We start from the raw sequence: 57553 nt of genomic DNA, 5'->3' as shown, positions 1-57553 counted from the left end.
TTGGCCTGATTGCATCACGTGACTGCGGCGCAAAATCTCACGCCCCAGCCCCTCGGTTTGAGCGTCCTGACCCGGCAGGTCGGACCAGACCCCGCAAAGATGCGCACGCCCATTGATCGGCCGCAGTTCGGCGGCAAGGCGCAGGCCCCCACCGCTGCTGTAGCGCCCCTCGATAACCTGCGATGCACTCGAAAGCGGCAGGGTGCGGCTGTTGCGGACCAAAAGCGGGATAACCTCCAGCGCCGCACTCATCGCGCCGGTGCCGGTCTGGGCAAAGTCGACCTGCGGACCACTGCCGCCGCCATTGCTGCGGCTGATCTGCTTGCGCGGCATGAATACTTCGGGCACGCGGCCCGGCTGCCATTTCAGAGTGGTCAGGATGCACCCCGCTGGCGCACCCGCGTAATCAAGCCGTGGGGCGATCTGGGGCAGGTCCCCCAGATTCTGCGCAATGCGCTGGCCATCCACATACACCGTCGCCAAGCGCACGATCTCGCGGGCGGCACCTTTGGTATAGCTCGATTGGCTCTCGCTCTCGGACCATACTCCGCACAGGGCGGTGCGCCCATCGGTCGTGGGGCGCAACTCGGTCGCAATGGTCAAGCCGCCACCGTTGCTGAAGGTGCCATGCGCGAGGCTTACTCGCTCACTGAGCGCGGTTTGCGCCTCTGCGCCCCCAACCAGTCCGAGGATCAGGGCAAAAGTGATGGCGATCTGCGGCATGAGGTTCTCCGGTGCGGTTTGTGCCAACCTAACAGCGCGCGCGCACCGGCTCAATTGCCGTCATCCTTGGACAGGATGATGTCGGCGTCAGACCGCCACTTGCAGCAATTGTTCCTCAACCATCCGATCCGCGAGGGTTGCAGGGCTCAGGTCTTCGCCCGTTGCGCGCGTCAGGATATGTGCCATGCGCGCCTGCATCGCGCCCAGCCGCTCTTCGACCCAAGGCGCGCGTGGGCTGATCCGCAGGATTTCGGCGGCGACATTGATGATCCCGCCACCATTGGCGACGTAATCGGGCAGATAGAGAATGCCGCGCGCGCGCAGGCGCTCTGCATCCTCGGGCGTAGCCAGTTGGTTATTGGCGGCACCACAGATCATCTTTGCCCCAATTTCGGGGATGCTCCGGCTATTGAGCACGCCACCAATGGCACAGGGCGCAAAGATATCCGCGTCAACAGCATGGATGGTGCGCGGATCGACCATGGTTGCGCCGAATTCGCGTACCGTGCTGTCTGCATGGGCCGGGTTCATATCCGCCACGCTCAGCTTTGCGCCCGCCTCGTGGAGCAAGTGGCAGAGGTGCCAGCCGACATGGCCCAGCCCCTGCACCGCCACATGGCGACCGCTGAGGGTGTCTGTGCCCCAAAGCTGCGCCGCGCCAGCGCGCATCGCGCCCAAGACACCGCGCGCCGTCACTGGCGAGGGATCGCCACTGGCATGCGCCCCGCAATCCAACCCCGCGACGAACCGCGTTTCGCGGGCAAGCTCGGCCATATCCTCGGGAGACATGCCCATATCCTCGGCGGTCCAGTAGCGCCCTTGCAGCATGTTGATCGCACGGCCCATGGCGCGCAGCAACGCCGGCGTCTTGTCGCGCGCGGGGTCCCCAAGGATGACCGCCTTGCCACCGCCCAACGGCAGACCGGCGGCGGCGTTCTTGTAACTCATGCCGCGCGACAGGTTGAGCACATCCTCAAGGGCGGCGTCGTCACCCTCGTATACGCGCATGCGCAATCCACCCGCAGCCGGGCCAAGCCGTGTGGAATGCAGCGCGATAAATCCGCGCAATCCGCTGGCGTGATCCTCGACGCGGTAAACTTCCTCATGGGTTGGGCTGGCAAGACGTGTGAGCATGTTGGACTCCTCCTTGCCCGCAAGGTAAGAGCGGTCAGGCGCGATAAAACAGCAAACTCATGTCAATCGCGTGTGACTTTTGGGTGATATCTCTAACAACAGGGGGCAAAACAGGAAAAATGGATCGCATTGACCGCCAGATCATCGCCGCCCTGCAACGCGATGGACGTCAGCGATTGGCCGATTTGTCGACGGCAGTGGGCCTGTCGCCCACGCCTCTGGCGCGGCGCATCGCCCGGCTTGAATCCGATGGGGTCATCACGGGTTATGCCGCGCGCGTGGATCAGGAAAAACTTGGCCTGCCACTGAATGCCTTCATCTTTGTCGAGTTAGAGCACCACACCCGTGATGCGATCACAGCGTTTGAGAACCGACTTCGGCGGTTTGATGAGGTGATGGAATGCTACCTGATGACCGGCACACGCGATGTCCTCTTGCGGGTGGTGGCCGCAGACTTGAAAGATTTTGACCGGTTTCTTGAGGATGGGTTGATGCAGACACCCGGTATCCGCTCCATGCGGTCAAGTTTCGCGTTGCGTACCATGATCCGGCGCGACGCGCTGCCAGAGGTTTGAGAGGTGGACCGCTTCAATGTGATCGTCATAGGGGCCGGGCCTGCCGGTGCCTCGGCTGCTTATGTGGCGGCGCGTGCCGGGCTGCGCGTGGCCCTGATCGACCGCAAGACCTTTCCACGCGAAAAACTTTGTGGTGGCCTCATCACCGGACGCGCGCGGCGGCATTACGCCGAGATTTTCGGGCATGAAATGCCGTTTGATCCACAGGACCGCAAGACTACGGTGGATTTCCGCTATCGTGGTCAGCCGGTGGGGCTGATTGAGGACGCGCCAGCCCTTTGCGCCACAATGCGCTGGGATATGGATGCGATGCTCTGCGGGCATGCGATGGCGGCTGGGGCGCAGGATTTTACCGGGCAGGCAGTGGCCGAGATCGACTGTGACGCGCGGAGAGTGACGCTCAAAGACGGCGCTACGCTGCAGTATGAGGTTCTGATTGGCGCGGATGGTGTCAATTCCCAAGTGGCGCGTGCGCTCTTTGGTCAGCCATTTGATCGGCAGCGCATTGGGTTTGGGCTTGAGATTGAGGCGCGCGGCGCGCATCTCAATCCTGCGGGGCCAATCCGGATTGATCTGGCGGCGGCGCAATGGGGCTATGGCTGGGTCGTTCCCAAGCGGTGCTCGACCACGGTTGGGGTGGGCGGTCTCTTGTCGGAGAACGCGGATATGAAACAGGCCATGTCAGCCTATTGCGAGATGTTGGGCATTGACGCCGCAGACCTGCACGTCAAAGGCCAATTCCTGCCTTTTGGTGATTTCCGCAAAATGCCGGGGCAGGGCGCCGTGCTGCTTGCAGGCGATGCGGCGGGACTGGTTGATCCGATCACTGGCGAAGGCATCGGCTATGCCATGCAGAGCGGGCAATTGGCGGCAAAGGCGGCCCTTGCGGCGCTGAACGCGGGGCGGCCCCAGACTGCACTCAGCCATTATCGCCGCGCACTGCGCCCTGTGCATCGCGCCCTGCGAATGGCGCGGCTGATCCGTCCAGTGATCTTTCTGCCTGCGCTCGAGCCTGGGTTTGCCCGTGCCTTTCGACGTTCCTCCACCTTGCGCCATGAGTATTTGCGCCTGATGGCGGGCGAGGTCGAGTATGGTCAAATACTGACCCGTCTCGTGCTCCGCCTGCCCCGCCTTGGGCTACTGGCCCTGCGCGCCCGTTTCTGACAGGGATGGAAGGATGGGGGACGCTGTCCCCCAAACCTTCAGAGTGCCGCTTTGAACAGCGCCGTCAGATTGGCCTCGGTCAGCGTCACCGGGTTGCCGCCACAGCTTGGGTCGGTCAGCGCATCGCGCACGAGGTCGGGAATCGCCGCCTCGGTCACACCGAGATCACGCAGGCTGCGCGGAATCCCGAGACTGTCGTTGAAGTCCTGCACAAAGGCGCGGAAGCCATCGTAGCCGCCGGTGATGCCGAGATATCCCGCCGCCCGGTCGAACCGGTCGCGGATCACGTCGGCGTTCAGGTCCAGCACTGCTGGCATACAGACCGCATTGGTGGTGCCGTGATGGGTGTTGAAATGCGCGCCAATCGGATGGCTCATGGCGTGGATCGCGCCCAGACCCTTTTGAAACGCGGTGGCCCCCATCGCGGCCGCACTCATCATCTGCGCGCGCGCTTCGATATCCGTGCCATCGGCATAGGCGCGCGGCAGGTAGTCGATCACAAGGCGCATGCCCTCAAGGGCTATGCCCTGCGACATCGGGTGGTAATGGGGCGAGGAAAACGCCTCGACGCAATGGGCAAAGGCGTCAAGCCCGGTGCCAGCGGTGATGAATTTCGGCATGCCGACGGTCAGTTCGGGATCGCAGATCACGACCGTGGGCAGGAATTTGGGGTGAAAGATGATCTTTTTCGCATGGGTTACGGAATTGGTGATCACGCTGGCGCGCCCCACTTCCGAGCCGGTTCCGGCGGTGGTGGGCACGGCGATGATCGGCGCGATGGCATCCGCATCGGCGCGTGTCCACCAATCGCCCACATCCTCGAAATCCCACACGGGCCGTGTCTGCCCTGCCATGAAGGCCACGCATTTACCCAGATCAAGACCCGAGCCACCGCCAAAGGCGATCACCCCGTCATGCCCGCCTGCCTGATAGGCGGCAACACCGGCGGCAAGGTTGATCTCATTGGGGTTGGGATCAACTTCGGAAAACATCGCCCGGCCAAGGCCTGCGGCCTCGAGGATATCGAGCGCCCCCGCCGTGACGGGCAGGCCCGCCAGCCCCTTGTCCGTGACAAGAAGCGGGCGCTTGATCCCGGCCTGTGCGCAGGCGGCGGGCAGTTCAGCAATCCGGCCAGCGCCGAATTTGATCGCGGTCGGATAGGACCAGTTGGCAGTCAGGGTCATTTCGTCACCTTCTTGAGATGGTAGGATTTGGGGCGCGTGAGGTTGTGATAGCCGATCACCGACAGACCACCGCCGCGCCCGGTGTTCTTGCAGCCGGTCCAGCAGAGGCCGGGATCGAGGTAATCGGCGCGGTTGAGGAAAACCGTGCCGGTCTCGATGCGGTCGCCCACCGCCTGCGCGCGGTCGACATCGGCGGTCCAGAGGCTGGCGGTTAGGCCGAATTCGCTGTCATTCATCAGCGCAATCGCCTCTTCGTCCGAGGACACCGGCATGATGCCCACCACGGGGCCAAAACTTTCGTCGCGCATGACGCGCATCTTGTGGCTGACATTGGTCAGGATTTGGGGCGTCAGATACGCGGCACCGTCGTCCTCGGGCATCGTGGCGATATGCGCCTTTGCCCCCATCTCCAGCGCTTCGGCCACCTGTGCGCGCACCTCTGCAGCAAAGCGCACATTGGCCATTGGCCCGATAGTGGTTTCAGCGTTCATCGGGTTGCCCAGTTTGTAGGAATTCACCAGCGCCACGGATTTCTCGACAAAGGCATCGAACAGGCTCTGATGCACATAAATCCGCTCGATCCCGCAACAGCATTGACCCGAATTGAACATCGCCCCGTCGATCAGCGTCTCGACGGCGGCGTCAAGATCGGCGTCTTCCATCACATAACCGGGGTCTTTGCCGCCCAGTTCCAGCCCAAGCCCCGTAAAGGTGCCCGCCGCCGCGCGCTCCATCGTGCGCCCGCCGCCCACCGAGCCGGTGAAGTTGATGAAATTGAACGCTCCGCCCGCAATCAGCGCCGATGTGGTGTCATGATCCAGAAACACGTTTTGGAACACATCCTCCGGCACGCCCGCAGCATGAAACGCACGTGCCATGCGTTCGCCCACCAAAAGCGTTTGCGTGGCGTGTTTCAGCACCACGGTATTGCCCGCGATGAGCGCGGGCGCCACGGTGTTGATCGCGGTCATATAGGGGTAATTCCATGGGGCCACGACGAAAACCACCCCATGCGGCACGCGCTTGATATAGCGCAGAAACGTGGCATCCTCGCCCACCGCGATATCTGCCAGCGCGCTCTCGGCAATCGTTGCCATATGGCTTGCACGCTCGTTGAAGCCGCGGAATTCGCCGCCATAGCGCACCGGGCGGCCCATCATATGCGCCAGTTCCGGCACGATTTCGTCGTTCATCGCGCCCACGGCGGCGACACCGGCCATCACCAGATCAATACGCTCTTGCAGGGGGCGCGCGGCCCATGCCGCCTGTGCTGCCCGCGCGCGGGCCGCCACCGCTTGCGCCGCCTCCAGCGTCAGGACGGGGCGCTCGGCATAGACCGTTCCGTCAATGGGAGAGATACATTTCAACATTTGCATGATCGCATCCTTGATCGCGGGCATGGTGCCCGTCCTTTTGTCGTTCCAAAAATACTCAAATCCGCGCGTGCGGCGCTCAGGCCCGCTCGAATCCGCGCGCCACCTCGTAATCCGTGACCACGCGGTCGAAATCCTCGATCTCAACCTCAGCGGCACGGGCATAGTGATCTACGACCTCGTCGCCAAAGGTTTCGCGCAGAAATTGAGACTGCTTGAGGGTGTGATAGGCATCGCGCAGCGTTTCCGGGATGCGCCCCGTCTGGCCGCTATAGGCATCGCCCGTCGCGGGCGGGGCCAATTCCAGCTTGTCCTCGATGCCCTTGATCCCTGCTGCAAGCATCGCCGCCATGGCGAGATAGGGGTTGAGATCCGATCCGCCCACGCGGCATTCGACGCGCACCGCCTTGGACCCCTCGCCACAGAGGCGAAAGCCCGCAGTGCGATTGTCCACCGACCACAAGATGCGGGTGGGGGCAAAGGTGCCCTTTTGGAACCGCTTGTAGCTGTTGATATAGGGGGCGAGAAAATAGGTGTAGTCGGGCGCGTATTTCAGCAGGCCCGCCATGTAATGCTTCATCAGTTGCGACATCCCAAGGCTGTCTTGGGGATCAAAGAACGCGGGTTTTCCATCCTGCCACAGCGATTGATGCACATGGCTAGAAGATCCCACGCGCCGGTGATCCCATTTCGGCAAGAAGCTGGCGGCATGCCCCTGCTGCCATGCAATTTCCTTGATCGCATGTTTGGCGATGGTGTGGTAATCGGCCGTATCAAGAGCGGGGGCATATTTGATGTTGAGTTCCTCCTGCCCTGCCTCCGCCTCGCCTTTGGTGTTTTCGATGGGCAGACCGGCGGCATAGAGATGATTGCGGATGGGCCGCATCACATGCTCTTCCTTGGTGGTCTGGAAGATATTGTAATCCTCGTTATAGCCCGAGAGCGGCGTCAACTCGCGATAGCCGGATTTGCGGATGTCGTCATAGCTTTTCTCAAACAGGAAGAATTCCAGTTCCGTCGCCATCATCGCGTCAAAGCCCATGGCATCGAGCCGCGCCATTTGCCCCTTGAGCATGGCGCGGGGGCTGTGCGGGACCGGTGCATGGGTGTGGTGATCCAAGACATCGCAGAGCACCATCACCGTGCCTTCGAGCCACGGCATCGGGCGCAGCGTGCTCAGGTCGGGTTTCATCACATAGTCGCCATAGCCACGTTCCCAGCTTGTGGCGGCAAAGCCTTCGGGTGTGGTCATTTCCAGATCGGTGGCCAGCAGGTAGTTGCAGCAATGGGTCTCTTCCCACGCGCTGTTGACGAAATGGCCAGCGTGAAAGCGTTTGCCCATAAGGCGGCCCTGCATGTCCACAAGGCACACAAGCACGGTATCCACCTTGCCCGCCGCGACCTCTGCCTTGAGGGTTTCGAATGTCAGCCCCATGATGTGCTCCGTCTTTCCGTATCTGAACGTCTTTAATGGTTTCGGGTTGCGGGTAAAAGCGCCCCCCGGTCTGATGCCGGGGGGCGGTGTTATCAGGTATAGCGATAGGGCCGACCGGCCTTTTGCATGTCGGCGTTATACTTCTTGAAGATTTCGACAACCTTGGCCTTGGTCGGGCTTTCGGCGGCGATTTCATCCCAGAACACAAGGGCTGCATCCTCGACTTGCTGCCATTCGGCATCGGGAATCGTGGTCAGCTTCATCTTGTCCCCATTGACGCGCAGGCTGGCTTCGCCGCCCCAATACCACCACTGACGATAGTAATGCGACTGGTCACAGCAGACCCGGAACAGGGTTTGCAGATCCTCGGGCAGTTCGTTCCAGCGGTCCATATTGGCAAAGAACGACCCGGCCCAAGCGCCCGAGATGTTGTTGGTCAGGAAATAGTCGGTCACATCGGCCCAGCCCACCGTGTAATCTTCGGTGATCCCCGACCATGCGATTCCGTCCAACTCGCCGGTCTGCACCGCAACCTCGATGTCTTCCCACGGTAGGGTTACGGGGACGACGCCGAACTGCGTCAGGAACCGCCCTGCCGTCGGGAAGGTAAAGACGCGCTTGCCTTCCAGATCCTTGAGGCTGTTGATCGGCTCTTTGGTGGCGAAATGGCAGGGGTCCCATGCGCCCGCGCTGATATGCTTGACGCCGACCTTGGAATACTCCTCATCCCAGATTTCATTCAGCCCGTATTGGTTGAAAAGTACGGGCACATCCAGGCTGTAGCGGCTCGCAAAGGGGAAGTAGCCGCCAAAGACCGTCACTTCCGTTGGGCTTGCCATGCTGTCATCGTCGGACTGTACCGCATCAATCGTACCGCGTTGCATGGCGCGGAACAACTCGCCTGTCGGCACCAGCTGATCGGCAAAGAAAAGCTCGATCTGCATCCGGTCGCCTGCGATCTTGTTGAACATGTCGATGGCGGGTTTCACCACATGCTCGGCCAGCGCGGCCCCGGCATAGGTCTGCATCCGCCAAGTGATCTTGGATTGCGCCAACGCGGGTGTGGCGAGCGGAGCGGCCAGCGCGCCCGCTCCAGCAGCGGTCAGAAACTTGCGTCTTGTGGTCATCGTCTTCTCTCCTTGTTGTGAAATCCGGCCCCTGTCCAGGGCTCTTCTCGGGGTTATTTTCCGTAAACATACTCTGGCAGCCAGAGGGCGATTTGCGGGAACACCATCACCAGAACCAGCGCCAGCACCATCACGCCGACAAATGGCACAATCGAGCGATAGATGTCGCGCAGGCTGATTTCCGGTGGTGCCATGGCCCGCATGAGAAAGAGGTTATAGCCAAAGGGCGGCGTCATGTAGGCAATTTGCGTGGTGATTGTATAAAGCACGCCATACCAGATCAAATCAAAGCCAAGCGCGCCCACCAGCGGCACGTAAAGCGGTGCGACAATCACCAGCATCGCGGTGTCATCCAAAAACGTGCCCATCAAGATGAACGAGAGTTGCATCAGGATCAGGATCATCCACGGGCTGAGATTCAATTGCTCGGTAAAGAGATATTCAATCGCCTTGACCGCGCCCAATCCGTCGAACACCGCGCCAAAGCCCAAGGCGGCCAGAATGATCCACATGAACATGCACGAAATCGCCAGCGTGTTGCGCACCGAGGTCTCGAACACCTCTCGCGTCATCCGTCGCTTGAGCACCGCCGCCACAAAGGCTGCCATCGCGCCAATTGCCGAGCTTTCCACAAGGCTTGTCCAACCTTTCACAAAGGGGATCATCATCGTGGCAAAGATCACCAGTGGCAGCAGGCCCGCGCGCAACAACCGCAGCTTTTCCGCCAAGGGCACGTTGCGCTCTTCCTCTGGCAGCACCGGACCAAGCTCGGGCTGAATCCGGCAGCGCACATAGATGTAGATGATGAACATCGTGGCCATCATCAGCCCCGGCAGAACCCCCGCCAGCCACAATTGCCCCACCGGTTGCCGTGCGATCATTGCATAAAGCACCAGCACCACCGACGGCGGCACAAGGATGCCAAGGGACGATCCCGCCTGAATGACCCCCGTCACCATGATCTTGTCATAGCCGCGCCGCAACAGCTCTGGCAGGGCTATGGTGGCCCCAATCGCCATGCCCGCCACGGATAGGCCGTTCATCGCGGAAATCAGCACCATCAAGCCAATCGTACCAATCGCCAGACCGCCCCGTACCGGCCCCATCCAGACATGGAACATCTTGTAGAGATCATCTGCGATCTTGGATTCCGACAGAACGTAGCCCATGAAAATGAACATCGGCAGCGTCAGCAGCGGATACCACTTCATCAGCTTCATCGCGCTGGCAAAGGGCACATCCACCCCGCCCACACCCCAGAGCAGCATCGCCGCCGCCGCGCCCACAAATCCGATGGCGCCAAATACCCGCTGCCCGGTCATGAGCATCAGCATCATCGAAGAAAACATCAGGAGGGCGATCATTTCATAGGGCATCAGACCGCCTCGCCTTTTAGCCTAAGGATGTCGCGGCAAAGCTCTGCAAGTGCCTGCAACAGCATCAGGAATACGCCAAGGCACAGAACGGCCTTGATCGGCCAGATCAGAGGCCGCCACGCGGTCGAAGACCGTTCCATAAAGCCGAACATCTCGCCCGCCGCCGTTGGCCCTTGGGTCACGAGCGTCTTGAACACCTGCCAGAACCACGAAAACGGCTCTGTCCCGAAATACCCCAGCGAATAGGCGGTAGAGCCTACAGCGCCGTAGAGCAGCACCCCCAGATAAAACAGCAGGAAGAAGACCGTAAAGGCATCCACGCACGCCTTTGTGCGGACGGACCAAGCCCCGTAAAACAGGTCCATGCGCACATTGCTGCCCAGTTGGATCGAATAGGGCCCGCCCAGAACGTAATAGGCAACCATCACGAATTGCGCGGTTTCCAGCGTCCAGAGTGAGGGGTTGAAGAATGTCTTGGACACCGACGACCACAGCAGCACGCCGATCAGCACGAAAATCAGATACATCGCGACCCGCCCGATAAAGCGGTTCATGGCGTCAATGGCGCGAATATAGGCCCAAACGATCCTAGGCATGGGCGCCCCCTTTGACGGTCTCGCCAAGGACGTTCAACGCCGGACGCAGCAGGGTCAAAACCTCATTCGCGAGGTGGGCTTGGCTTTCCGCACCTTGCAACAGGTCATTTCGGATTTCGATCATCACATTGGGCAGATCATGCGCCAGCCCGTGCAGTTGTAGCGAATGGGTGACGCCATCCTCTGGCCCATAGGGATCATTGCGGCGGATCACGCGGTGGGGCAGGCGGTGCGCTTCAGCCAGCATGGCATCGGCCAGGCGCGTGTCACTGTCATGCAAAATGCCGATCTCGCAGTCACGCTGCGCTCCGAACCATACTGGCGAAAAGCTGTGGATGGTAACCAGCGCTGTCGCCAGCCCAGCCGTTTTGCGTGCGCAGATTACTTGGCGAACCGCGCTGCAAAACGGCGTATAGACCTGCGCCACCCGTTGGGCGCGTTCCGCAGCGCTCAGCCCACGATTGCCCGGCACCTCGATTACCTCAGAGCGGTCTGGCATCGCACTTGTCGCCTCGGGCGGGCGGTTGCAATCATAGACGAGGCGCGACACGGTGGCGGCCACCATTGGTGAGCAAAGCGCCTCCGCCAGCTGTATCGCGACCGCGCGTGCGCCGGGATCCCAGGCCGCATGGCTGCTGCGCGCCTCTGCACTCAGCCCAAGCCCGCCATACTGCGCGGGGATGACATTCGAGGCATGCTCGCACAGGATCAGAAGCGGGCCATTGGCCTGCGCACCGATCACCTCGACCACGTCAGAATCATCCCAGTTCAGATTGCGTGTCATGCGCCCCCCTGCGGCATTTGTAAAAATGTTTCCACATGGGGAAATTTGTGTCAATATATTTCCAGAAGGCTTTGTCGGATTGCCATCCGGCCTGCCTGTTTCGACAGCACCCGTTCAGGAGCCGCGATGTGACCAAGCCCCCGCCAACCGTGCGCGACCTGATCCGCGCGCATTACAGCGCTCTCACTCAATCCGAACGCAAGTTCGCGCAGGCGCTGTTGGACAGCTATCCGGCGGCGGGTCTGGCCTCGATCACGATCGTCGCGGCGAATGCGGGCGTGTCAACACCCACCATTGCCCGCATGGTGCAGAAGCTGGGGTTCAAAGGCTATCCGCAATTCCATCAGGCGCTGCTTCGAGAGTTGGAGGCCAAGGTATCCGGTCCAACCCAACGCCGCGCCAATTGGGCGTCAGAGGCGCCCGCCACCCATTCGCTGAACCGATTTGCGCAGGCGGTCACGCAGAACATCGAACAAACCTTTGCCAATATCGACAGCGCCCGGTTCGATGCGGCGGCGCGCCTTTTGGCCGATACCGACGGGCGGCTCTATCTGGTTGGCGGACGTATCACGCGGGCGCTGGCCGATTACGCCTTTACCCATTTTCAGGCCGTGCGCGGACGGGTCACGCACATGACCTCGTCCTCCGCCACATGGCCGCATTACGTGCTGGATATGGCCAAGGGCGATACCCTTTTGATGTTCGACATCCGCCGCTATGAAACCAGCCTGGTGCGGCTGGCCGAGATTGCCACGGCGCGCGGTGTCCGCGTGGTGCTGATCACCGATCAATGGATGAGCCCGATTTCAGATCTGGCCACCCATACCTTTAACTGCTGGGTCGAAATCCCCTCGGCTTGGGATTCCAATATCTCGACCATGATGCTCCTTGAGGCGTTGATTGCCGCCGTGCAAGAAGAACGCTGGCCCGCCACCCGCGAGCGATATGAAGAGCTGGATGCCCTGTTTAACGCGACCCGGTTGTTTCAGAAATAAGCACGCCCTTGCCAGCGATAAGATGGGTGATCTGCACCGCCGCCTGCGCCACTGCCGCACCAAACTCTGAAATCTGGGCATCACGAAAACGGCTGCTGGGGCCAGAGATCGACACGCCGGCACATGGCTCTCCACGATCGTTGAAAATCGCGGCACCGATGCAGGACATGCCGTCATATCTCTCGTTGCGATCAAACGACCAGCCGCGCGTGCGGGTCTCGGCCAGATCATCAAAAAGGGCACGCGGCGTGATCAATGTCTCTTCGGTGAATCCCTTGAGGCCCGCGCCCTTGAGAAGCGCCATCAGTCGATCCTCGGGCAGGGCTGCCAAAATCGCCTTGCCGGTTCCCGAGGCATGCATTGGCGTGCGCGATCCGGGGGGAAAGAAGGCGCGGATCGGATTTTGCGTCTCGACCTGACCGATGAAAACCACCTCTGCCCCATCCGGTACTGCCAGATTGGCGGTCTCGCCGGTCTGTTCCATCAAGCGCCGCATCACCGGGCGGCCCGCATCCGCCAGATTGGTCCGCTTGAGATAGGCAACCCCTGTGCGATAGGCTTCGATCCCGATGGTCCAATCCTGCCGCTCTTCGTCGAACCGCACAAAATCGCGCTTTTGCAGGGTCGTCAGAATGCGATGCGTCGTGGCGGTGGGAATGCCGAGGCTGAGCGAAAGATCCGTCAAGTTCACCCCTTCTTGCCGTGCCACGGCGGTCAGCACGGACAGCGCCCGGTCTAACGCCTGCATGGTGCCGGCGCTGCTATCGGCGAATTGCGATTTCGGGCGGCCGCGCGCGCGTTTGGTCTGGGTCATGGTGGCGATTCCCTTGCTAGAGGTCTTGGTGGGCAATTGTATGCAGAATAAAAAATATTTTCATGTTATTCTTTGAATTAGATATGGAAAAATGAAAATCAAATAAAATCATGCATTTGGATATTTAATTAATAAAATGAAAATGCTTTTCAAGAAAATTGCAAAGCGACGCGCCTCACGTCATATTACCGCTATCTCAGAGGAGGATGGTGCAATGTCAGATCAAAACCCGGTTTTCATCCCCGGCCCCACGAATATCCCCGACCGGCTGCGTCGTGCCATGCAGGTGCAGACACAGGATCACCGCTCGCCCGCGTTCGTTAATACGCTCGCCCCGGTTCTTAAGGGCTGCAAGACCGTCTTTGGCACTGCCAAGGGCGAGATCATCACATTCCCCGCCTCCGGCACCGGCGGTTGGGAAGCGGCAATCACCAACACCCTCAGCCCCGGCGACAAGGTTCTGGTGGCGCGGTATGGCATGTTCAGCCACCGTTGGATCGACATGTGCCAACGTCATGGGTTGGATGTTCAGATCATCGAATGCCCATGGGGCAGCGGCGCGCCTGCCGACCGTTTCCAAGAGGCGCTGAGCGCCGACAAGGATCACCGCATCAAGGCCGTTCTCGTCACCCATAACGAGACCGCGACCGGCGTCCGCTCTGATATCGCTGCCGTTCGTGGCGCGATGAAGGCGTCCAATCATCCGGCGCTTTTGATGGTCGATTGCGTCAGCTCGCTGGGCTCGATGCCCTTCGAGATGGATACATGGGGCGTTGATATCGCGGTCTCGGGTTCGCAAAAAGGCTTCATGCTCAACACCGGCATGGCGATCCTTGCGGTCAGCCCCAAGGCGCTGGCAATGATGGAAACCGCGAAATTGCCGCGCACGTTTTTCGATTTCCGTGATATGATGGGCGCAAATGCCAAGGGCGGCTTTCCGTATACCCCGCCGCTGCAGCTGATCTACGGCATGGCCGAGAGCCTGAACATGCTGTTCGAGGAAGGGCTGGACAATGTCTATGCCCGTCACACCCGGATTGCCGAAGGCGTGCGCCGTGCGGTTGCTGCTTGGGGCTTGAAACTGGTGGCACAGACGCCAGATCTGTACTCTGACACTGTCAGCGCGGTTTTCGTGCCCGAAGGCTTTGACAGCAACCGTCTGACAGAGCGTGTGTTTGGCACTTATGGCATGAGCTTTGGTGTGGGTTTGGGCGAGATGAATGGCCGCGCTTTCCGCATCGGCCATCTCGGGAGCCTGACCGAGTCGATGATGCTTTCTGGTCTGGCGACGCTTGAAATGGCCATGGCGGATCTGAATTACCCCGTTAAAATGGGGTCTGGCGTGATCGCTGCGCAGGAATACTATCGCGCAACCGCCAAGCCTGTTTTGGCCGAAAAGGCCGCGTGAAAGGAAGACTAAATGCTGGATCAACATAGTCCGAGCGACCTCACGATCGACGACGTGCGCGCCGCGCATGAGCGGATCAAACCCTATATCCACCGCACCCCGGTGCTGACCTCGTCTTATCTCAACGATCTGACCGGGGCAGAGCTGTTCTTCAAATGCGAGAACTTCCAAAAGGCGGGGGCTTTCAAGGTGCGCGGTGCCTCGAACGCGGTCTTTGGCCTCAGCGATGAAATGGCCAAGATGGGCGTGGCAACCCATAGCTCCGGCAATCACGCACTGTCGCTCAGCTATGCTGCTGGGCGCCGGGGCATCCCGTGTCATGTGGTCATGCCCCGCACCGCCCCGCAGGCGAAAAAAGACGCGGTGCGCGGTTATGGCGGCATCATCACCGAATGCGAACCCTCGACCAGCAGCCGCGAAGAAGTGTTCGCCAAGGTGCAGGCAGAGACAGGTGCAGAATTCGTGCATCCCTACAATGACCTGCGCGTCATCACCGGGCAGGCCACCTGTTCGCTGGAATTGCTTGATCAGGTTGACGCGCTTGATGCCGTGATCGCGCCTATCGGTGGCGGCGGCATGGTGTCGGGCACATGCCTTACGCTGTCGAACCTCGCGCCGCATGTCGAAATCTACGCAGCCGAGCCAGAGCAGGCGGATGACGCCTATCGCAGCTTCAAGGCGGGTCACATCATCGCCGATGACGCCCCAAACACCGTCGCGGATGGCCTCAAAGTGCCGCTCAAAGAGAATACGTGGCATTTCGTAAGCCATAATGTCACCGACATCCTGACCGCCAGCGAAGAGGAAATCGTCGAGGCGATGAAGCTCACGTGGAAGCGGATGAAGATCGTGATCGAGGCAAGCTGTGCTGTGCCCCTTGCCACCATCCTCAAAAACCGCGAGGTTTTTGCGGGCAAGCGCGTAGGGGTGATCATCACGGGTGGCAACGTCGATCTCGATACGCTGCCTTGGATCAAGTGACCAATTCCCTTCGGCGCGCGATCCTCGCGCGCCGCAACTGAACAACCCGAATTCTGGGAGGATATCCGATGAAAGACACGATCAATCTCGACGCCTACGAAGTGGGCTATGACATCCCCGCCCTGCCGGGCATGGACGAGGCCGACATCCAGACCCCTTGCCTTGTTCTTGATCTCGATGCGTTAGAGCGCAACATCAAGAAGATGGGCGATTGGGCACGTGATCATGGCATGCGTCACCGCGTTCATGGCAAGATGCACAAATCCGTTGATGTGGCGCTCCTTCAAGAAAGCCTTGGTGGTGCCTGCGGTGTGTGCTGTCAAAAGGTCAGCGAAGCCGAAGTGTTTGCCCGTGGCGGCATCAAAGACGTGCTGGTGTCGAACCAAGTGCGTGACCCCGCCAAGATCGACCGTCTGGCGCGCATGCCGAAACTGGGCGCGCGGACCATCTGCTGCGTCGATGATCTTACCAATGTGGCGGACCTGTCGGCCGCTGCGCAAAAGCACGGCACCCAGATCGAATGTCTGGTGGAAATCGACTGTGGCGCAGGCCGCTGTGGTGTGACGACCACCCCTGCCGTGGTGGAAATCGCCAAGGCAATTGATGCGGCGCCGGGCCTCAAGTTCGCGGGCATTCAAGCCTATCAAGGCGCGATGCAGCACATGGACAAATACGAAGACCGCAAGGCCAAGATCGACCTTGCTGTGGCGCAGGTCAAGGATGCTGTCGACACGCTCAAGGCCGAAGGGCTGGAGTGCGACATCGTCGGCGGCGGCGGCACCGGCAGCTATTATTTCGAAGGCAACTCGGGCGTGTATAACGAGCTTCAGTGCGGCTCTTACGCGTTCATGGATGCTGACTATGGCCGTATCCTTGATAAGGACGGCAAGCGTATCGACCAAGGCGAATGGGAAAACGCACTGTTTATCCTGACCTCTGTCATGAGCCACGCCAAGGCCGACAAAGCCATCGTGGATGCGGGCCTCAAGGCGCAGTCGGTCGACTCTGGCCTGCCGGTGATCTTTGGGCGCACGGATGTGCAATATGTCAAATGCTCGGACGAGCATGGCGTTGTTGCCGACCCCGATGGCGTGCTCAAGGTGAATGAGAAACTGCGCCTTGTGCCGGGTCACTGCGATCCGACCTGCAACGTGCATGATTGGTATGTCGGCGTGCGGAACGGTAAGGTCGAAACCGTGTGGCCGGTATCGGCACGCGGCCGGGCCTACTAAGGGCTGGCAGGATGAATACCCACAAAGAAGTGGCCGCCGACGGCTTCATGATCGTCGGCGAGGAAATCTGCCAGAAGATTATCAGCCGGGCTGATGCCTTTGGTGCGGTCGAAGCGGTCTTTGCCGCCATGGCGCGCGGCGATGCCTATAACTTCCCCGTGGTCCGTGAAGCCATCGGCCATGCCGATGCGCTTTACGGATTCAAAGGGGGGTTTGACCGCTCTGGCCTGTCGCTGGGCCTTAAGGCGGGGGGCTATTGGCCGGGCAATATGGACAAGGGGCTGACCAACCATCAGTCCACCGTGTTCCTGTTCGATCCAGACACCGGGCGGCTTTCGGCACTGGTGGGTGGCAACTACCTGACTGCCATTCGTACCGCCGCCTCGTCTTCGGTCTCGATCGCGCATCTCGCGCGCAAGGATGCGAAGGTGCTGGGCATGGTCGGCGCTGGCCACCAATCCGCCTTTCAATTGCGCGCCGCCGTCGAGCAGCGTGCCTTTGAAAAGGTCGTGGCGTGGAACCCGCATCCCGACATGTTGCCGCGTCTTGGCGCAGTCGCCAAGGAGCTGGAGCTGGAGTTTGAGGCGGTCACCCAAGAAGAGCTGGGCGCGCAGGCCGATGTGATCATCACGATCACCTCTGCGTTTGAGCCGCTGATGATGGCAGATTGGGTCAAACCCGGCACGCATATCGCCTGCATGGGGACAGACACCAAAGGCAAGCAAGAGGTGGATCCGGCGCTCTTTACCCGTGCCACGGTCTTTGCCGATGAAATCGCACAGTCGATCACCATCGGTGAAGCGCAGCATGCCGTGGGCAAAGGGCTGATTGCCGAGGGTGACATCACCCCCATCGGGGCAGTCATCAACGGCACCCACTCGGGGCGCAGCAATGCCGAGGAAATCACCCTCTTTGATGGCACCGGCGTCGGCCTTCAGGATCTCGCCGTGGCGTCGGTCGCGGCCAAGCTGGCGCGCGAGCAAGGGCTTGTAACGCCCATAACCTTGGGCTGATCCGCTTTATAACAGTTTGACGAAATTTGCACAGGCAGCCGTCACCACGGTTGCCTGTTCTCTTTTTACGTGTAGCTTGATCGCGCATGACGCGGCCGGGTGGTACGATCCAGGCCTGCGTTCCACAGGGAGGATCAGATGTCTAAATTCGCTTTTGGCGCCATTCTTGCCGCCACCACGGCGCTTGCGCCGCTTGCCGCTGCCGCACAGACCGAAATCCAGTTCTGGCACGCGTTCACCGGTCGGCTGGCCGAATTGCTGGATGAACAAGTGGCAGGCTTCAACGCCGATCAAAGCGACTACAAGGTCACGGCCACCCCCAAGGGCAATTATTCCGAGGCGCTCAACGCTGGCATCGCGGCATTCCGTGCGGGCGAACAGCCGCATATCCTTCAGGTCTTTGAGGTTGGCACCGCCAGCATGATGGCCGCCAAGGGCGCGATCAAACCGGTCTATGAGGTGCTGGAGCAATCGGGCCTGCCGTTTGATCCCAACGCCTATCTCGCCGCCGTCACGGGCTATTACACCACTCCCGAAGGGCAGATGCTGTCTTTTCCCTATAACTCTTCCACGCAGGTTCTCTATGTGAACCGCGATGCGCTGTCGGGTGCGGGCATCGACCCTGACACCGATCTCAGCACTTGGCAGAACGTTGATACGGTGCTGGGCCAACTCAAAGAGGCGGGCCATGCCTGCCCCTATACCACCTCTTGGCAGAGCTGGGTGCATCTCGAGAGCTTCTCGGCCTATCACAATGTGCCTTTTGCCACGCAGGCCAATGGGTTTGGCGGGCTTGATACAGAACTCGTGTTCAACGGCCCGCTTCAGGTGCAGCATATCGACAAGCTGGGGGAATGGGCCAAGGACGGCAAATTCATCTACGCCGGTCGCCGCAACGAGGCGGGTGCCAATTTCCGTGGTGGCGATTGCGCGCTCTTTACCGAAAGCTCGGCTGGCTATGCAGGCGTCAAAGCCGAGGCGCAGTTTGACTTTCAGATCCGCCCGCTGCCCTATTGGGACGGGGTCGAGGGCGCGCCGCAAAACACCATCATCGGCGGGGCCTCTCTCTGGGTGATGCAGGGGCACGAGGCCGAAGAATACACGGCCGTCGCTGCCTTTCTCAATTTCCTCTCCTCGCCCGAGGTGCAGGCGCAATGGCATCAGAACACCGGCTACCTACCCATCACCTCTGCCGCAGCCGATGTGACGCGCGCCGCAGGCTTTTATGAGGCCAATCCTGGCACGGATATTGCCGTAACGCAGATGACCACCAAGGAACCGACCGAGAATTCCAAGGGCCTTCGCCTTGGGTCTTTCGACCAAATCCGCGCCATCATCGACGAAGAGCTAGAGGCGGTCTGGTCCGGTGACAAGGACGCGCAGGCAGCACTGGATACGGCGGTGGAGCGCGGCAACCAGCTCTTGCGCCGGTTTGAACAAGCCAACCGCTAAGTCAGGGTGGGGCCGGGCAACCGGCCCCTGACCGCAGATGGAAAAACGTGTCACGTTCAAGGGCTGGCTCTTGCCGCTCTGCCTCATTGCCCCGCAGGTGTTCATCTCTGCGGTGTTCTTCTTCTATCCGGCAGGGCAGGCGGTCTGGCAGTCGCTCTTTATTCCTGATCCCTTCGGCCTTTCGTCGCAATTTGTGGGGCTTGGAAATTTCGAATACCTGCTTGGCGATCCCTATTATCGCGCGTCCTTTGTCACCACGGCGGTCTTTTCCACGCTGGTCACGCTGGCGTCGATGATCCCGGCACTCTTTCTCGCGGTCATGGCCGACCGGCTGGTGAAATCGGCGGGCACTTACCGGACGTTGCTGATCTGGCCCTATGCCGTGGCCCCGGCCATCGCCGGGGTGCTCTGGATGTTCATGTTCAACACCCGCGTCGGCGTGGTGTCGTGGTATCTGGGGCAGTTGGGCTATGACTGGAACCATGTGCTGAACGGGACCGAGGCGATGGGATTGGTTGTCGCCGCCTCTGCTTGGGGGCGGATCAGCTATAATTTCCTGTTCTTTTTTGCCGCCCTTCAGGCCGTGCCCCGCTCGATCATCGAGGCCGCTGCCATTGACGGTGCGCGCTTTTGGCGGCGATTCTTTACCATCGTGCTGCCGCTCTTGTCGCCGACCACGTTTTTCCTACTCGTGGTCAATATCGTCTATGCGTTCTTCGAGACCTTCGGCGTGATCCACACCATCACGGCCGGTGGCCCGCAGCAATCCACCACCATCCTCGTCTACAAGGTGTTTTCAGACGGGTTCGTCAGTCAGGATCTCGGTTCCAGCGCGGCGCAATCGGTGATCCTTTTGTTGGTCGTCGGTCTGCTCACCGTGCTGCAATTCAAATACATCGAAAAACGGGTGCATTACTGATGGCCCGCGAAATCACAGGCATGGTAGAGCGGCGCGGCCTTGGCCTCTGGCTCACGCATCTGGCGATGATTGCGGGCGTCTTGGTGATCTTTTTCCCAATCTGGCTGGCTTTCGTGGCCTCGACCGTCACGCAGCCCGAAATCGTGCGCCCGCCGATGCCGCTCTGGCCCGGCGACCAACTGATCGAGAATTACACCGCAGCTCTCTTTTCCGGCGTGAATGTGCCGGTGCTGAGCATGCTCGGCAATTCGCTGATCATGGCTGTGGGCATCGCGGTGGGCAAGATCATCATCTCGCTCACCTCGGCCTTTGCCATTGTCTATTTTCGTTTCCCGGGGCGCAATCTGTTCTTCTGGTTGATCTTTCTCACACTCATGCTGCCTGTTGAGGTGCGCATCGTGCCCACCTATGAGGTGATCGCAGGCTTTGGCATGCTCAACAGTTATCAGGGGCTGATCTTTCCGCTCATCGCCTCTGCCACTGCGACCTTTCTCTTTCGGCAGTTCTTTCTGACCATCCCTGATGAATTGGCCGAGGCCGCGCGCGTCGACGGGGCCAGCCCGATGCAGTTTTTCTGGGATATCCTCCTGCCGATGAGCCGCACCAATATCGCGGCGCTCTTTGTGATCCTCTTCATCTATGGCTGGAACCAATATCTCTGGCCGCTTCTGATCACCACGGACCCGTCGATGAACACCATCGTGATGGGCATCCGTCAGATGTTTCCCTCGGGCGATGACGTGGCCGATTGGCCGGTGATCATGGCCACCTCAATCCTTGCGATGATCCCGCCGGTGGTCGTGGTCATCTCGATGCAGAAACTCTTTATCCGCGGCCTTGTGGACAGCGAGAAATAAACGACATGGCAACCGTAACCCTCGACGCTATCAAGAAACGCTTTGGTCCGACCGAGGTCATTCAAGGCGTAAGCCTAGATGTGGCGGATGGGGAATTCATCGTCATCGTCGGGCCCTCTGGCTGTGGAAAATCCACACTCCTGCGTATGGTCGCGGGGCTTGAGACGATCACCGAGGGGGAATTGCGCATCGGCGACCGCCGCGCGAATGATCTTGAACCGATGGACCGCGACATCGCCATGGTGTTTCAGAATTACGCGCTCTATCCGCATATGAGCGTGGCGCAGAACATGGGCTATGGCCTCAAGATCGCGGGCCTGCCCAAATCCGAGATTGCCGCCAAGGTTCAGGATGCAGCCAAGCTCTTGCAACTGACCGAACTCCTTGATCGCAAGCCCCGGCAGCTTTCAGGCGGTCAGCGCCAGCGCGTTGCCATGGGCCGCGCCATCGTGCGTGCGCCCTCGGTGTTCCTGTTCGACGAACCGCTCTCAAATCTTGATGCCAAGCTGCGCGTGCAGATGCGGCTCGAAATCCGCGAACTACAGGCCAAGCTTGGGATCACATCGCTTTATGTCACCCATGATCAGGTCGAGGCGATGACCATGGCCGACCGCATGATTGTGATGAACGCAGGGCGCGCCGAACAAATCGGCACACCTTTGGATGTCTATGAACGCCCCGCCACGCTTTTTGCTGCGCAGTTCATCGGCAGCCCGTCGATGAATGTGCTCGAGGTCGAGGGGCGCGACGGCGCGCTCTGGCTTGGTGATGCGGGCTTGCCCAACCCCAGAGGCCATAGCGGCCCCGTCATGCTGGGAATGCGCCCCGAACATCTGACGCCTGATCCCGAGGGGCCAATCGCCATGCAGGTCTTGCTCGCCGAACCCTTGGGCGCCAACACACTTTTGCACGGCAAACTCGAGGGGGGTCAAAACTTTACCGCCAGCTTGCCGGGGGTGCATCAGGTGGCCCAAGGCGGTGCGCAATTGCGTCTTGGTATCGCCCCTGCAAACATGCATCTGTTTGACCACAAAACAGGCGCGCGGCTTTGAAAACCCGCCACTAGCCCTTGGGGTCTCAGATGTCCTTGAGAATGCGCCGCGCCACGTCCTGTCCTGACAAAACAGCACCATGTGCTGTGCCGAAATGGTCCGCCGAACAGGCCTCGCCCGCAAACCAAAGCTGTCCGTCCCAGTCTGGACCGGCCAGAGCGCGCCGCGTCGCAGGCGTGGTGCCGACGGCATTGAAACTATAGCTGCCATAGCTCAGTGGTTCTTGCCCCCACCGCGTTATCTGGGCATCCAGTGGGGCGGGAAACCCCGTGCCGAACATCCCGCGCAGCGCGTCATGCGCGGCGGCCCGGGTGTCACGATCACTGAACCCTTCAAGCTCGGTCGCCGGGTCTGCGGCGTTGAACCCGATCAGCACCGGCATCGCCATTGATCGCGCAAGCGAGACCCATTCCCCCCAGAACCCCGGACGCGGGCCCAGCCAGCCGATCCAATCCACGTCCTGAGGCCAGTGAATTCGGTCAAACCGCAGAATGCATTTGTTCAAAAGACCCATGCGCAGGCCGTCGATGGCCCCCTGACGCGCCCGCGCCAAATCAGTGGCAAAGCGCACCCGCCCGGATTGCAGCACACCAAGCGGCAGGGTGCAGATCACCCTATCCGCCACAATCCGGCTGCCATCGGCCAGCTGCACCATCCCCGGTGCCACTTCGCGCACTGGGGCAGACAGCCGGATATCCAGCCCCTGCGCAAGCGTTGTGGTGATCTGATCAAACCCTTGCGGAAAGAGCACATCTGCCCCGCCGAATTCTGCGCCCTCGTCTCCGTACCACGCCGACAAAAGACGCGCGGGGCTGCCGTATTCCTGCTCCAACGTGCTGTTGACCAGATAGAGCACCAGACGCCGCAGGTTTGCATCGGCACTCTGCCACTCGGGCGATGCCTCCAGCGCTTGCATCACTGAAATGTCGCGCGTGCGGCTTTCGGTTGCGGCAAGGGCGCGGCGCAACAGGATTTTGGCGGGGCGCATGTCCGGGTCGATCTCTGCGCCGTCTGCCGCCAAGAGGATCGCCGCATTGTAGCTTGTCGCGACCACGCGCGCGCCACTCTGACGCGCCAGATCCGTCAGGGGATTACCGCGCTGCCCATGTATCCAGCTTGCGCCAAGGTCCACCGGCATATCGGGCCATAGCCGCGATGTGCGAATGCGCCCCCCAACCTTTGCTCCGGCTTCTAGGACTGTGACCGTTTGTCCGGCATCATGCAGGGCCCGCGCTGCCGAGAGGCCCGCCAAACCGGCACCGATGACAACCGTTCGCGTGCCGTCTTGTGCAGATGCGCGGCCTGCCGCACAGGCGACCGCGCTCAATCCCGCCAGTACCGTGCGGCGTCCCAGCCGGGCGCTCATAGGACCACTCCCGCAGCGACAGCGCCCCGATTACACTCGGTCTGCAAAAAGTTGGTCTTTTGCGCAAGAACTTGGATCATCACCGCATGCTTCTCAAACCGTCCTGTCACAGATATCTCGCTCTGATGTGCCTTATTTGACGATACAGTATTTTGGGCATTCGGCGAACCGGGATAAAATCCCCATCTTGACACTACGGTCTGATAGCTTGGCCGATCAGCGCCTCATTGGGCCCACCAACCCTCTAGCCTAAGTGCTTGGCGGGCGGTTTCCTGCATGTGGCAGGCCATGGTCGCAGGCCCGCCGCCTGTACCGCCCATCCATTGCGCCTGTTCATAGAGACAGGCCGCATCGCGAAATGCCATCCACGCGCGCTGCATTTCGCGCAGGCTGTTCTCTAGGGATGGCACGCTGGCGCCGATGCTGGCCATTTCGGCATCGCTCGCCCGGGCCGCATCCATCTTTGCGGCATAGGCCGCGTTCAGCCGTCCATCCCACAGCTTCAATTCAGCGTCGAGACAATCAATCATGCCGATAGTCGTCTCTCCTCCGTCTGTCGTCATGCAGGCCTGCGCCGAGCGCCCGACGCAATCAAGCACCGCATGCCCCGAGAGGTTGGGCGCAAGGCGCTCGGCCTCGCGGGTACAGGCAAGGGTCGCATCGGGCAGGAAAACCGGCTCGGCCTGTGCCGCCCCACTGCTGGCCAAAAGCAGAGCGAACACCAGTTGCCCCGCCCAGTGTCCCAAAGGCCGAATGATGCTAGTGCCTGGAATGCCGTTCATGTGTTCATCACTCCTACGCCCGGATATGACACGCGTCAGACGACCACGTCGAACTCTTCTTGTGCGCCCACGCCAAAGACGCGCCGATACCTTGCAATCTCTTGGTCTGGTCCCATCGCCTTGCGCGGGTTGTCCGACAGCTTGACCGTGGGCCGCCCGTTGGCCGCCACCGCCTTGCACACCAACGAGAACGGCGCCAAGGCATCATCGGGCGTGAGCCCGCGAAAATCATTGGTCAAGAGCGTACCCCACCCAAAGGAGCACCGGACACGCCCCGAGAACCGCTGATGCAGCGCGATGATCCTCTCCACATCCAGACCGTCGGAAAAGATCACCATTTTCTGCCGTGGGTCCTCGCCGCGCGATGTCCACCATTTGATCGCTGTTTCTGCCCCTTCCTCGGGCGCACCAGAATCGATGCGGATACCGGTCCATCCCGCTAACCAGTCGGGGGCATTGTCGAGAAACCCACGCGTGCCATAGGTATCGGGCAGGATGATACGCAGGTTGCCATCATGCTCTTCATGCCAGTCCGACAGCACCTCGTAGGGCGCGCGCGCCAAGCCTGCGTCATCCTCGGCCAGTGCGGCATAGACCATTGGCAATTCATGGGCATTGGTGCCAATCGCCTCAAGATCGCGGTTCTTGGCGATCAGGCAATTCGATGTGCCGACAAATCGGTTGCCCAAACGCTCGCTCATGGCCTGCACGCACCAGTCCTGCCACAGGAACGAATGCCGCCGCCGCGTGCCGAAATCGGCAATGCGCAGCCCCTCGATCGGGCGCAGATGCTCGACCTTTTCCCACAGCTTGGTCATGGCGCGGGCATAGAGTACCTGAAGCTCGAATTTCTTGAGGTGGTGCAGCACGGCGCGGGATCGCAACTCCATAAGAACCGCCAAGGCCGGGATTTCCCACAGCATCACCTCGGGCCATTTGCCCTCGAAGGTCAGCTCGTATTGTCCGTCCCGCTTCTCCAGATGATAGGGCGGGAGGCGCAGCGTCTCGAACCAATCCATGAACTCTGACGTGAACATGCTCCGCTTGCCGTAGAACATGTTGCCGCGCATCCATGTGCTTTCGCCCCGCGACAGCGACAATGACCGGATATGATCCAGCTGTTCCCGTAGCTCGCCCTCGTCCACCAGATCGGCCAATCGGATCGCGTTGCTGCGATTGATAAGCGAAAAGGTAACGGAGGTGTCGCGACGTTTGCGAAACACCGATTGGCACATCAAAAGCTTGTAGAAATCAGTGTCGATCAGGGATCGGACAATCGGGTCGATTTTCCATTTGTGATTATGCACACGTGTGGCGATATCGACCATTGGTGGCCTCCGGCGGGACAATTGCAGCGGTTAAATCAAAGCGGACGGGCACGTGCAAGGCGCATTGGTGGGCTTGGCCCCGACGCAAGGCCGCTGTTGCGTGGCTAGACACAAGAAATCAGGCCAATTTGGTAAATTAATCTTACCAGAATGCTTGCCTTTGCCCACATAACCGTTACGATTGCCCGCGTGTGGCGGAAACAGGGCCTCGAATCGCCCGTGGGGGATATGCTTTGCCCGCCATCCGATGCGAATAGACGCAACAGATTTATGGGAGGACTACCATGACAAACAAGTCGAAGATGGATCGGCGCTCGTTCCTGCGCCGCGCGGCGGTTGGGGCGCCGGCGGTTGCTGCGGGCGCGCTCGCGGCTCCGGCGGTGTTGGCACAGGCGCCGCTGGTGCTCAAGATGCAGACATCTTGGCCCGCTGGCGACATCTGGCAGGAAATGGCGCAGGATTATGCAACCCGCGTTGAGGAAATGTCCGGCGGCCGTCTGAAGATCGACGTGCTGCCTGCCGGCGCTGTCGTGGGCGCATTTCAGGTGCTCGACGCCGTGAATGACGGTGTTCTCGACATTGCGCACTCGGTGCCGGTCTACTGGTATGGCAAGAACAAAGCGGCCTCGCTCTTTGGGACTGGCCCCGTGTTCGGCGGCTCGGCAACCACGATGCTCAGCTGGTTCTACGAAGGCGGCGGCAAGGCGCTCTATGACGAGCTGACCCAGGATATCATGGGCCTCGAAGTCGATGGTTACATGGGCTTCCCGATGTTCGCGCAGCCCTTCGGCTGGTTCAAGGGCGAGGTGAACACTGTCGCTGACCTGCAGGGCTTCAAATACCGCACCGTGGGTCTTGCTGCTGACCTGCTGCAGTCGATGGGCATGTCTGTCGCCCAGCTTCCGGGTGGCGAAATCGTGCCCGCGATGGAGCGTGGCGTGATCGACGCGTTCGAGTTCAACAACCCGTCGTCGGACCGTAACTTTGGTGCGCATGACGTGGCCAAGAACTACTATCTGTCCTCGTATCACCAGGCCTCCGAGAGCTTTGAATTCCTGTTCAACAAGTTGACCATGGAAGATCTCGATCCTGATATGCGCGCGATCCTGAAGTACGCGGTTGAAGCGGCTTCCACCGCGAACACCGCCAAGGCGATGCGTCGCTATTCTGCAGACCTCAAGTGGCTGCAAGAAGAGGCCGGTGTTACCATCCACCGCACCTCCACGGACATTCTGAATGGTCAGATCGAAGCATGGGACAAGTTGATCCCGGTTCTCGAAGAAGACCCCTTCATGAAGAAGTGTCTCGACAGCCAGCGCGCATGGGTGGAGCAAGTCACCTATTACGAACTGATGAACGCGCCTGACTATGCGCTTGCCTTCGATCACTACTTCCCGGGCAAGCTCAAGATGTAATCACGGTGTAAAAACCGGAAAATCCAGGGCCCCGGCGCAGGAAACGCCGGGGCCGCTTTCAAAATAGAGGGGGCTCCGTGTGATCGGTTTCATACGTTTCGCCGACAACCTGTCGGCCTGGTTCGGCAAGGCGTTCGCCTGGCTGATCGTCCTGATGGCCTTTGGCACCGGCTATGAGGTGGTGGTGCGCTATCTCTTCAATAATCCGACGGCTTGGGCACTTGATGTGTCCTTCATTATGTATGGCACGCTCTTCATGATGGGTGGCGCCTACACGCTGTCACGTGGCGGGCATGTGCGGGGTGACTTTCTCTATCGCCTCTGGCAGCCGCGTAATCAGGCCAAAGTCGATTTGGTGCTGTATATCCTCTTCTTCTTTCCGGGTATTCTGGCGCTGATCATTGCCGGATGGAAATATGCTGCGCGCTCTTGGTCCTATGCCGAGGTTTCCGTGAACAGCCCGGCAGGTATCCCGATCTATCAGTTCAAGACTGTGATCGTCGCCGCCGGAATCCTTCTCTTGATCCAAGGTGTCGCTCAGGTGTTTCGTTGCATCCACTGCATGCGTACCAATGAATGGCTCAAAGCCGATGAAGATGTCTTCGAAACCGAAGACCTGCTGATGCAAAAGGCCGCTGAGGCCGAAAAGGACGCACATCCATGACCGATCCGCAAATCGCCCTGATGATGCTGGGCCTTTTCCTTATCTTCGTCTTTCTGGGCTTTCCCATCGCATTTACCCTCATGGCTATGGGTATCGGCTTTGGCTACTACGCCTATTTCGATGCCGGCCGCATGTGGCGCAGCTTTGACAGGCTGGCCGAGGATGCCGGGGCGTGGGACCAATGGACTCTCTGGCTTGAGGGGTTCTTTAACAATCGAATATTCGATTTGTTCGTGAACCAGACCTATACGGTGATGTCGAACGAAGTTCTGACCGCCGTGCCGCTGTTTTTGTTCATGGGTTACATCGTCGAGCGCGCGAATATCGTCGACCGGCTGTTTGGCACGCTCAACATCGCGGCGCGCAACATGCCGGGCTCTATGGGTGTGGCGGCGCTGATTACCTGCGCGCTTTTTGCTACCGCCACCGGCATCGTCGGCGCGGTCGTGACACTGATGGGCCTTCTGGCGCTGCCTGCCATGCTCAAGGCGCGGTATGATCCGTCCTTTGCGTCTGGCATCATCTGCGCTGGCGGCACGTTGGGCATTCTCATTCCGCCGTCGATCATGCTGATCGTTTACGCAGCGGCGTCGAGCGTCTCTATCGTGCGCCTCTACGCGGCGGCACTTTTGCCGGGTCTGACGCTGGTTGGTCTCTATCTCATCTACGTGATCGGTCGCTCGATCCTGCAACCGTCTGTGGCCCCCAAGCCGACCAAAGAGGAAATCCCCGAGATTCCCAAGACCCAGCTTTTTGTCATGATCCTGACATCGCTGGTGCCCTTGGCCTTTCTCATCCTCGCAGTGCTTGGTTCCATCCTGTTCGGTCTGGCCACCCCGACCGAAGCGGCGTCAATTGGCGCACTGGGCGGCATCTTCTTGGCCTTCGCCTACCGTGCGATGACATGGCAGCGTATGCGCGAAAGCGTGTATCTGACGGTGCGCACCACAGCGATGGTTTGCTGGCTCTTTGTTGGGTCCTACACCTTCTCGGCGGTGTTCTCTTACCTCGGTGGCGAACATGTGATTTCCGAATTCGTCCAGAGCATGAACCTCACCCCGCTGATGTTCCTGCTGTTGGCACAGCTCATCATCTTCCTCTTGGGCTGGCCGCTGGAGTGGTCTGAAATCATCATCATCTTCGTTCCGATCTTTCTGCCGCTTCTGGCTTTCTTCGAGATCGATCCGCTGTTCTTTGGCATTCTGGTGGCACTCAACCTGCAAACCAGTTTCTTAACGCCACCCATGGCCATGTCGGCCTATTACCTCAAGGGGATCGCCCCGCCAGAGATCAAGCTTACGCAGATTTTCTCGGGCGTCATGCCGTTCCTCTTCTGCGTGTTTATCGCCATGGCCATGATGTATAATTTCCCGCAGATCGTCTATTATCTGCCGGAGCTTATGTATGGCAAATAAGGCCGATATCCTGATGCTATCCGCGTGCGAGTTGCGCACGCGGCTGGCTTCGGGGGCGCTGAGCGCCCTCGATCTGGTCGAAGCGTGCATAGACCGGATCGAGGCGCGAGAGCCTGAAATACACGCTTGGGCTTGGTTCGATGCCGATTTTGCGCGTCAGCAAGCCAAGGCGCTGGATGCACAACGTCAGGCCGGGCGCCCCATCGGGGCGCTTCACGGTCTGCCGGTTGCCCTCAAGGACATCATCGACACCGCCAAGATTCCGACAGAGAACGGCTGTCCGCTGGACGCGGGCCGCATTCCCTTCAAGGATGCGGCCATCGTCGCCCGTCTCAAGGCAGCGGGTGCCGTGATCATGGGCAAGACGGTCACGACCGAACTGGCCTATATGCATGCGGGTGCCACCCGTAATCCACTCAACACCGCACATACGCCCGGTGGTTCGTCCTCGGGCTCTGCGGCGGCGGTGGCGGATGGGATGGTGCCGCTTGCCATTGGTACGCAAACCGGCGGATCGGTGATCCGGCCCGCGTCTTATTGCGGCGTGACCGGCTTCAAGCCCAGCTTTGGTGCGATCCCCCGTACGGGTGTTCTGATGCAGTCGCCCACGCTCGATACGCTCGGGGTCTTTGCCCGCACCCCCGCCGACGCGGCGCTTTTGACTGAGGTCTTGATGGGGTATGACGCGGGCGATCCGGCGACAACGCCCGCCCCAGTGCCGCCGCTCTTGTCGGTGGCCACATCAGAACCACCGCTCAAGCCGGTTTTTGCCTTTCTCCGCCCGCCGGGTTGGGACAAGGCCGATCCGCAGCTGCATGCGGCCTTTGACGAGCTGATCGAGGCTTTGGGCGATCAGGTATTCGAGGTGCCGCTCCCCAATGCCTTTAACGAGGCGGCGGAAATCCGGGCGCGTATCAATTTCGCCGAAATGGCGAAATACTATTACCGCTATGGCAAATCCCTCGACGCGCTTGGGCCACGCACCCAAGAGGCGCTGAACACCGGCAATGCCACGCTCGCGCGTGACTATCTCGCGGCACTCGACTGGGCTGACGTGCTTTATGCCGGCCTGGGCGAGATTTTTGAGCGGTGTGATGCGATCCTCTGTCCCGCTGCCACCGGCCCCGCACCTGAGGGGCTAGAGTATACGGGCGATGCGATTTTCAACGGGCTCTGGACGCTAACGGGCACACCGGCGGTCACAGTGCCCGCGTTCACGGCGGAAAATGGCCTGCCGATGGGGGTGCAATTCGTCGCCGCACGCGGCAATGACGCGCGCCTCTTGCGCAACGCAAACTGGTTCACACGCTGGCTTTCCGAAGCCGCCGCATGAGAAAAGGATGACGATATGAACAGATTTCTGGCGCTTTTCGCCTTCGCGGTCTTGGCCGCCTTTCTCTACATCCTTGTGCGCAAGGTTGGCACACTCGACCTTTGGGTCGTGGTGGGCCTGACAGTGGCACTGGCGGGCTATGATTTTCTGAGCTCGAGCAAGAACAAAAGCTGACATGCCTGATAAGAAAGTCCTCTGGATTCCGCGCCGCCTGTCCGACGCCACCCTTGCGCGTGCCCGCCGCGATTACGATGTGATCGTGAACGAGGCGGATACTCCCGGCACCGCCGAGGAAATCATCGCGATGAGCGCCAAGGTCGACGGAATGATCCCTTGTCACTCCGAGCATTTTTCGGCCGACGTGGTGGCGAACCTCAACCCACGCCTCAAAATCGTCGCCAACCACTCGGTTGGGGTTGATCACTGCGACCTCGCGGCGCTCAAGGCCGCTGGGATCGTTGTCACGAACACGCCCGATGTGCTGTCGGATGCCACCGCCGAGATTGCGATGCTGCTGATGCTGGGGGCCGCACGGCACGCGGTTGCAGGCGACCGCATCGTGCGTCAGGGACAATGGGATAGCTGGTCGCCGTCGTTCATGGTGGGCAAACAGATGACGGGTGCCCGGTTGGGTATCGTCGGCATGGGGCGCGTGGGCCGTGCCTTTGCCGCCAAAGCGCGCGGCTTTGATATGGAAATCCATTATCACAACCGCACACGTCTTGCGCCGGATGAGGAACATGGCGCGGTTTTTCACGCCGATGTCGAAAGTCTGCTCGAAGTGGCGGATTTTCTCTCGCTGCATTGTCCGGCCACACCCGACACGGTCAACCTGCTCAACGCGACGCGCCTTGCGCGGTTGCCTGAGGGGGCTGTGGTCGTCAACACGGCGCGCGGCGCGCTGATTGATGAGGATGCGCTTTTGGCCGCTTTGAAATCCGGCCATGTTGCTGCCGCTGGTCTTGATTGCTTCAAGGTAGAGCCGGGTGGAAATGCCGCCTTTGCGGCGCATGAAAACGTCTTCATGTTGCCCCATATCGGCAGCGCCACGCGGGCAACCCGCGATGCCATGGGCTTTCGCGCGCTCGACAATCTCGATGCCTATTTTGCGGGGCAAGAGCCGGGCGACAGGCTGGTCTAAGACCCCCAGCCGCCCGATAGGGCGTCAGGCGGCTTGTACCGCCTGCGCCTCTGTAACGATGGTATAAAGCGTCAAGGGATCGGTATTCGAGCGTAGCTTGGCGCGCAGCCCTGCGTCCCGCAGCGTGCGCGACACCAACGCCAGCGCCTTGAGATGTTCAACCCCCGCATCAATCGGTGCAAAGAGCGCAAAGGCCAGATCCACCGGCTGCCGATCCACAGAATCAAAGTCGATCGGTTTCTCCAGCAGCGCCAGCACCCCAACGACCTGATCCAACCCATCCAGCCGCGCATGCGGCAAGGCGACGCCATGGCCCACACCTGTCGGGCCAAGGCTCTCGCGTTCCAGCAACGCTTCGACCGCAGCAGAATGAGACACGCCATAGGCCGCCTCGGCAATGTTGCCGAGTTCATGCATCAGGCGCTTCTTGCTGGTTGCACCGGACAGCACGCGTACGGCCTCTGGCTTGAGGATCATCGGAAGTTCCATGAGTTGAGCCGCTCAGACAAGCGTATCACCGCCTGCCACCCTCTCGTTATGGGTCAATCCAGCCGATATTGCCGTCTTCACGACGATAGACCACATTGACCGTATCCTTGCCTTGTTTGCGGAAAACAAGAACAGGTGCCCCTGCCAACTCCATCTGCATGACCGCCTCGCCAACCGAGAGCGACGGAATTTTGGTTTCCATCTCGGCCACGATGATCGGCTGCAGGCTGTCGGGCTCTGATTCCGGTTCCGCGCTATCTCCGGCGAGGATATAAGTGGACGCTCCAAAGAGTTCAACCGGTTCCGCCCGGTCGCGGTGATGGTCCTTGAGCCGCCGCTTGTAGCGGCGCAATTGTTTTTCCATCTTCTCGCAGCAGGCATCAAAGGCGGCGTAGATTTCATGCGCCTTGGCGCTGGCCTGCGCCGTCAGGCCGGTCGACAGATGCACGATGGCTTCGCAGGCAAATTCGCTGGCGCTCTTGGAGAAAACGACCATCGCATCGGTCGGGCGTTCGGCGTATTTCGCAACAGCCGTGCCCAATTCTTCTTTCACATGCGTTTGCAGGGCCTCGCCAATGTCGATCTGCTTTCCACTGATTTGATACCGCATCTCATCTCCTTCGATTGACAAACCGGGGCCATACGCGGCGTATGCGCCGCGGGTTTGGTTAATCCCGGATGCTGAAAACTGACCGGTGGCGAAATTGTCCCAAGACAGGCCCTTGTCGCGGGGGCCATTCAGGGAACAGCGCGAGATCACCACATGTCATAGCTCAATTGACGCGCTTTCCGCGCGTCTTGTCAATCTGATTTGAAGGAGAGGAGCGCGGATTTGCCGCCCGTAGCGACATTAGGAAATGCGAAAACTGTCGCCCAGATAAACACGGCGCACATTCTCGTTTTCCACCACATCGCGGGGGCTGCCGGACATGAGCACCTTGCCATCATGCAGGATATAGGCGCGGTCCACAATTTCGAGCGTTTCGCGCACATTGTGGTCGGTGATCAGCACGCCGATCCCGCGTTTCTTGAGGTCGGCCACCAGATGCCGGATATCGCCCACCGAAATTGGGTCCACCCCGGCAAAGGGCTCATCTAGCAAAAGGTAACGCGGATTGGCTGCAAGGCAGCGCGCAATTTCGACTCGACGCCGCTCGCCCCCCGAAAGGGCGAGGGCCGGCGCGCGCCGCAGATGCTCGATCGAGAAATCCGACAAGAGTTCTTCCAGCCGCTCGCGCCGTTTGTGCCGATCCTTCTCGGCGATATCGAGAATCGCGAGGATATTGTCCTCGACCGAAAGACCACGAAAAATCGACATCTCTTGCGGCAGATAGCCGATACCCAGCTTGGCCCGGCGATACATCGGCAGTCCGGTCACATCTCGCCCGTCGATCCGAATATGCCCGCCCTCAGGATATATCAGCCCGGCAATGGCATAGAATGTCGTGGTCTTGCCCGATCCATTCGGGCCAAGCAGCGCCACCACCTCACCCTGACGCAGCGTGAGCGTGACGTCGCGAATGACCAGCCGCTTGCGATAGCTCTTGCGCAGGTTCTCGACCACCAGACCGGTGCTCTCATGGGCCAGTGTCAGCGTCGGTTGGTTCATGGGGTGGTCCCCGGTTGCAAGATGGTCTTGACCCGCCCGCTGACCTGCGCGGTCCCTGCGGCGGTATCGACCAATACGGTCTCGCCAGCGATAGCGCTGGTTCCCTGCACCAAAAGCACATTGCCGCGCAGTTCGATCAAGCCGGTTGAGATGTTGTAATCGGCGCGCTCGGCCTCGGCGGCATCTTCGCCACTGACCAGTGTTACGCCGCCCGTGGCCTCTAGGCTCTCGATCCCGCTTCGGTCGGGCAGGTAGACCACCAGCACCCGTGGTGCCGCCAACCGCATCTCGCCCTGACCGATCACCACATTGCCGGTAAAGGTGGCGGTATTGTCGGCCTGATTGACGCTAAGGTTGTCTGAGGTCACTTCGACCGGCAAGCCGCGATCTGCTTGGGTCTTGCCAAAGGCTACTTGCCCGGCCTGCGCCCATGCGCCAACAGGCAGAAGAGCCACTGCGATGGCCGCGATCAATCCGGAAACTCTTGGCACTGGTCTCATTCCCCCGTTTCCCCCGGCTGGTATATCAGCTTGACGCCCTCGGTGAAAAGCAATTCCGGTTCACCGCTCTCGGCATTGTTATGCAATAGCATCCGCCCGGCAGTCAGCGTGCCAATCGGCCCGGTTGCCGTGACCTGTCCAGGCGTTTCGGCATAGACCTCGTCCAGCCGGGAATTCAGGCGCTCGGTGTCGATGACATAGCCGGTCGAGGTGGTGATATGGACCTGTCCCATCAGGCTGGCGGTCATCTGCCCCTGCTGCATGTCGGCCTGACCCGCAGTGATGTCAATCACCGTCCCGGCGTTCAAGCGAAGCTGCGCGGTCACCCCGTCTGCGATCAGATTCTCGGGCGTTTCCCGATTGGGGCGCGCAAATTCAGCAGCAAAACGGATTTCGTCGCCCTCTTGCGTCACCCCGGCAAAGCGCGGGTTGGTGGCCCCCAGATCTTGCGCGCGCTGCTCCAGATCAATCTGTGACGAGGGGACGGACAATGTGGGATCAACCGTGCGCGAGAAAAGGAACAGCGTCGAGAGCAGCCCAAGCGCGCTGAGTGGCAGGATGATCTTGATCCAGGCCACAATCCGCGAATAGGTGTTCTGCGCGCGCGCCATCCGTCAATGCGCGAAAATGTCGATCTCGGGCCAACCCGCCAGATCGAGCAGCGCCCGCTGCGGCAGAAAATCGAAACAGGCCTGTGCCAGTTCCATCCGGCCCTCGCGGATCAGCCGCGCGTTCAGCTCGTCGCGCAGGCGATGCAGATAGAGGACGTCCGAGGCGGCATAGTCGAGCTGAGCGGCACTCAGGCTGTCGGCCCCCCAGTCAGAGCTTTGCTGCTGCTTGGAGATGTCGATGTTCAACAACTCCTGCAACAGATATTTAAGGCCATGCCGATCCGTATAGGTCCGGATCAATTTCGAGGCGATCTTGGTGCAATAGACGGGGGCCGCCAACGCGCCAAAGGCGTTCTGCATGGCAGCAATGTCAAACCGTCCGAAATGAAAAAGCTTGAGTACATCGGGATTTTCCAGCAACCGCGCCAGATTGGGTGCGGTTGTCTGCCCCTTGGAAACCTGCACCAGATGCGCATGGCCATCCCCGCCTGAGAGCTGCACGACACAGAGCCGGTCCCGATGCGGGTGCAGTCCCATGGTCTCGCAATCAATCGCCACCACAGGGCTAAGGTCCAGCCCATCGGGCAGGTCGTTCTGATAGAGATGGTTTGCCATTGGAAATCCTTGTGGCCGGTGCGATCCGGGGCCGTGAAATTGGGCGAATTGCGTTTTGATTAGGCGCTTTCGTTCGGTCTCTCAACCCAGATTTAGGTCTGCGACCACAGGAAAACCAGTATCGCCCCGGTCTTTGCGCTGCGAACCGGGCTTGCGGTCGCTTCTGCGCTCGGCCACAAAGTCGGCAAAAGGAAAGAGGAGCCCGCCCGTGACCGTGACCCAACAAAGCCAGAATCGCGCCGCTGATTACCTTGCACGGCGTCTTTACGAGGCAGGATGCCGCCACGCCTTTGGCATGCCGGGCGGCGAGGTTCTGACCGTGATGGATGCACTGGCGCGTGCGGGAATCGAGGTGACGCTGGCGCGGCACGAAAACGCCGCCGCCTTCATGGCCGAAGGTGTCTGGCACCGCACTGGTGCGCCCGGCATCCTGATTGCCACGCTGGGGCCGGGGGTTTTGAACGGCGTCAATGCCATCGCCAACGCGCATCAGGACCGTGTGCCGCTGATTGTGATTTCCGGCTGTGTCGATGCCGATGAGGCGCTGACCTATACCCATCAGATTCTTGATCATGAGGCGGTGCTGGCGCCGATCACCAAGGCCACTTTTCGCATGACTGCGCAGGGGGCCGATATCATCGCCGACAAGGCCATTGGCATCGCCACCGAAGGCCGCCCCGGCCCGGTGCATATCGACGTGCCGATTTCGGTGGCGGATATGCGCGTGACCCCGCCGCGCCTGCGCCGCCGCCCCGATGCCGTGCTGATGCAGCCCGCAGCCCCTCAAGCGGCGCGCGATTGGCTGGCGGCGGCAGAGCGCCCGGTGATGATCGTGGGCCTAGATGCGGTCAATGAGGGGGCAAGCGCGGCAATACGTGAGACCGCCGAACGCCTGAATATCCCGGTCATCACCACGTACAAGGCCAAGGGGATCATCCCCGAAACCCACCCGCTTTGCTTGGGTGGTGCGGGCCTTTCACCGCTGGCCGATGGTATCCTCGTGCCGATCGTGCAACAGGCCGATCTGATCCTCTGTGTGGGCTACGACCCCATTGAGATGCGCCCTGGCTGGCGCGAGATCTGGGACCCTGCCGAGGTTAAGGTGATCGACATCGCCGCCGTCCCCAATGACCAATATATGCATCAGGCGACAATGAATATCGTCGGGGCCTGTGCGCCCTCTCTTGCGGCCATCACCGAGGGCGTCAGCCCCCGTGCGACGTGGACGGGGGGGCAGGTGGCCGCAGCCCGTGCCGCGCTGGCGGGTGCCTTTCCAACGGATGACGAATGGGGGGCCGCCGGTGTCATCGCCGAGGCGCGCGCCGTGCTGCCGCAGGATACCATCGCCACCGTCGATAGCGGCGCGCATCGCATCCTCCTCTCGCAGATGTGGACAAGCTACATCCCCCGCGCGCTGCTGCAATCCACCGCGCTTTGCACCATGGGCTGTGCCGTGCCGCTGGCGATGGGTGCGAAACTCGCCACGCCCGATGTCCCCGTCGTCAGCTTTTCCGGCGATGCCGGGTTCCTCATGGTCGCGGGCGAACTCTCGACTGTTGCCGAACTCAAGCTGCCGGTGATCTTTGTCGTCTTTGTCGATGCGAGCCTTGCGCTGATTGAAAAGAAACAGCGCGAGCGGCAGATGGTCAATCTTGCCGTGGATTTCGGCCATCACGATTTCGCCGCCATTGGGCGTGCCTTTGGCGGCCATGGCGTGCGCGTGACCAACCGCGCCGAATTGCGCGCCGCCCTCTTGGCTGCGCAAGAGGCTGACACCTTTACCGTCATCGCCGCCGAAATCGACCGCGGCTCGTATGATAACCGTATCTAAGGAGCTGCCCATGCCCGGCCCATTGGATGGTCTCGTTGTCCTCGACCTCAGCCGCATTCTGGCGGGTCCCACTTGCACGCAGCTTTTGGGGGATCTGGGGGCCGAGGTGATCAAGATCGAAAGTCTTGAGGGCGACGATACCCGCCAATGGGGCCCGCCCTTTGCCTTGGATGCCGATGGCACTCCCACCGATCTTTCGGCCTATTTCATGTCCTCCAACCGAAACAAGAAATCCGTGGCGGTGGATCTGACCGATCCAGAGGTGCAGCGCCTTTTGCATGCTCTGGCCGCCCGCGCCGATGTGGTGATCGAGAATTTCAAACCCGGTGGCCTTCGCAAATACGGTCTCGACTACGAAACGCTCTGCGCCGCCTATCCGGGCCTTGTCTATTGCTCTATTTCCGGCTTTGGCCAGACTGGCCCCAACCGCGACAAGCCGGGCTATGACCTTATGGCGCAGGGCTATGGCGGCGTCATGTCGATCACCGGCGAGGCCGGGGGCGAGCCTATGAAAGTGGGCGTGGGCGTGGCCGATGTGGTGTGCGGGCTTTATGCCGCGACCGGCATTCTGGCGGCGCTGCGCCACCGCGACGCGACGGGCGAGGGGCAGCATATCGACATTGCTCTGGTCGATGCCACGATGGCGTGGCTGGTCAATCAGGGGCTGAATTACCTCACCTCTGGCGTTTCGCCCACCCGCGCGGGCAATGCGCATCCCAATATCGTGCCCTATCAGGTCTTTGCCACCGCCGATGGCCATGTGATCGTGGCCGTCGGCAATGATAGCCAATATGCCCGGTTTTGTGATTATTTGGGGCAGCCGGATTGGGCCACTGATCCGCGCTATGCCACGAATACCGCCCGCCTTGCGCAGCGCGACACCCTCGTGCCGATGATCGCCGAGGTGTTGGCAACCCGCACCACCGCGCATGTGATCGCGGGGCTAGAGGCGCGCAAGGTGCCAGTGGGGCCGGTCAACACCATCGGTCAGGCGCTGGAAACCGAACAGGCGCAGGCGCGCGGCATGACGATCACCATGCCCGCACCACATACCGCCAAGGGCGATGTGCGCCTCATCGGCAACCCGCTCAAATTCTCGCGCACGCCGGTCAGCTATCGCAGCGCGCCGCCCACCAACGGGGCCGATACCGACGTGGTGCTGGGGCCGCTCAAAAAGGGATTGTAATCGCATCTTGGTCGCTCGTGTTGCGGCAGGACTCGTGGCCCGATACACCTTTACACAACCAAGAATGCAGGCGGCACTGCGCCGCTTGCACCCACGGCGGTCTTTCATTTTAGTCAACAAAATCGGGTGTGATCCTGGCGCGCTTGCAACCGAATTGGACGGCGTTTTCAAAACTGTCGCCGAATCCGCCATCGCTGAATGATTTTGAGGCGGCGCGGCCGCTCGCAATCTACGCCTAAGCGAAATTGCGCCTATTTTCCGGTGTATTACACCCTGCGCCCTGCCACTCACCTGTCACAATCGTTAAACTGAAGATAACGAGTTGGTGAGTAAGGCGGTGCATGTGTTGCTGCTTTCATATTTGCCGGGATAGCTGTGATAAAAGCTAGGAAAAGGATTTCGGGTCATGCGTTCAGATCAATTCGGGTATGAGTTGACCATATCCTCCCCCACCGTCGCCGAGGCGTGGGACAAGATGGTATTGGCCTTTCTCGCCCATTCCGCGAAGACCCCAGACCACCTAGGCACAGTCCTTAGCCAAGAGCCGGATTTTGCCATGGCCCATGCCACCAAGGGGCTGTTTTTCCTGATGCTTGGGCGGAGCGAATTTAATGAGACGGCGCAACAGGCGCATAGCATCGCCACGGATGCCGCCCTGCGCACGGCACCCACGGCGCGTGAGGCGGGTTATGTCCGCGCTTTGGGCGCGTGGCTTGATGGGCATCTTTCTGAAACCGTGCGCGAGATGGAGGCGATTCTTACCCGCTGGCCCGAAGATGCGCTGGCGATGAAGATCAGCCATGCCACACGGTTCATCCTTGGCGATGGTAAAGGCATGCGCGCCTCGATCGAGGCGCTCTTGCCGACCTATGACGCCAAGAACCCGGCACGCGGCTATCTCTTTGGCTGTCACGCTTTCTCGCTTGAGGAAACCGGCGATTATGCCCGTGCCGAGACGGCTGGTCGGCTCGGCCTCAGTCTCTCGCCCGATGATGCTTGGGGTCTGCATGCAGTGGCGCATGTATTCGACATGACGGCCAATTCGCGCGCTGGGCTTAGCTGGCTTGAGGGGCGCGAACACGCTTGGGCGCATTGCAACAATTTCCGCTATCATGTGTGGTGGCACAAGGCGCTGATGCATCTCGACCAAGGCGAGATCGACGCTGTGTTCGACCTGTATGAAACAGAAATTCGCCGCGACAAGACCGATGATTTCCGTGACATTTCCAACGCGACCTCGCTTTTGATGCGATTAGAGCTTGAGGGGCATGACGTGGCGAACCGCTGGGAAGAATTGGCCGATATCTCTGAGCGGCGGAGCGAAGATGGCTGCCTGCTCTTTGCCGACCTGCATTATCTTTTGGCGCTGATTGGTGGCAACCGGGACATGGCCGCCAAACGCATGCTTGGACGGATGCACCGCGATGCCAAACAGACAAACGCGGGCGAACTCATGGCGCGTGTGGCCAATCCCGGCCTTTCGGCGGCCACCGGGCTCGAGGCTTTTGGTGAAGGGGATTACAAGACAGCGTTTCTTAACCTTGGCCGGGCGCGGCGCTCTATGCAACTGGCCGGTGGCAGCCATGCCCAACGCGATGTGTTCGAGCGCCTGACGATTGACGCCGCTATTCGCAGCGGCTTCCTAGACGAGGCCGAAAATATATTGCAAGAGCGCACCACGCAGCGCGCAGGCCGTCTTGATTCCTATGCCAACACCCGATTGGAACTTATCTCACGGTCGCGCGTTGACTGGACTGACGCTGACCGTTTGCCAGCGGAATAGGCGCGGACAAATTCACGAAAAGGAGTCGGCACCGGTATGACGAGTGTTGCAGATCCGTCTATGACGCATGGGCGCGTTACAAATGCGGCCGCCAAGCCGGTCGCAAGCACGCGCGACATCCGGCTGGATTTCTTTCGCGGCATTGCGATGTTCATCATCCTGTGTGCCCATACCCCAAGTAACTTTTTCACAAGCTGGATTCCCGCGCGCTGGGGCTTTTCGGATGCGACCGAGATCTTTGTGTTCTGCTCCGGCATGGCCTCGGCCATCGCCTTTGGCCGCACCTTTGACCGAGCGGGATGGACCTTGGGCACCGGGCGCGTAGGCTACCGCGTCTGGCAGGTCTATTGGGCGCATATCGGCATGTTTGTTGTCATCGCAACCATGCTGGCGGCCTTTGATGTGTGGGGCGACTTTGGAAAAAGCTACATCAGTTCGCTGAACTTGCAGCATTTCTTCGAGAACCCAGCACCGCAATTGGTGGGGCTGCTTACGCTTAGCTATGTGCCCAACTATTTCGACATCCTGCCGATGTATCTGGTGATCCTCGCCATGATGCCCATCATCATGGCACTCAGCCGCATCAGTCTCTGGGCGGTGGCAGCGGCGATGGGCCTGACCTGGCTCATGGCGCAGGAATTCCTGCTCGAGTCATTGGGCTTGGGTCAATGGCATGTGGCCTTTTCGGCAGAGCCGTGGTCCAACCGCGAGTGGTTCTTTAACCCGTTCGGCTGGCAGTTGATCTTTTTCACCGGCTTTGCCTTTATGCGCGGCTGGCTGCCCAAGCCGCCGGTCAACCGGGTTTTGATCGGTATCGCAGCGGCGCTTGTGATCGCGAATATCCCACTTTCCAACATTGGCGTGCGCGAATTTGGCTTTGACTGGGCCCGCGACTGGCGCGGCGCCAATAGCTGGCTCTTCAACAAATCCGATTTCGGTATCCTGCGCTACATTCATTTTCTGGCGCTTGCATATCTGTGCTGGGCAGCGGCCGGAGAAGGTGGTATGCGCCTGCGCGCCACTGGCACTGGCATCATCTCATATGTGTGGGGAGTTCTGCTCAAAATGATTCTGAAGGTCGGGCAGCAATCGCTGGCGGTCTTCGTCTTCTCCATGGTGTTTGCTCGGTTTTCGGGCTTTGTCATGGACCAGATCGGACGCAATACCTGGAACATGACGGTTGCGAATTTCGTAGGATTCGCGGCGTTGATCGCGGTGGCTTACATCGCGGGCTGGTTTAAATCTCATCCATGGCGGGTCGCGAAATGATCCGGCGTGATGTTCTCAAATCCATGGCAGCTCTCGCGCTCTGGCCCGGCATGGTCCGTGCCGAGGATGGCGTGGCCTTTTCCGAAGAGGCCCTGCACGAACTGGCGCGGCAGATCGCGGCCAATCCCTATGCAGAGCGGCCCTTCGTGCCCGATGCCTGGCGTGACCTGACCTATGACCAGTATCGCGGAATCCGGTACAACACCGATAGGGCAATCTGGGCGGGCACCGACACCACGCTTGAGTTCGATATGTTTCCGCCGGGCCTCTATTTCCCGCATGCGGTCGAAGTGAACATGGTCGAGAATGGCGTCGCCCGCAAACTGCCGTTCGATTTCGCGCTCTATGACCTGCATGAAATCGTGCCGGAACTGCCAGTCGATGACGCACTGGGCTATTCGGGTATTCGCCTGCGTGCAGAGATCGAAAAGCCGGGCTTTTTTCAGGAATATGCCGTGTTCCAAGGTGCCAGCTATTTCCGCGTGATTGCGCGCGATTTGGCTTACGGTCTTTCGGCGCGCGGTCTGGCGCTCAACACCGCCTCGCCCGATGGCGAGGAATTCCCGGATTTCACCCGCTTCTGGATCGAGAAACCAGCACCCGGCGTCACCGAGCACAAGGTCCACGCCCTGCTCGAGAGTCCCTCTGTCACCGGCATCTACCACTTTACCCTGCGCCCTAGCGGCACCAAGACCGAGGTCGATGTGCGGTGCACCCTTTGGCCGCGCACGGAGCTTGCGAATGTCGGCATCGCGCCGCTGACCTCGATGTTCTACTTCGATGAAACCAACCGTGGCCGTTTCGATGATTTCCGCCCCGCCGTGCATGACAGTGATGGGCTTAGCATCCATAACGGCAATGGCGAATTGATCTGGCGGCCTTTGGCCAACCCGACCTTTATCCAGATTTCCAGTTTTGGGGATGAAAACCCGCGCGGCTTTGGATTGGCTCAGCGCGAACGGGCCTTTTCCAACTTCGAGGATCTCGAAGCGCATTACCACGAACGTCCCAGTCTCTGGATCACACCCGGAGAGCATTGGGGGCAGGGCGCGGTGACGCTTGTTGAAATTCCCACGGACAAGGAAATCTACGATAACATCGTCGTGTACTGGCGACCCCGCACGCCGCTTGCCGAAGGGTCCGAACATGCGTTCTCTTACCGCATGACCTGGACTGACCAGATTGAATCGGCCAAGCCGGTGACGCCTGTGCTCAACACCCGTCTGGGCAAGGGCTTTGCTCAGAATGAACACAAGGTCGTGGTCATCGACTTTGCCCCGCACCCCGCCTTGCCTGAGGATTACGAAGAGCTGGTGGCCTATGTGCATGCCAGCACGTTCGAAACCTCGGTGCCGCAAATTCAGCGCAATCCCGAAACCGACGGTCCCCGGCTTGTGTTTTCTTTTGATCCCGCAGAGGTGATGGCGTCCGAAATGCGCGCGCAACTCTATCACCAAGGACAAGCTGTGTCCGAAGTCTGGCTCTACCGATGGACCGTTTGACACCCTTTCCCGGTTCTGGGCTGATGCCCGCGCCCGCGCCTCTGGCCCATCCGGTCCAAAGCCTGCGCCACCCCTATCGCGATCCCAACGCGCCGCTCTGGCAGCCCTCTGCCGTGTTCCAGTGGCGGCGTTTGGCGGCCTTTCTGCCTGCCGTGATCACCACGGGGGTTCTGGCTTGGGCGTTTGGCGATTGGTTGTCCACCAACGGAATTTGGTGGCTGGAATGGGTGCTGCTGGCCTTTGTGGTTGCCACCTTCTTTTGGATCGCTCTGGCGATGGGTACGGCCACGCTTGGCCTTGCTGTCCACCGCAAACAGAAACGTGCGCGCGCCGGGGTTATGCCAGAGCCGATGCGCGTGGCGCTGCTCGTGCCGATCTACAACGAGGATACCGCCGAGGTTTTCGGCAATGCCAGTGCCATGATGAGCGCCCTGCGCGTGGCGCGCAGTGCCCATCGGTTCGAGCTGTTTATCCTGTCCGATACACAGGACAGTGACATCGCCATGGCCGAACAGCGCGCCTATGCCACGCTGCGCGCGACCATGCCGCCCGATGCGCCCGTCTGGTATCGTCGGCGGGTGCAAAACACGGAACGCAAGGTCGGCAATATTGCGCAATGGCTGGAAAACTGGGGTGGCGCCTATGAGGCCATGCTCGTGCTCGATGCCGACAGCCTGATGAGCCCCGAGGCGGTGATCGCACTTTCCGATGAGATGTCTCTTGATCCCACGGCGGGCCTTATTCAATCGGCACCGCTGGTGGTGGGCTCGGATACGCTCTTTGGCCGGATGCAGCAATTCTCGGCCTCGGTCTATGGCACGCTCCTGTCTCAGGGGTTGGCGGGGTGGACCGGGTCCGAGGGGAACTACTGGGGCCATAACGCCATCCTGCGCACCCGCGCCTTTGCCGATTGCGCGGGCCTGCCACGTATGCCGTCGCTCCGGGGCAAGGGCGGGCTGATCCTCAGCCACGATTTCGTCGAGGCCGGCCTTTTGCGCCGCGCCGGGTGGGCGGTGCGGTTCATTCCCACCATCCCCGGCAGCTTTGAAGAGCCGCCCGCCACCTTGATAGACTATGCGTTGCGCGACCGCCGCTGGTGCCATGGCAACCTGCAACACCTCAGCCTTTTGGCCACGCGCGGCCTGCATCCGGTGTCCCGCTTCCACCTGTTTCATGGCGCGATGAGCTATCTCTTGTCGCCAGCCTGGTTTGGACTGCTGGTGATCTGGGCGATCCTGGGCAATGGGCAGGACAGCGTCATCACCTATTTCTCAATGGAAAACCCGCTCTATCCGGTCTGGCCAGAAATGAGCCGCGTCAGCTCTGTGCTGATCCTGCTTTTCATGTATGGCATGTTGCTTGCCCCCAAACTGTTGGGCGCGCTGGCGCTTGGCCTTGAGGACCGGCATATGCACCGCTATGGCGGGGGCGCGCGCTTTGCGGTCTCGCTTGTGGTTGAGGTGCTGCTGTCGATCCTCTTCTCGCCGATCATGATGGTGCAACAGGTGGTTGCCGTGTTGCGGACAGCCATCGGAATTCGCCCGACTTGGTCGCCACAGGCGCGCAAAGGCGGCGATTACAGCCCCCGCACGGTGCTCAAGTTCCACGCGCTGGAAACCGTCAGCGGCGCGCTCTTGGCGCTGGGCATGGTGGCTGGGGTGGTGTCTCTCTGGCTCTTGCCGATTGCGATCAGCTTGGTCGCGGCGGTGCCGCTCTCGATGATGTCGGGTTTGCGGCTGGATCAGCGGCGCGGCCTTGCCTCGCTCATGGCAACGCCCGAGATGGTAGACACACCGCCCATCCTGCAACTTGCGCGCAATCATCGTATGATGTTTCGCCTGCCCGAAAGCCCGCCAATCGCAGCAGAATAACGCTGCGCTATTGGTTGGCCTCCGCCAGCGCCTCGAACCAGTCAAGCGCCAGCGTGCTCCAACCCTTTGGCACGCCATGCCCCCCGTCGAATAGCGCGAATTGCAGCGCTGCGCCGGGGGCGCATCGTGTCCAGGCGCGGCGCATAAAGCCGTCTGCCGTCTCGAACCAGTCGGCGCGGTGAGCCTCGCAACCATTGGCCGCGCGCCACAGGCTCATGGCGTGAAACACATCGCCTTGCGCAAAATCGCGCCCAGCAACCTGACGGATCACGCGCCCTTCTAGCGGCACCACCTCATCCCGCCAGCCATGCGTATGCAAAAGCCGAACAGGTCCGGCGCAGCCCGTGGGATGTGGCCGCCAAAAGCTGCCAGACACCGGGGCATAGGCGCTGAATGCCTCTGGCGTGGCGCAGGCGATATAGCTCGCCAGCGATCCACCGATAGAGAACCCCGCCAAGAGGCTGCGCTTTGGGTCAACGTCAAACCGGGCGGCGGCATCCTGCATCACCTCGTGCAGAAACGCGGCCTCATCCCGTTGCCCCGGAAAGTCCGGGTGGAAATTCCAACTTGGTCGATCCCGCCCCGGTCTGACCAGCCCATTGGGCGCGATATAGGCATAGCCTCGCGCGGTTGCTTCCCGCGCTGTCTCGCCTTCGACCATCGGCCCACCGCGCCCACCATGCCCGTGCAGAAAAACCAGCACCGGATACGGTCCCGGCCCATCGGGCAAAGCAATGTGATAGCTGCCCGTCGCTGTCTCGCAGGGCGTGTCTGGATCGCCGCAAACAGGGGCGGCCTGAAGCGGCCCGGCAAAACACAGGCAGATCACAAGAGCAGAAGCGAGGCGCATCAAAGGCTCCGATCAGGGGTTGAAAGCCCGCAAGCTTCCCACAATCTGGCGCTCTTGCACAGGGCACCTGCGTCACCCTTGCGTGAGGTCCAGCCGCATCACGCCCAATCGCCAAAGCCAAAGGTCAAGTAGTCGCGCAGATAGGCGTCGCGCGTTAGCGCCTCGATCTCGGCATCGTAAATCTCGGCCAGCGGGAATGGCCCGGTTTCCGGCGCGGGCAAGGGCGCGGGGGCCTTGGAATAGCCCACCTGCCGTGCAAGCGCGGTCAGATACCCCGCCATTTCATTTTCCCGTACCACCATGTCGGGCGGGGCGAACTCGGCCAACCCTTCCAGCACAGCGGCTTGCGTTGCCCAATGCGCATCCATCCTGATCCCTGTCTGTCCCGCCAGATTGGCCTTGAGGAACCGCAGAAAGGCGGCAAAAGCCTGCCTGTGCGCGTCGCGATCATAGCTTTCGTCCAATTCCCCTTGGGGGATCGGCAGTTTGTGGAAATTGCGCAATGTGCGGCGGATGTCGCGATAGCATCCCGGCCCTTTGATCAGGATTTTGTCGCAAAAGGCGGCATGTGCCCGCGCCACCGGATGCCGCAGCACGGTAAAGCGCCGATGCCCGCCCTTGCGCCGCATCCATTGCCGCAATGCCTTTTGATTGAGCTTCGTGGGCAATGTCTCGACCGGCACAGCGTCAAGCGCTGCCAGCCATGCGCAGACTTCGGCCTCGGGACCCGACCGCACCGGCATATAGAGCAGGGGCGCACGCGCCCCGCTCACGAAACCGGGCACTGCCGCGCCGCGGCGTGGCTCGAAATTGGGCGTGCGCGTCAGGTTGAACGGGTCCAACCCCGCCAGCGCCCGCTCCATCTCGGCGAAATTCTCGACCTTGCTTTCCAGCGGCTCTGGGTTCTGCTTCTTGAGCGAAGCATCCAGCGCCTCGAGCCGCGCGTCGCAGCCCAGATAGCGCGCCAGCCCGTTCATCACCTCAAGGCTCTGCAAATCCTCATAAGCGAGGTAAAACCCCGTCTGGCCCGCCGCTTGTAACCGGTTGAGCAAGAAGACCTGAAACGCCTGCAACCGCCCGACATGCAGCTCGAACTCAGCCGGATCAAAGGTGATCTTGCTGTCGCGACGCCGTTTGACATTGGTCAGCTTCCATTGCCCCGTCGCCTGCGCGATTTTCCACGACACATAGCTCTCGACCGGATTGCGCGTCAGGATGATCTTGGCACAGCGCGGATCATCCAGCATCAGGTCCAGAATGCGCGGGTCGTGATCATGGAAATAGCGAAACCCGCCGATCCCCTGTGACTGTCCCTTGACCGCCCCGATCAGACGCTCCGGCACCTCGTCGCGCTCGGCCTGTGTCAGCCCTAGCATCTCGGTCTTGTTGGGATAGCCTATGAAATGTGGGTTGAACGCCTCGCCATGGCATTCAATTCCGTCAAAGGCATTCAGGTTGGTTTCCAGAAAATTGGAGCCGGTGCGCATTTCCGCGAACACCACGAAGTAATCAAAATTGCCTGTCATTCGGCCTTATCGCACAAGATAGGGTTTGCGGGGACTGCTCTGTGGTTCGTTCATACCCTGCTCTACCGGGAAATCTCCCATCACATAGGGATGCATCCCCTGATTCTTGAGGTTCTGCAGGAACTGGCCAAAGCCGGTCAAATCGGCCATGCGCGGCACTTCGGCCAAACCGCGCAGGTTCTGCTGGCCGATTTCGTCGATGATGGTCTGCAACGGCTCCATCGGGGCCTCGATGAATTCGGCCATGGTCCAGATGCGCACCCGCGCCTTGATCCATTGCGAGCGTAGAACCTCCAGATGCTTGCTTTCGACCCGTTGCAACTGCGCCGCTTCGCGCCGGATATCCGAGAAATTGGCATTGGATTTAAAGAGCGGTACGGCCCAAGCTCCTGAAATCACAGAAACCTGTGCATTGGGATCGCGGACAATATCCCACTCGATATCTGTCAGCACGTCGCGCGGCCCCATCTGAAAACACTGCCGCTCGCCGCGCGTGTTCCAGATCAGATTGGCCAGAAAGGCGCGGGGGTTGTAATCGCGCAGCGCGGCACTGTCCGACAGCGCCCCATTCATCACCGTTTGCCCATCCGAAAACTCGGCCCGCTCGGGCGCAAAGAGATGGCCATGCACCCGCATGCCCGTCATCCGCGCCAGCCAAGGCTCGAAATTCTCAAAGAGATCGCTGAAGCCCTCGAACACCGAATAGGGTGCGCAGGTCAGCCCGTTTTCGCGACCCTCCACCGGAAACCGGCTTTGCATATAGAGGCCCGGACGGCCGCGCGTGCGCCGCTCCACCGCCTTGGCGAAAATGCGGTCAATCTTGCCGGGGTTCGGTTCCGTGCGCTTCATCGCACTGGCCTGATCGGTCAAGAACGCCTCATAAAGACGATCGGCAAAGGGCCAGATTTTGCGCGCCACGAAACAGTCAGAGCGCCGCAAGAGTTGCAGGTGATCATCATAGAAAATATGCGGCTTGCCCTGATAGTCGAATTTCGACAGCGTCAGCGACCGGCTCTCGATCTGGCGGGAATATTGTCGCGCCAGCGTCTGAAAATAGCTTTCGTCAGGTATCCAGACTTTGGAAAAATAGCGGTCATAGACGCTGCGCTCGGGGTCTTCCAGAATGGCAGAGAGCGTTTGCCGTGTCAGGCACCACCACTGGCTGCCCATATGGGGCACGATCCCGTTGGGGATGCGCCGCTTGAACCGAACCAGCCGTTGCAGGGCCACGTATTTATCAAAGAGATAGCGGTTCTTGCGCCAAGAGAACGGAAACCGCAGCGTGAACCGCTCCTGATCCAGTCCGCCGATGGTCCAAGGTACATCTGCGGTCGTCGCGCTTTCGATGAAATCGGTATGTGGCCGCTTGCCCAGATAGTCGATCAACTCCTGCACTGGGCGCAGCGGAAGACATGAGCCAGAGGCCAGATAGACATGCCGCACGTCCTTGAAATCGCGAAGCATGATCTCAGACGCCCCTTGGGTGGCGGCCACTAGCCCCCATGTGCCCCATTCACAGCGATGGCGCGGCGCAAAGCGCACATCGCTCATGTCTGACAGCGCCTGCACAAAGGCGTTATAGGTCTTGCGCGGCACTGCCTTGTCGACATGGATCACCAGCGGACAGCCAGACGCCGCCCAATGGCGCGCCACCTGTTCGGCGCGACCAAAGGCCGTGTGAACCAGCATGATGATGCCGACGCTCATTCTGTCCCTGTATCTTTCCTCGCGCTCATGCCCAGTTCCCTTTGGACATTAACCCGAGAATTTCTAATTGCCGCCAGTTTATATATTTTTCTGACCATTTGCACCAAAGTTCGGGATTGTCCTTCACGATCTCTGCATAGGCTTTGTATTCGACGCTGCCGGAATAATGCTGGCGGCGGGTCAGTTCCTCTGCGGCCTTGACGGTAAAGGTATCCAGAAACTTGGCATGAAGCAGGATACCGCTCGCCTTTTCTCCGCCCCACTCGTCATAGGTCAGGTTGAGACCGCGCGGCAGGATCATATGGGTCGAGCTTTCATAGGCATAGCGCCGGTCCCACCGTACCAGCGGCGTCTTGTTCAGCGCTGGTGCTTTTTTGGGGTTGTCCGGGAAAAATACCCGCGCCCGTGGCCCACCCTGAATCCAGAGATTGCCATAAAACTTGTTCTTCTCGATGATATAATTGCCCGGATCGAACCACGCGGCAATTTCCATCGGGTTTTGCCCCGGCTGATAGGGCACCGCATCAATCCTGCCCTTGGGATACATATCCAGCAGCATCGCGCCAAAGGATTTCACCTGAGAGGTGTCCAACCAGTCGGTCAGCGCGCGAATGGGCCGCGTGTCGCAGAACGGGTAGATAAAGAATTCGTCCGGATCGACCACAAGCGTCCAATGGCCATGGCCATATTTTCCTTGCAGCCAGTTAAGCCAATCCACCCCGAACCGGGCGCGCTTGTAGCTCGACTTGGTGGACCAAAGTGACACATCCTCTTGCGCGGCCAGATACTCTGCGCCGCCGTCGGTGCTGTCATTATCGACGATCAGGAAATGCGAAATCCCCAACTCGCGGTAATAACGCAGGAAATAGGGCAGGCGGATATGCTCGTCGCGCATGGTCGAGAACAACAGCACATCGCCCGGTTTGATCCGGTCGGTGCGGTTGATGACCGGAGTAAGCGAGAAATGCTTGCGAAACGCGCGAATCTTCGCCCGTTTGCGCCGCAGTCGCATCCGATATGATTGCCATGCCCCCAAAAAATCACGTCCTGTTGCCTGCCCGAAGTGGCGTCAAACTATTCTCCAAGATTTAATACGAGCTTTTGAGAAACAATCTTAGCTAAAAATATAATTTGTTGACGCAAAAATGATCAAATTGCGCCCCTCACGGGCGCAAACTTACTTGGGCGACCGCTTGGCGAGGATACGTTGCAAGGTGCGGCGATGCATGTTGAGGCGGCGCGCCGTCTCGCTCACGTTACGATCACACAGCTCATATACACGCTGGATATGTTCCCACCGCACCCGATCTGCGCTCATCGGGTTTTCGGGCGGTGGCGGCAGGTCTGCACCAGTGGCCAAGAGGGCATTGGTGATGTCGGTGGCATCCGCAGGCTTGGACAGGTAATCCGTGGCTCCGATCTTGACTGCCGCCACAGCGGTGGCAATCGCGCCGTATCCCGTCAGCACAACGATCCGGCTATCGGGCCGTTTTTCCCGGATCACCTCGACCACGTCGAGCCCGTTGCCATCCTCTAGCCTCAGGTCGCACACGGCATAGGCAGGGGGGCGTGCCGTGGCAATCGCGCGCCCGGCTGCGACCGATCCGGCGGTTTCAACCTCGAACCCGCGCTTTTCCATCGCCTTGGCCAAACGTTTCAGAAACGCTTCGTCATCATCGACAAGCAGAAGCGACCTGTCTTCGCCGATATCCTGAACCTCGTCAGTCATGCCGTTCCTCCCGCTCTGCCGTCCTGACACAGGTTCTAGCCCGCAGCCTGACCTCCGTCAAACAAACGCGCTATTCTAACGAGCGTCAAGAAAACACTGAACACGATCAGCTATTTGCTCTGCGGTCGCGTCTCGACGGAAAAACTCGACAAAGCCATGGTCGGGCAGTGTCAGATAGGTCATCGTGGAATGGTCCACGAGATAGAAATCTTCCTCGCCCTCGGTCGGCTGATGCGCCTGAAAAAACGTGCGATAGGCCTTCGAGGCGGCGCGCACCTGTTCTTCGCTACCGGTCAGACCCAAGAGGCGGGGATGCACATAATCTGTGTATTCGGCCATCACCTCGGGCGTATCGCGGTTGGGATCGACCGAGATGAACACCGGCTTGACCATGAGGCCCTGCTCCTCCAGCAGATCAACCGCCTCGGCATTGCGCGTATTGTCGAGCGGGCAGACATCTGGACAGAACGTATAACCAAAATAGATCAGCGACGGCTGGTCGATCACCTGCTTGTCGGTCACGGTCTCTCCGGTCTCGCTGACAAGGGTGAATTCGCCGCCGATCTGCGCCGCGCCCCCGGCAACGCTTGACGCCCGGCATTGTGCGAACTGGTCTTCTTCGCCCCCCATCATGGTCAGGGCAAAGGTTAGCCCCAGCCCGGCGACAACAGCGAGTGCAGCGGCAATGGCGATCAGGCGGGTCATGGGATGTCCTTGCGTTCGTAGGGGCAGAGTGCGACTTTGCTTATGTATCATCCCACCTCTCGCATGCAATGGGACGCAGGCGCACACATGGTCCATCTTTCGCCCGAACCCTTGAAATCCCGCCAGCGTGGTAACTGGATTCGCCTGCGCACGCTGGTCCTATTGCGGTGGTGGGCCATCGTGGGGCAGGCCACGGCCCTGATCATCGCCGAGCGGGTTTACCGCCTTGATCTGGAAATTGGCCTTTGCTTTCTGGTGATTGGCGTCTCAATCGCAAGCAATCTTGTCGCCGCCTTCGTTTTTGCCGAGAACAAGCGTCTTTCAGAGCAAGACACCTTTCTGGTCGTGCTTTTTGACATGCTGCAACTCGGGCTTTTGCTCTATCTCACAGGGGGGCTGCACAATCCCTTTTCCATCCTGATCGTGGGGCCGGTCACGGTTTCGGCCTCTGCGCTTTCGGGCCGTTCAACCGCCTTTCTGGGTGCGATGGCGATCATGATCGTGACCTTGCTCATGCAGTTCTACTTGCCGCTGCGGCTTCAGGATGGGTTCGTTTTGGCAATGCCGGATGTGTTCCGCTTTGGAAACTGGGTGGCCATTGTCATCGCGGTGCTGTTTCTCGGGGTTTATTCGCGCTGGATCGTGCAGGAAATGCACGCCATGTCCGACGCTTTGCAAGCCACGCAAATGGCCTTGGCGCGTGAACAGAAACTGACTGATCTGGGGGGGGTGGTGGCGGCCGCCGCGCATGAGCTGGGAACGCCACTGGCGACGATCAAACTGGCCAGTGCCGAATTGGCCGAAGAGCTGACCGATCACCCGGACCTGCGCGAAGATGCGCTCTTGATCGTGCAGCAAACTGACCGCTGCCGCGACATCCTGCGCTCCATGGGCCGCGTGGGCAAGGATGACCTGCACCTGCGCACCGCCCCCCTGACCGCCCTCATCGAAGAGGCGGCAGAGCCGCATGTCGATCGTGGCAAACGGATTCATTTCGACCATGGCGTTGGGGACCTGATCACGCAACCCACCGTGCTGCGCCGCCCCGAGGTGATCCACGGGCTGCGCAACCTGATCCAGAACGCCGTGGATTTCGCCCGCGATAATGTCTGGGTCGAGAGCGGCTGGACCGAAGATGCCATTACCCTGCGGATCATGGATGATGGGCGCGGCTACCCGCCCGACATGCTGGGGCGCATCGGTGATCCCTTTATCCGCCGCCGCGCCCCCGCCAGCGATCCAGAGCGTCCGGCCTATGAGGGCATGGGATTGGGTCTCTTCATCGCCAAGACCCTGCTCGAGCGGTCGGGTGCCGATCTCACCTTTGCCAATGGCTCGGATTCTTTTCGCACGCAAGTCAGCCATGCCGCACGCACCGGCGCGCTGGTCGAGGTGTCATGGCCCCGCGATGCGCTCGAGGCCCCATCCGGTCCGCTCGCCCCCGCCTTGGGTCTCAATCAGCCTTTGCGTGGGTGATCCCGGTCGGCGTTAATGCCCCCTTAACCACTCTGCGCCAGACTTACCCCCGATAACAGCCTGCGGGGGATGCAGATGCCTGAGATGACCGTTTCGGATATCGCCGTGCTCGTGCCGCTGGCCCTTCTCTTGTCGTTGGCGGTTCTTTGGCTGATCGGTGGCCTAAGCCTGCCAGCCCGGCGCGCGCAACCGGTGCCGGGCATACAGGATGCGGCCTTTCTTTTTCGCTATGGTGCACTGCTGGATCACGACGCCAGCAGCCTGTCTCTGCCCGATGCTCTGCCCGATGGATCGCCCGAGGACAGCGATTGGTCCCGTTTCCGCCTATGGATGGGCTTTCGCTTTGGCGATCTGCCGCAAGATCAGGAGAATATGCGCCTAGGCCAAAGCCTGTGCTTGCAGGCCGAGGATGGCGCAAGCCTCACCCTGACCCGACAGGAACACAGCCTGCGCGCCGTGCTGCGTGACACGGTGCCCGCCGACGCTATCACTCGCCATGCCGCAGCGCAGGAGCGTTATGATCTGCTGGCGCGCGCCCTTGCCGCTGAGCATGCGCCGATGCCGGTCTGGATCATGGATGCGGCAGGCACCGTGATCTGGCACAATGACAGTGCCCGCGCAGTGCCGCCCGCCCATGTCTCGCCACTGACCGCACAGCCCGACACCCCGCCAGAGCTGGGCGAGACCTCTTGCGTCCGGCTCGACCTTGCCGGGGATACGGGGCAGCCGGATCATATCTATGACCTGCATGTGACCCGCACCGCGCTGGGCTGCATCCATCACGCACAGGACATCACCCGCCTCATTCGCGCCGAAACGCTGCAACGCGAGTTTGTCCAGACGCTGAGCAAGACATTTGCCGATCTCACGACCGGCCTTGTGGTCTTTGATCGGGCCAAGACGCTGGCAATCTTTAATCCGGCGCTGACCGATCTTACGGGGTTGCCTGCTGAATTCCTCAGCGCGCGGCCCAGCCTATTTGGATTTTTCGATGCTCTGCGCGACCGGATGGTGATGCCGGAACCCAAAAACTACGCAAGCTGGCGCAGCCAGATCACCGATATGGTCAAAAGCGCTACGGGTGGTCTGTATCACGAGGTTTGGACACTGCCTTCGGGCCAGACCTACTGCGTTACCGGACGGCCCCATCCCGATGGTGCTGTTGCCTTTCTGTTCGAGGATATCTCGCTTGAGGTGTCGACAACCCGCCGCCACCGGCTCCAGATGGACTTGCGTCAATCCGTTATCGACTGTCTGCAAGAGGGGATCGCGGTGCTGGCACAGGATGGTCGCCTGCTCTTTTGCAATACCGCTTTTGGCGAGATGCTGGGCATCGACCCGGATTCGAGCTTTGCCGATATGGGCCTGCATGACGTGATCGCGGCCTGCGCCGCGCGCTACCCCGATCCTGGTCTGTGGCCCGAAGTAGAGGATCGCATTGCCTCCCGGCGTCTGGTTGCGACCCTCCATGATCGCGCCATATCGTCGGGGCAGGCGGGGGCGGATCTTCGGGTTGTGCCCTTGGGGCGGGGTCAATCCATGCTTTGCCTCAAGGATCGCGCCCCCATCGCGGCAGACCGCGTGGATCTGCCCCTGCGCTGAACCGGGTTGCGGGCGGACGCGGCGCGTGTAGTGTCGGGGCATGTCCGATGCCCGCGCCCAAATCCTCCTTGCCAGCCCCGAGGCGACCTGCGCCTTGGCGCGCAGCTTGGCATCCTGCCTTTGCCCCGGCGATACGCTTCTGCTTTCGGGTGGTGTCGGCGCGGGCAAGACCCATTTTGCCCGCTGCCTGATACAATCCCTGCTTCTATCGCCCGAGGATGTGCCCTCGCCAACCTATACGCTGGTGCAGACCTATCAGGGGCAAAGCGGTGAAATCTGGCATGCCGATCTTTACCGTTTGGGCGATGCAATGGACCTGGTCGAACTTGGCCTGACCGACGCATTCACAGACGCCATCTGCCTGATAGAATGGCCTGACCGGCTGGGTGACCTGACCCCGCCCGATGCGCTTTTGCTGGACTTTGACACTGTGCCACGACCCGGCGCAGAGGATCACCGCCTCTTGCGGATCATGTGGCAGGGTGACAGGTGGGGGCAGCGATTGAAGGGGGTGTTGAATGAGTGACCGCAGCGCATTGATGCAGGATTTTGTCGCCAAAACCGATTGGGCAGGCGCGGCCATTGCGCCCTTGGCGGGCGATGCCTCCAACCGGCGCTACCTGCGCCTCACCCATCCCAAAACCGGGACAACCGCCGTGCTGATGGACGCCCCGCCCGAGCGTGGCGAGGATGTGCGCCCCTTTCTGCAAATCGCCCGCTACCTGACCGGCCTTGGCCTCAGCGCCCCGAATATTCTGGCGCAGGACGAGGCGCGCGGCTTTCTCATCCTCGAGGACCTGGGCGATGCGCTCTTTGCGCGTGTCATTCCGGTTGCCCCTCAGATGGAGGATCAGCTTTACACCGCCGCGACCGACGTCCTGATCGACCTGCACCGTGCGGCACCCCCTCAAGGTCTCAAGCCTTATGGCCCCGACACCATGACAGACATGGCCGCCCTTGCCTTTGACTGGTATCTCACCGGGGCGACAGGAGAGGCGAGCCCCCAACGTGCCGAAGCCCTCGCTGCGCTCAACCGCCTCTTGCGTCAGCACGCCGCGACCACTGATGTGATCGTGTTGCGAGACTATCACGCCGAAAACCTGCTTTGGTTGCCGGGGCGCAGAGGGTCGGCGCGGGTGGGCCTGCTCGATTTTCAGGACGCGATGACCGGGCATCGCGCCTATGATCTGGTTTCGGTGCTGCAAGACGCCCGCCGCGATGTGCCCCGGGCTATCGAGACAGCGATGATCGCCCGCTATTGCCGCGCGACCGAGACGGATCAGTCCCTTTTTGAGGGGGCCTATTACTGCCTTGGCGCACAACGCAATCTGCGCATTCTGGGCGTCTTTGCCCGCCTCTGCCTACGTGATGGCAAGGCGCATTACATTGATCTTATCCCCCGCGTCTGGGACCATTTGCGGCGGGATCTCGATCACCCGGCGCTGGCCCCGGTTGCAGATCTCCTGCGTGCGGCGCTGCCTGCGCCGACCTCTGCGATCTTAGAGCGCTTGCGCGCACAACGCGCGTCATGAGCCTGCCTTTGATGCTCTTTGCCGCCGGGTTCGGCACGCGCATGGGGGCGCTGACCGCGTCCCGTCCCAAACCGCTGATCGAGGTGGCGGGCCGCCCGCTCATCGACCACGCGCTCGATCTTGCCACGGCGCATGGCGCGGCCCCGGTGGTGGCCAACCTGCACTACTTGCCCGACCAACTGGCGCAGCATCTGGCGGGGCGTGACATCCGCCTTTCTCTTGAAACGCCTGAGATTCTGGAAACCGGCGGCGGGCTTCGCGCCGCGCTGCCTCTGCTTGGCACTGGCCCGGTCTTTACCATGAATACCGATGCCGTCTGGCGTGGCCCCAATCCGCTTGACCAACTGGCTGGCCTCTGGCGTCCCGCAGAGATGGACGCGCTTCTGCTCTGCATCCCGCGCGCGCAAACCGTCGGCCATTCCGGCACGGGCGATTTCCAGATTGCTGCCGACGGGCGCGCCACGCGCGGCCCCGGTTCGGTCTATTCCGGGCTTCAAATCGTGAAGCCTGACCTGCTGCACACCATCCCCGAGCGCGCCTTTTCCCTCAACCGCCTTTGGGATGTGATGTTGTCCGAGGGCCGGCTCTTTGCCACCGATTACCCCGGCCAGTGGTGCGATGTCGGCCACCCAGAGGGGATTGCCCTTGCCGAATCCCTGCTCGCGGCCCCCGATGTTTGATCCTTCAGACACCCCCCGCCTTTATGGCGTGCCGCCCGGTGTGGATTTTCCCCGTGCTCTGGTCGAAGGCCTGCGCGCGCACCACGCAGGAAAACCGCCCGAGGCCCTCGCGCGCGTGCAACTTATCGTTAACACCCGCCGCATGGCCCGCCGCATCCGCGAACTCTTCGACGCAGGCCCCCCCTGTCTTTTGCCGCGCATCAGCCTCCTGACTGATCTCGGAGAGTTGTGGGATCTGGCCCATATCCCCGATCCGGTGCCGCCCCTGCGCCGCAGGCTGGAATTGGTGCAGCTTATCGCGACACTTCTCGACAACGCCCCTGATCTTGCCCCCCGCAGCGCGATTTACGACCTGTCGGATAGTCTTGCGGGGCTGATGGATGAAATGCACGGCGAAGGTGTCGCACCGCAGGCGATCGAAACGCTCGATATCACCGATCAATCCGGTCATTGGGCGCGGATCAAATCCTTTCTCGGCATCGTCCGCCACTATTTCGAGACCGGCGGCGCGGCGCCCGATGTGGAAACCCGCCAGCGCCTTGTGATCGAACGGTTGGCCGCCCTCTGGGCCGATACCCCGCCCGCGCGTCCCGTCATCCTCGCGGGGTCCACCGGCTCACGGGGGGCGACACAGCACCTTATGCAGGCGGTTGCGCGCCTGCCACAGGGGGCGGTCGTGCTGCCCGGCTTTGATTTTGATATGCCCGCCCCCGTCTGGGATGCGCTGGGTGATGCCATGCTTTCCGAGGATCACCCGCAATACCGTTTTTGTCGGGTTGCCGCCGGGGCCGGGATCACGCCTGCGGACATTCGCCCATGGTCTGATATCTCCCCCGCCAACC

Annotated in this window: 54 protein-coding genes (2 of these 54 cut by a window edge); 29 read left to right on the top strand and 25 right to left on the bottom strand. The window is 60.6% G+C overall.

Annotation, left to right across the window (positions count from 1 at the left end; all coding sequences use genetic code 11):
• On the bottom strand, positions 1–723 hold the 5' portion of the coding sequence (locus GC127_RS07595) for an orotidine 5-phosphate decarboxylase (protein ID WP_151977376.1). Its footprint begins 201 nt before the window's first position; the window shows 723 of its 924 coding nt (coding positions 1–723); its start codon is at positions 721–723; its stop codon lies beyond the left edge, outside the window.
• Positions 724–810: 87 nt separating this feature from the next.
• Positions 811–1857: a Glu/Leu/Phe/Val dehydrogenase gene (locus GC127_RS07590; protein WP_151977374.1), complete on the bottom strand. Its 1047-nt coding sequence runs from the start codon at positions 1855–1857 to the stop codon at positions 811–813.
• A 119-nt stretch (positions 1858–1976) separates the two neighbouring features.
• On the opposite strand from GC127_RS07590, the gene GC127_RS07585 reads away from it, so the two are divergent.
• Together GC127_RS07585 and GC127_RS07580 are read left to right on the top strand one after the other, a co-directional pair.
• The gene (locus tag GC127_RS07585; protein ID WP_081507351.1) at positions 1977–2432 is read left to right on the top strand and encodes an Lrp/AsnC family transcriptional regulator; all 456 of its coding nucleotides are present in this window, start codon (positions 1977–1979) and stop codon (positions 2430–2432) included.
• Between the two features lie 3 nt (positions 2433–2435).
• A complete protein-coding gene (locus tag GC127_RS07580) occupies positions 2436–3596 on the top strand; it encodes a geranylgeranyl reductase family protein (RefSeq protein ID WP_151977372.1) in 1161 nt (386 codons plus the stop codon).
• A 38-nt stretch (positions 3597–3634) separates the two neighbouring features.
• Here GC127_RS07580 and GC127_RS07575 read toward each other — a convergent pair whose 3' ends face one another.
• From GC127_RS07575 to GC127_RS07545, 7 genes are all read right to left on the bottom strand, one after another.
• Entirely contained in the window at positions 3635–4780 is a 1146-nt protein-coding gene (locus GC127_RS07575) for an iron-containing alcohol dehydrogenase (protein WP_151977370.1), read from the bottom strand.
• Positions 4777–6159, bottom strand: a complete 1383-nt coding sequence (locus GC127_RS07570; RefSeq protein ID WP_151979666.1) for an aldehyde dehydrogenase family protein — start codon at positions 6157–6159, stop codon at positions 4777–4779. Before GC127_RS07570 ends, GC127_RS07575 begins: the two co-directional genes overlap by 4 nt.
• Before the next feature lie 73 nt (positions 6160–6232).
• Positions 6233–7588 carry a glutamine synthetase family protein gene (locus GC127_RS07565; protein ID WP_151977368.1) on the bottom strand — a complete coding sequence of 452 codons (1356 nt, stop codon included), beginning with the start codon at positions 7586–7588 and terminating at the stop codon, positions 6233–6235.
• A 92-nt stretch (positions 7589–7680) separates the two neighbouring features.
• A complete protein-coding gene (locus GC127_RS07560) occupies positions 7681–8715 on the bottom strand; it encodes a TRAP transporter substrate-binding protein (RefSeq protein ID WP_008279766.1) in 1035 nt (344 codons plus the stop codon).
• 53 nt (positions 8716–8768) lie between these two features.
• Positions 8769–10091, bottom strand: a complete 1323-nt coding sequence (locus GC127_RS07555) for a TRAP transporter large permease subunit (RefSeq protein ID WP_008279765.1) — start codon at positions 10089–10091, stop codon at positions 8769–8771.
• Positions 10091–10687, bottom strand: a complete 597-nt coding sequence (locus GC127_RS07550; protein WP_151977366.1) for a TRAP transporter small permease subunit — start codon at positions 10685–10687, stop codon at positions 10091–10093. Before GC127_RS07550 ends, GC127_RS07555 begins: the two co-directional genes overlap by 1 nt.
• A complete protein-coding gene (locus GC127_RS07545; protein WP_151977364.1) occupies positions 10680–11471 on the bottom strand; it encodes an N-formylglutamate amidohydrolase in 792 nt (263 codons plus the stop codon). The genes GC127_RS07550 and GC127_RS07545 overlap by 8 nt, the downstream gene beginning before the upstream one ends.
• A 128-nt stretch (positions 11472–11599) precedes the next feature.
• Here GC127_RS07545 and GC127_RS07540 point away from each other — a divergent pair, with 128 nt between their 5' ends.
• Entirely contained in the window at positions 11600–12466 is an 867-nt protein-coding gene (locus GC127_RS07540) for a MurR/RpiR family transcriptional regulator (protein WP_151977362.1), read from the top strand.
• Here the strand turns inward: GC127_RS07540 and bhcR are convergent.
• On the bottom strand, positions 12438–13280 hold the full coding sequence (bhcR, locus tag GC127_RS07535) for an HTH-type transcriptional regulator BhcR (RefSeq protein WP_008279761.1): 843 nt from the start codon (positions 13278–13280) through the stop codon (positions 12438–12440). The genes GC127_RS07540 and bhcR overlap by 29 nt on opposite strands.
• 214 nt (positions 13281–13494) lie before the next feature.
• Between bhcR and bhcA the strand changes: the two genes are divergently transcribed.
• The 8 genes from bhcA (at position 13495) to ugpC (ending at position 22194) form a co-directional block, all read left to right on the top strand.
• Positions 13495–14688 (top strand): L-aspartate--glyoxylate aminotransferase BhcA, encoded by a 1194-nt coding sequence (bhcA, locus tag GC127_RS07530; RefSeq protein ID WP_151977360.1) that lies wholly within the window; start codon positions 13495–13497, stop codon positions 14686–14688.
• 12 nt (positions 14689–14700) lie between these two features.
• Entirely contained in the window at positions 14701–15669 is a 969-nt protein-coding gene (bhcB, locus tag GC127_RS07525) for a beta-hydroxyaspartate dehydratase BhcB (protein WP_151977358.1), read from the top strand.
• 68 nt (positions 15670–15737) lie between these two features.
• Entirely contained in the window at positions 15738–16901 is a 1164-nt protein-coding gene (gene bhcC, locus GC127_RS07520) for a 3-hydroxy-D-aspartate aldolase BhcC (protein ID WP_008279757.1), read from the top strand.
• Positions 16902–16948: 47 nt separating this feature from the next.
• Positions 16949–17914, top strand: a complete 966-nt coding sequence (bhcD, locus tag GC127_RS07515) for an iminosuccinate reductase BhcD (protein WP_151979665.1) — start codon at positions 16949–16951, stop codon at positions 17912–17914.
• Positions 17915–18052: 138 nt separating this feature from the next.
• Positions 18053–19366 carry a sn-glycerol-3-phosphate ABC transporter substrate-binding protein UgpB gene (gene ugpB, locus GC127_RS07510; RefSeq protein ID WP_151977356.1) on the top strand — a complete coding sequence of 438 codons (1314 nt, stop codon included), beginning with the start codon at positions 18053–18055 and terminating at the stop codon, positions 19364–19366.
• A gap of 37 nt (positions 19367–19403) precedes the next feature.
• A complete protein-coding gene (gene ugpA, locus GC127_RS07505) occupies positions 19404–20285 on the top strand; it encodes a sn-glycerol-3-phosphate ABC transporter permease UgpA (RefSeq protein WP_008279754.1) in 882 nt (293 codons plus the stop codon).
• A 20-nt stretch (positions 20286–20305) separates the two neighbouring features.
• Complete coding sequence (ugpE, locus tag GC127_RS07500; protein ID WP_081508608.1) at positions 20306–21142, top strand: sn-glycerol-3-phosphate ABC transporter permease UgpE; 837 nt, start codon at positions 20306–20308, stop codon at positions 21140–21142.
• Between the two features lie 5 nt (positions 21143–21147).
• A complete protein-coding gene (gene ugpC, locus GC127_RS07495) occupies positions 21148–22194 on the top strand; it encodes a sn-glycerol-3-phosphate ABC transporter ATP-binding protein UgpC (RefSeq protein ID WP_151977354.1) in 1047 nt (348 codons plus the stop codon).
• A gap of 25 nt (positions 22195–22219) precedes the next feature.
• On the opposite strand, the gene GC127_RS07490 is transcribed toward ugpC, so the two are convergent.
• The 3 genes from GC127_RS07490 to pncB all read right to left on the bottom strand — a co-directional run bounded on the left by GC127_RS07490 (position 22220) and on the right by pncB (position 25670).
• Positions 22220–23560 carry an FAD-dependent oxidoreductase gene (locus GC127_RS07490; protein ID WP_151977352.1) on the bottom strand — a complete coding sequence of 447 codons (1341 nt, stop codon included), beginning with the start codon at positions 23558–23560 and terminating at the stop codon, positions 22220–22222.
• A 224-nt stretch (positions 23561–23784) separates the two neighbouring features.
• The gene (locus GC127_RS07485) at positions 23785–24342 is read right to left on the bottom strand and encodes a lysozyme inhibitor LprI family protein (RefSeq protein WP_151977350.1); all 558 of its coding nucleotides are present in this window, start codon (positions 24340–24342) and stop codon (positions 23785–23787) included.
• A gap of 35 nt (positions 24343–24377) precedes the next feature.
• The gene (pncB, locus tag GC127_RS07480) at positions 24378–25670 is read right to left on the bottom strand and encodes a nicotinate phosphoribosyltransferase (RefSeq protein ID WP_151977348.1); all 1293 of its coding nucleotides are present in this window, start codon (positions 25668–25670) and stop codon (positions 24378–24380) included.
• A gap of 284 nt (positions 25671–25954) precedes the next feature.
• On the opposite strand from pncB, the gene GC127_RS07475 reads away from it, so the two are divergent.
• From GC127_RS07475 to GC127_RS07455, 6 genes are all read left to right on the top strand, one after another.
• Positions 25955–27085 carry a TRAP transporter substrate-binding protein gene (locus tag GC127_RS07475; RefSeq protein WP_008279748.1) on the top strand — a complete coding sequence of 377 codons (1131 nt, stop codon included), beginning with the start codon at positions 25955–25957 and terminating at the stop codon, positions 27083–27085.
• Between the two features lie 79 nt (positions 27086–27164).
• Complete coding sequence (locus GC127_RS07470) at positions 27165–27749, top strand: TRAP transporter small permease subunit (RefSeq protein WP_008279747.1); 585 nt, start codon at positions 27165–27167, stop codon at positions 27747–27749.
• Positions 27746–29164, top strand: coding sequence for a TRAP transporter large permease subunit (locus GC127_RS07465; RefSeq protein ID WP_008279746.1), 1419 nt, complete (start codon positions 27746–27748; stop codon positions 29162–29164). The genes GC127_RS07470 and GC127_RS07465 overlap by 4 nt, the downstream gene beginning before the upstream one ends.
• Positions 29154–30497 carry an amidase gene (locus tag GC127_RS07460; protein ID WP_151977346.1) on the top strand — a complete coding sequence of 448 codons (1344 nt, stop codon included), beginning with the start codon at positions 29154–29156 and terminating at the stop codon, positions 30495–30497. Before GC127_RS07465 ends, GC127_RS07460 begins: the two co-directional genes overlap by 11 nt.
• A 15-nt stretch (positions 30498–30512) precedes the next feature.
• On the top strand, positions 30513–30671 hold the full coding sequence (locus GC127_RS22775; RefSeq protein ID WP_198385513.1) for a hypothetical protein: 159 nt from the start codon (positions 30513–30515) through the stop codon (positions 30669–30671).
• 1 nt (position 30672) lies between these two features.
• Positions 30673–31638: a D-glycerate dehydrogenase gene (locus GC127_RS07455; RefSeq protein ID WP_151977344.1), complete on the top strand. Its 966-nt coding sequence runs from the start codon at positions 30673–30675 to the stop codon at positions 31636–31638.
• Between the two features lie 24 nt (positions 31639–31662).
• Here the strand turns inward: GC127_RS07455 and GC127_RS07450 are convergent, their stop codons facing one another.
• The 6 genes from GC127_RS07450 to GC127_RS07425 form a co-directional block, all read right to left on the bottom strand.
• Positions 31663–32127: a PTS sugar transporter subunit IIA gene (locus GC127_RS07450; protein WP_037296874.1), complete on the bottom strand. Its 465-nt coding sequence runs from the start codon at positions 32125–32127 to the stop codon at positions 31663–31665.
• Positions 32128–32173: 46 nt separating this feature from the next.
• Complete coding sequence (gene raiA / locus GC127_RS07445; RefSeq protein ID WP_037297038.1) at positions 32174–32737, bottom strand: ribosome-associated translation inhibitor RaiA; 564 nt, start codon at positions 32735–32737, stop codon at positions 32174–32176.
• Between the two features lie 240 nt (positions 32738–32977).
• Entirely contained in the window at positions 32978–33736 is a 759-nt protein-coding gene (lptB, locus tag GC127_RS07440) for an LPS export ABC transporter ATP-binding protein (protein ID WP_008279740.1), read from the bottom strand.
• Positions 33733–34236: a lipopolysaccharide transport periplasmic protein LptA gene (gene lptA, locus GC127_RS07435; RefSeq protein WP_151977342.1), complete on the bottom strand. Its 504-nt coding sequence runs from the start codon at positions 34234–34236 to the stop codon at positions 33733–33735. Before lptA ends, lptB begins: the two co-directional genes overlap by 4 nt.
• Positions 34233–34847, bottom strand: a complete 615-nt coding sequence (lptC, locus tag GC127_RS07430) for an LPS export ABC transporter periplasmic protein LptC (RefSeq protein WP_151977340.1) — start codon at positions 34845–34847, stop codon at positions 34233–34235. Before lptC ends, lptA begins: the two co-directional genes overlap by 4 nt.
• Positions 34848–34850: 3 nt before the next feature.
• Positions 34851–35462 carry a ribonuclease D gene (locus tag GC127_RS07425; protein WP_151977338.1) on the bottom strand — a complete coding sequence of 204 codons (612 nt, stop codon included), beginning with the start codon at positions 35460–35462 and terminating at the stop codon, positions 34851–34853.
• Between the two features lie 208 nt (positions 35463–35670).
• On the opposite strand from GC127_RS07425, the gene GC127_RS07420 reads away from it, so the two are divergent.
• The 6 genes from GC127_RS07420 (at position 35671) to mdoH (ending at position 44904) form a co-directional block, all read left to right on the top strand.
• Positions 35671–37293, top strand: coding sequence for a thiamine pyrophosphate-binding protein (locus GC127_RS07420; protein ID WP_151977336.1), 1623 nt, complete (start codon positions 35671–35673; stop codon positions 37291–37293).
• 10 nt (positions 37294–37303) lie between these two features.
• Positions 37304–38479, top strand: coding sequence for a CaiB/BaiF CoA-transferase family protein (locus GC127_RS07415; protein ID WP_151977334.1), 1176 nt, complete (start codon positions 37304–37306; stop codon positions 38477–38479).
• A gap of 406 nt (positions 38480–38885) precedes the next feature.
• Positions 38886–40262 (top strand): tetratricopeptide repeat protein, encoded by a 1377-nt coding sequence (locus tag GC127_RS07410; RefSeq protein ID WP_151977332.1) that lies wholly within the window; start codon positions 38886–38888, stop codon positions 40260–40262.
• Positions 40263–40322: 60 nt separating this feature from the next.
• Positions 40323–41531, top strand: coding sequence for an OpgC family protein (locus tag GC127_RS07405; RefSeq protein ID WP_151979664.1), 1209 nt, complete (start codon positions 40323–40325; stop codon positions 41529–41531).
• Positions 41528–43033: a glucan biosynthesis protein gene (locus GC127_RS07400; RefSeq protein ID WP_081507372.1), complete on the top strand. Its 1506-nt coding sequence runs from the start codon at positions 41528–41530 to the stop codon at positions 43031–43033. Before GC127_RS07405 ends, GC127_RS07400 begins: the two co-directional genes overlap by 4 nt.
• Positions 43021–44904, top strand: coding sequence for a glucans biosynthesis glucosyltransferase MdoH (gene mdoH / locus GC127_RS07395; RefSeq protein WP_037296861.1), 1884 nt, complete (start codon positions 43021–43023; stop codon positions 44902–44904). Before GC127_RS07400 ends, mdoH begins: the two co-directional genes overlap by 13 nt.
• Before the next feature lie 7 nt (positions 44905–44911).
• Here the strand turns inward: mdoH and GC127_RS07390 are convergent, their stop codons facing one another.
• The 6 genes from GC127_RS07390 to GC127_RS07365 form a co-directional block, all read right to left on the bottom strand.
• Positions 44912–45754: a PHB depolymerase family esterase gene (locus tag GC127_RS07390; RefSeq protein ID WP_151977330.1), complete on the bottom strand. Its 843-nt coding sequence runs from the start codon at positions 45752–45754 to the stop codon at positions 44912–44914.
• Positions 45755–45852: 98 nt separating this feature from the next.
• Positions 45853–47280, bottom strand: coding sequence for a sulfotransferase family 2 domain-containing protein (locus GC127_RS07385; RefSeq protein WP_008279728.1), 1428 nt, complete (start codon positions 47278–47280; stop codon positions 45853–45855).
• Between the two features lie 6 nt (positions 47281–47286).
• Entirely contained in the window at positions 47287–48987 is a 1701-nt protein-coding gene (locus tag GC127_RS07380) for a beta-1,6-N-acetylglucosaminyltransferase (RefSeq protein ID WP_008279727.1), read from the bottom strand.
• A 25-nt stretch (positions 48988–49012) separates the two neighbouring features.
• Positions 49013–49999 carry a glycosyltransferase family 2 protein gene (locus tag GC127_RS07375; protein WP_008279726.1) on the bottom strand — a complete coding sequence of 329 codons (987 nt, stop codon included), beginning with the start codon at positions 49997–49999 and terminating at the stop codon, positions 49013–49015.
• A gap of 165 nt (positions 50000–50164) precedes the next feature.
• The gene (locus GC127_RS07370) at positions 50165–50716 is read right to left on the bottom strand and encodes an ActR/PrrA/RegA family redox response regulator transcription factor (RefSeq protein WP_008279725.1); all 552 of its coding nucleotides are present in this window, start codon (positions 50714–50716) and stop codon (positions 50165–50167) included.
• A 75-nt stretch (positions 50717–50791) separates the two neighbouring features.
• Complete coding sequence (locus GC127_RS07365; RefSeq protein WP_151977328.1) at positions 50792–51421, bottom strand: SCO family protein; 630 nt, start codon at positions 51419–51421, stop codon at positions 50792–50794.
• Positions 51422–51508: 87 nt separating this feature from the next.
• On the opposite strand from GC127_RS07365, the gene regB reads away from it, so the two are divergent.
• The 6 genes from regB to addB form a co-directional block, all read left to right on the top strand.
• Positions 51509–52897, top strand: a complete 1389-nt coding sequence (regB, locus tag GC127_RS07360) for a sensor histidine kinase RegB (RefSeq protein ID WP_037297032.1) — start codon at positions 51509–51511, stop codon at positions 52895–52897.
• 75 nt (positions 52898–52972) lie between these two features.
• Complete coding sequence (locus GC127_RS07355) at positions 52973–54499, top strand: PAS-domain containing protein (protein WP_254700031.1); 1527 nt, start codon at positions 52973–52975, stop codon at positions 54497–54499.
• A gap of 40 nt (positions 54500–54539) precedes the next feature.
• Positions 54540–55025 carry a tRNA (adenosine(37)-N6)-threonylcarbamoyltransferase complex ATPase subunit type 1 TsaE gene (gene tsaE / locus GC127_RS07350; protein WP_008279721.1) on the top strand — a complete coding sequence of 162 codons (486 nt, stop codon included), beginning with the start codon at positions 54540–54542 and terminating at the stop codon, positions 55023–55025.
• Positions 55018–56031 carry an aminoglycoside phosphotransferase family protein gene (locus GC127_RS07345; RefSeq protein ID WP_151977324.1) on the top strand — a complete coding sequence of 338 codons (1014 nt, stop codon included), beginning with the start codon at positions 55018–55020 and terminating at the stop codon, positions 56029–56031. The genes tsaE and GC127_RS07345 overlap by 8 nt, the downstream gene beginning before the upstream one ends.
• Entirely contained in the window at positions 56028–56711 is a 684-nt protein-coding gene (locus tag GC127_RS07340; RefSeq protein WP_151977322.1) for a nucleotidyltransferase family protein, read from the top strand. Before GC127_RS07345 ends, GC127_RS07340 begins: the two co-directional genes overlap by 4 nt.
• Positions 56704–57553 carry the 5' end (the start) of a double-strand break repair protein AddB gene (gene addB, locus GC127_RS07335; RefSeq protein WP_151977320.1) on the top strand. 2090 nt of this gene lie beyond the right edge of the window, so only the first 850 of its 2940 coding nucleotides appear in the window; its start codon is at positions 56704–56706; its stop codon lies beyond the right edge, outside the window. The genes GC127_RS07340 and addB overlap by 8 nt, the downstream gene beginning before the upstream one ends.

This window comes from Roseovarius sp. EC-HK134, assembly GCF_902498815.1.
Lineage (GTDB): Bacteria > Pseudomonadota > Alphaproteobacteria > Rhodobacterales > Rhodobacteraceae > Roseovarius > Roseovarius mucosus_A.
Note: the sequence above shows the minus strand (reverse complement) of the source record. Positions and strands in the feature narration are given on the sequence as shown.

Coding starts and splice junctions, on each gene's coding strand:
- GC127_RS07590 (WP_151977374.1), bottom strand. CDS start 1,857: ATGCTCACACGTCTTGCCAGCCCAACCCATGAGGAAGTTTACCGCGTC.
- GC127_RS07585 (WP_081507351.1), top strand. CDS start 1,977: ATGGATCGCATTGACCGCCAGATCATCGCCGCCCTGCAACGCGATGGA.
- GC127_RS07575 (WP_151977370.1), bottom strand. CDS start 4,780: ATGACCCTGACTGCCAACTGGTCCTATCCGACCGCGATCAAATTCGGC.
- GC127_RS07565 (WP_151977368.1), bottom strand. CDS start 7,588: ATGGGGCTGACATTCGAAACCCTCAAGGCAGAGGTCGCGGCGGGCAAG.
- GC127_RS07560 (WP_008279766.1), bottom strand. CDS start 8,715: ATGACCACAAGACGCAAGTTTCTGACCGCTGCTGGAGCGGGCGCGCTG.
- GC127_RS07555 (WP_008279765.1), bottom strand. CDS start 10,091: ATGCCCTATGAAATGATCGCCCTCCTGATGTTTTCTTCGATGATGCTG.
- GC127_RS07550 (WP_151977366.1), bottom strand. CDS start 10,687: ATGCCTAGGATCGTTTGGGCCTATATTCGCGCCATTGACGCCATGAAC.
- GC127_RS07545 (WP_151977364.1), bottom strand. CDS start 11,471: ATGACACGCAATCTGAACTGGGATGATTCTGACGTGGTCGAGGTGATC.
- bhcR (WP_008279761.1), bottom strand. CDS start 13,280: ATGACCCAGACCAAACGCGCGCGCGGCCGCCCGAAATCGCAATTCGCC.
- bhcA (WP_151977360.1), top strand. CDS start 13,495: ATGTCAGATCAAAACCCGGTTTTCATCCCCGGCCCCACGAATATCCCC.
- bhcB (WP_151977358.1), top strand. CDS start 14,701: ATGCTGGATCAACATAGTCCGAGCGACCTCACGATCGACGACGTGCGC.
- bhcC (WP_008279757.1), top strand. CDS start 15,738: ATGAAAGACACGATCAATCTCGACGCCTACGAAGTGGGCTATGACATC.
- bhcD (WP_151979665.1), top strand. CDS start 16,949: ATGATCGTCGGCGAGGAAATCTGCCAGAAGATTATCAGCCGGGCTGAT.
- ugpB (WP_151977356.1), top strand. CDS start 18,053: ATGTCTAAATTCGCTTTTGGCGCCATTCTTGCCGCCACCACGGCGCTT.
- ugpA (WP_008279754.1), top strand. CDS start 19,404: ATGGAAAAACGTGTCACGTTCAAGGGCTGGCTCTTGCCGCTCTGCCTC.
- ugpE (WP_081508608.1), top strand. CDS start 20,306: ATGGTAGAGCGGCGCGGCCTTGGCCTCTGGCTCACGCATCTGGCGATG.
- ugpC (WP_151977354.1), top strand. CDS start 21,148: ATGGCAACCGTAACCCTCGACGCTATCAAGAAACGCTTTGGTCCGACC.
- GC127_RS07490 (WP_151977352.1), bottom strand. CDS start 23,560: ATGAGCGCCCGGCTGGGACGCCGCACGGTACTGGCGGGATTGAGCGCG.
- GC127_RS07485 (WP_151977350.1), bottom strand. CDS start 24,342: ATGAACGGCATTCCAGGCACTAGCATCATTCGGCCTTTGGGACACTGG.
- pncB (WP_151977348.1), bottom strand. CDS start 25,670: ATGGTCGATATCGCCACACGTGTGCATAATCACAAATGGAAAATCGAC.
- GC127_RS07475 (WP_008279748.1), top strand. CDS start 25,955: ATGACAAACAAGTCGAAGATGGATCGGCGCTCGTTCCTGCGCCGCGCG.
- GC127_RS07465 (WP_008279746.1), top strand. CDS start 27,746: ATGACCGATCCGCAAATCGCCCTGATGATGCTGGGCCTTTTCCTTATC.
- GC127_RS07460 (WP_151977346.1), top strand. CDS start 29,154: ATGGCAAATAAGGCCGATATCCTGATGCTATCCGCGTGCGAGTTGCGC.
- GC127_RS22775 (WP_198385513.1), top strand. CDS start 30,513: ATGAACAGATTTCTGGCGCTTTTCGCCTTCGCGGTCTTGGCCGCCTTT.
- GC127_RS07455 (WP_151977344.1), top strand. CDS start 30,673: ATGCCTGATAAGAAAGTCCTCTGGATTCCGCGCCGCCTGTCCGACGCC.
- GC127_RS07450 (WP_037296874.1), bottom strand. CDS start 32,127: ATGGAACTTCCGATGATCCTCAAGCCAGAGGCCGTACGCGTGCTGTCC.
- raiA (WP_037297038.1), bottom strand. CDS start 32,737: ATGCGGTATCAAATCAGTGGAAAGCAGATCGACATTGGCGAGGCCCTG.
- lptB (WP_008279740.1), bottom strand. CDS start 33,736: ATGAACCAACCGACGCTGACACTGGCCCATGAGAGCACCGGTCTGGTG.
- lptA (WP_151977342.1), bottom strand. CDS start 34,236: ATGAGACCAGTGCCAAGAGTTTCCGGATTGATCGCGGCCATCGCAGTG.
- lptC (WP_151977340.1), bottom strand. CDS start 34,847: ATGGCGCGCGCGCAGAACACCTATTCGCGGATTGTGGCCTGGATCAAG.
- GC127_RS07425 (WP_151977338.1), bottom strand. CDS start 35,462: ATGGCAAACCATCTCTATCAGAACGACCTGCCCGATGGGCTGGACCTT.
- GC127_RS07415 (WP_151977334.1), top strand. CDS start 37,304: ATGCCCGGCCCATTGGATGGTCTCGTTGTCCTCGACCTCAGCCGCATT.
- GC127_RS07410 (WP_151977332.1), top strand. CDS start 38,886: ATGCGTTCAGATCAATTCGGGTATGAGTTGACCATATCCTCCCCCACC.
- GC127_RS07405 (WP_151979664.1), top strand. CDS start 40,323: ATGACGCATGGGCGCGTTACAAATGCGGCCGCCAAGCCGGTCGCAAGC.
- GC127_RS07400 (WP_081507372.1), top strand. CDS start 41,528: ATGATCCGGCGTGATGTTCTCAAATCCATGGCAGCTCTCGCGCTCTGG.
- mdoH (WP_037296861.1), top strand. CDS start 43,021: ATGGACCGTTTGACACCCTTTCCCGGTTCTGGGCTGATGCCCGCGCCC.
- GC127_RS07390 (WP_151977330.1), bottom strand. CDS start 45,754: ATGCGCCTCGCTTCTGCTCTTGTGATCTGCCTGTGTTTTGCCGGGCCG.
- GC127_RS07385 (WP_008279728.1), bottom strand. CDS start 47,280: ATGACAGGCAATTTTGATTACTTCGTGGTGTTCGCGGAAATGCGCACC.
- GC127_RS07380 (WP_008279727.1), bottom strand. CDS start 48,987: ATGAGCGTCGGCATCATCATGCTGGTTCACACGGCCTTTGGTCGCGCC.
- GC127_RS07375 (WP_008279726.1), bottom strand. CDS start 49,999: ATGCGACTGCGGCGCAAACGGGCGAAGATTCGCGCGTTTCGCAAGCAT.
- GC127_RS07370 (WP_008279725.1), bottom strand. CDS start 50,716: ATGACTGACGAGGTTCAGGATATCGGCGAAGACAGGTCGCTTCTGCTT.
- GC127_RS07365 (WP_151977328.1), bottom strand. CDS start 51,421: ATGACCCGCCTGATCGCCATTGCCGCTGCACTCGCTGTTGTCGCCGGG.
- regB (WP_037297032.1), top strand. CDS start 51,509: ATGGTCCATCTTTCGCCCGAACCCTTGAAATCCCGCCAGCGTGGTAAC.
- GC127_RS07355 (WP_254700031.1), top strand. CDS start 52,973: ATGCCTGAGATGACCGTTTCGGATATCGCCGTGCTCGTGCCGCTGGCC.
- tsaE (WP_008279721.1), top strand. CDS start 54,540: ATGTCCGATGCCCGCGCCCAAATCCTCCTTGCCAGCCCCGAGGCGACC.
- GC127_RS07345 (WP_151977324.1), top strand. CDS start 55,018: ATGAGTGACCGCAGCGCATTGATGCAGGATTTTGTCGCCAAAACCGAT.
- GC127_RS07340 (WP_151977322.1), top strand. CDS start 56,028: ATGAGCCTGCCTTTGATGCTCTTTGCCGCCGGGTTCGGCACGCGCATG.